At 61.7% G+C, this 57,009-nt stretch carries 49 protein-coding genes and 1 tRNA gene (1 of these 50 cut by a window edge); 21 read left to right on the forward strand and 29 right to left on the reverse strand.

Translation table 11 applies throughout. The features are described 5' to 3' along the window. Position 1: 1 nt before the first annotated feature. On the reverse strand, positions 2–859 hold the full coding sequence (locus ACL9RI_RS10080) for a GntR family transcriptional regulator (RefSeq protein ID WP_422726425.1): 858 nt from the start codon (positions 857–859) through the stop codon (positions 2–4). A gap of 306 nt (positions 860–1,165) precedes the next feature. Here ACL9RI_RS10080 and ACL9RI_RS10085 point away from each other — a divergent pair, with 306 nt between their 5' ends. The 5 genes from ACL9RI_RS10085 (at position 1,166) to ACL9RI_RS10105 (ending at position 8,080) form a co-directional block, all read left to right on the forward strand. Further along, on the forward strand, positions 1,166–2,155 hold the full coding sequence (locus ACL9RI_RS10085) for a malate dehydrogenase (RefSeq protein ID WP_422726426.1): 990 nt from the start codon (positions 1,166–1,168) through the stop codon (positions 2,153–2,155). Positions 2,156–2,265: 110 nt separating this feature from the next. Next, on the forward strand, positions 2,266–3,264 hold the full coding sequence (locus ACL9RI_RS10090) for an HpcH/HpaI aldolase/citrate lyase family protein (RefSeq protein WP_183675948.1): 999 nt from the start codon (positions 2,266–2,268) through the stop codon (positions 3,262–3,264). Between the two features lie 13 nt (positions 3,265–3,277). Then, entirely contained in the window at positions 3,278–3,805 is a 528-nt protein-coding gene (locus ACL9RI_RS10095) for a hypothetical protein (protein WP_422726525.1), read from the forward strand. Positions 3,806–3,891: 86 nt separating this feature from the next. Next, positions 3,892–6,612, forward strand: coding sequence for an aconitate hydratase AcnA (gene acnA, locus ACL9RI_RS10100; RefSeq protein WP_422726427.1), 2,721 nt, complete (start codon positions 3,892–3,894; stop codon positions 6,610–6,612). 214 nt (positions 6,613–6,826) lie between these two features. Then, entirely contained in the window at positions 6,827–8,080 is a 1,254-nt protein-coding gene (locus ACL9RI_RS10105; RefSeq protein ID WP_422726428.1) for a DUF2863 family protein, read from the forward strand. 74 nt (positions 8,081–8,154) lie between these two features. Here the strand turns inward: ACL9RI_RS10105 and ACL9RI_RS10110 are convergent, their stop codons facing one another. Together ACL9RI_RS10110 and ACL9RI_RS10115 are read right to left on the reverse strand one after the other, a co-directional pair. Beyond that, positions 8,155–8,619 carry a CYTH domain-containing protein gene (locus tag ACL9RI_RS10110; protein WP_422726429.1) on the reverse strand — a complete coding sequence of 155 codons (465 nt, stop codon included), beginning with the start codon at positions 8,617–8,619 and terminating at the stop codon, positions 8,155–8,157. An 11-nt stretch (positions 8,620–8,630) separates the two neighbouring features. Continuing rightward, complete coding sequence (locus tag ACL9RI_RS10115; protein ID WP_422726430.1) at positions 8,631–9,752, reverse strand: M14 family metallopeptidase; 1,122 nt, start codon at positions 9,750–9,752, stop codon at positions 8,631–8,633. A gap of 303 nt (positions 9,753–10,055) precedes the next feature. On the opposite strand from ACL9RI_RS10115, the gene ACL9RI_RS10120 reads away from it, so the two are divergent. After that, on the forward strand, positions 10,056–10,718 hold the full coding sequence (locus ACL9RI_RS10120; RefSeq protein WP_422726431.1) for a TetR/AcrR family transcriptional regulator: 663 nt from the start codon (positions 10,056–10,058) through the stop codon (positions 10,716–10,718). A 48-nt stretch (positions 10,719–10,766) separates the two neighbouring features. Here ACL9RI_RS10120 and ACL9RI_RS10125 read toward each other — a convergent pair whose 3' ends face one another. Beyond that, positions 10,767–12,260, reverse strand: a complete 1,494-nt coding sequence (locus ACL9RI_RS10125) for a succinate CoA transferase (RefSeq protein ID WP_422726432.1) — start codon at positions 12,258–12,260, stop codon at positions 10,767–10,769. Positions 12,261–12,425: 165 nt separating this feature from the next. Between ACL9RI_RS10125 and ACL9RI_RS10130 the strand changes: the two genes are divergently transcribed. After that, the gene (locus ACL9RI_RS10130; protein ID WP_422726433.1) at positions 12,426–13,322 is read left to right on the forward strand and encodes a LysR substrate-binding domain-containing protein; all 897 of its coding nucleotides are present in this window, start codon (positions 12,426–12,428) and stop codon (positions 13,320–13,322) included. 46 nt (positions 13,323–13,368) lie between these two features. Here ACL9RI_RS10130 and fucP read toward each other — a convergent pair whose 3' ends face one another. Then, entirely contained in the window at positions 13,369–14,673 is a 1,305-nt protein-coding gene (gene fucP / locus ACL9RI_RS10135) for an L-fucose:H+ symporter permease (RefSeq protein WP_422726434.1), read from the reverse strand. Between the two features lie 260 nt (positions 14,674–14,933). On the opposite strand from fucP, the gene ACL9RI_RS10140 reads away from it, so the two are divergent. The 6 genes from ACL9RI_RS10140 (at position 14,934) to ACL9RI_RS10165 (ending at position 20,244) form a co-directional block, all read left to right on the forward strand. Continuing rightward, entirely contained in the window at positions 14,934–15,167 is a 234-nt protein-coding gene (locus tag ACL9RI_RS10140; RefSeq protein WP_422726435.1) for a DUF3563 family protein, read from the forward strand. A gap of 94 nt (positions 15,168–15,261) precedes the next feature. Then, complete coding sequence (locus tag ACL9RI_RS10145) at positions 15,262–15,501, forward strand: hypothetical protein (RefSeq protein ID WP_422726436.1); 240 nt, start codon at positions 15,262–15,264, stop codon at positions 15,499–15,501. A 101-nt stretch (positions 15,502–15,602) separates the two neighbouring features. After that, on the forward strand, positions 15,603–16,010 hold the full coding sequence (locus ACL9RI_RS10150) for a hypothetical protein (RefSeq protein ID WP_422726437.1): 408 nt from the start codon (positions 15,603–15,605) through the stop codon (positions 16,008–16,010). Positions 16,011–16,094: 84 nt separating this feature from the next. Further along, entirely contained in the window at positions 16,095–18,134 is a 2,040-nt protein-coding gene (locus ACL9RI_RS10155; protein ID WP_422726438.1) for a methyl-accepting chemotaxis protein, read from the forward strand. 123 nt (positions 18,135–18,257) lie between these two features. Further along, the gene (locus tag ACL9RI_RS10160) at positions 18,258–18,887 is read left to right on the forward strand and encodes a hypothetical protein (protein ID WP_422726439.1); all 630 of its coding nucleotides are present in this window, start codon (positions 18,258–18,260) and stop codon (positions 18,885–18,887) included. A 289-nt stretch (positions 18,888–19,176) separates the two neighbouring features. After that, the gene (locus ACL9RI_RS10165; RefSeq protein WP_422726440.1) at positions 19,177–20,244 is read left to right on the forward strand and encodes a PEP-CTERM sorting domain-containing protein; all 1,068 of its coding nucleotides are present in this window, start codon (positions 19,177–19,179) and stop codon (positions 20,242–20,244) included. Between the two features lie 16 nt (positions 20,245–20,260). Here ACL9RI_RS10165 and ACL9RI_RS10170 read toward each other — a convergent pair whose 3' ends face one another. Beyond that, positions 20,261–22,273, reverse strand: a complete 2,013-nt coding sequence (locus ACL9RI_RS10170; RefSeq protein WP_422726441.1) for a S9 family peptidase — start codon at positions 22,271–22,273, stop codon at positions 20,261–20,263. A 166-nt stretch (positions 22,274–22,439) separates the two neighbouring features. After that, complete coding sequence (locus tag ACL9RI_RS10175) at positions 22,440–23,087, reverse strand: DUF3011 domain-containing protein (RefSeq protein WP_422726442.1); 648 nt, start codon at positions 23,085–23,087, stop codon at positions 22,440–22,442. 244 nt (positions 23,088–23,331) lie between these two features. On the opposite strand from ACL9RI_RS10175, the gene ACL9RI_RS10180 reads away from it, so the two are divergent. Together ACL9RI_RS10180 and ACL9RI_RS10185 are read left to right on the forward strand one after the other, a co-directional pair. Beyond that, a complete protein-coding gene (locus ACL9RI_RS10180; protein ID WP_422726443.1) occupies positions 23,332–23,715 on the forward strand; it encodes a type II toxin-antitoxin system HicB family antitoxin in 384 nt (127 codons plus the stop codon). Positions 23,716–23,801: 86 nt separating this feature from the next. Further along, positions 23,802–24,218 carry a type II toxin-antitoxin system HicB family antitoxin gene (locus ACL9RI_RS10185; protein ID WP_422726444.1) on the forward strand — a complete coding sequence of 139 codons (417 nt, stop codon included), beginning with the start codon at positions 23,802–23,804 and terminating at the stop codon, positions 24,216–24,218. Between the two features lie 74 nt (positions 24,219–24,292). Here ACL9RI_RS10185 and ACL9RI_RS10190 read toward each other — a convergent pair. From ACL9RI_RS10190 to ACL9RI_RS10210, 5 genes are all read right to left on the reverse strand, one after another. Then, positions 24,293–24,369: transfer RNA gene (locus ACL9RI_RS10190), tRNA-Pro, on the reverse strand. 103 nt (positions 24,370–24,472) lie between these two features. Continuing rightward, positions 24,473–25,087: a TetR/AcrR family transcriptional regulator gene (locus ACL9RI_RS10195; RefSeq protein ID WP_422726445.1), complete on the reverse strand. Its 615-nt coding sequence runs from the start codon at positions 25,085–25,087 to the stop codon at positions 24,473–24,475. Between the two features lie 64 nt (positions 25,088–25,151). Then, complete coding sequence (adeC, locus tag ACL9RI_RS10200) at positions 25,152–26,600, reverse strand: AdeC/AdeK/OprM family multidrug efflux complex outer membrane factor (RefSeq protein ID WP_422726446.1); 1,449 nt, start codon at positions 26,598–26,600, stop codon at positions 25,152–25,154. A gap of 1 nt (position 26,601) precedes the next feature. Further along, on the reverse strand, positions 26,602–29,757 hold the full coding sequence (locus ACL9RI_RS10205) for an efflux RND transporter permease subunit (RefSeq protein WP_422726447.1): 3,156 nt from the start codon (positions 29,755–29,757) through the stop codon (positions 26,602–26,604). A gap of 15 nt (positions 29,758–29,772) precedes the next feature. Next, a complete protein-coding gene (locus ACL9RI_RS10210) occupies positions 29,773–31,002 on the reverse strand; it encodes an efflux RND transporter periplasmic adaptor subunit (RefSeq protein WP_422726526.1) in 1,230 nt (409 codons plus the stop codon). Between the two features lie 420 nt (positions 31,003–31,422). Between ACL9RI_RS10210 and ACL9RI_RS10215 the strand changes: the two genes are divergently transcribed. Continuing rightward, complete coding sequence (locus tag ACL9RI_RS10215) at positions 31,423–32,979, forward strand: ATPase domain-containing protein (RefSeq protein WP_422726448.1); 1,557 nt, start codon at positions 31,423–31,425, stop codon at positions 32,977–32,979. Continuing rightward, positions 32,961–34,478 (forward strand): hybrid sensor histidine kinase/response regulator, encoded by a 1,518-nt coding sequence (locus ACL9RI_RS10220; RefSeq protein WP_422726449.1) that lies wholly within the window; start codon positions 32,961–32,963, stop codon positions 34,476–34,478. The genes ACL9RI_RS10215 and ACL9RI_RS10220 overlap by 19 nt, the downstream gene beginning before the upstream one ends. 2 nt (positions 34,479–34,480) lie before the next feature. Here ACL9RI_RS10220 and ACL9RI_RS10225 read toward each other — a convergent pair whose 3' ends face one another. Continuing rightward, on the reverse strand, positions 34,481–36,367 hold the full coding sequence (locus ACL9RI_RS10225; protein WP_422726450.1) for an MFS transporter: 1,887 nt from the start codon (positions 36,365–36,367) through the stop codon (positions 34,481–34,483). A 238-nt stretch (positions 36,368–36,605) separates the two neighbouring features. On the opposite strand from ACL9RI_RS10225, the gene ACL9RI_RS10230 reads away from it, so the two are divergent. After that, complete coding sequence (locus ACL9RI_RS10230; RefSeq protein ID WP_422726451.1) at positions 36,606–39,731, forward strand: DUF2339 domain-containing protein; 3,126 nt, start codon at positions 36,606–36,608, stop codon at positions 39,729–39,731. Next, positions 39,728–41,155 (forward strand): DUF3999 family protein, encoded by a 1,428-nt coding sequence (locus tag ACL9RI_RS10235; protein ID WP_422726452.1) that lies wholly within the window; start codon positions 39,728–39,730, stop codon positions 41,153–41,155. The genes ACL9RI_RS10230 and ACL9RI_RS10235 overlap by 4 nt, the downstream gene beginning before the upstream one ends. A 38-nt stretch (positions 41,156–41,193) precedes the next feature. On the opposite strand, the gene ACL9RI_RS10240 is transcribed toward ACL9RI_RS10235, so the two are convergent. Beyond that, positions 41,194–41,937, reverse strand: a complete 744-nt coding sequence (locus ACL9RI_RS10240) for a helix-turn-helix domain-containing protein (RefSeq protein WP_422726453.1) — start codon at positions 41,935–41,937, stop codon at positions 41,194–41,196. A 149-nt stretch (positions 41,938–42,086) separates the two neighbouring features. Between ACL9RI_RS10240 and ACL9RI_RS10245 the strand changes: the two genes are divergently transcribed. Beyond that, positions 42,087–42,500 (forward strand): hypothetical protein, encoded by a 414-nt coding sequence (locus tag ACL9RI_RS10245; RefSeq protein ID WP_422726454.1) that lies wholly within the window; start codon positions 42,087–42,089, stop codon positions 42,498–42,500. A 28-nt stretch (positions 42,501–42,528) separates the two neighbouring features. Continuing rightward, complete coding sequence (locus tag ACL9RI_RS10250) at positions 42,529–43,308, forward strand: DUF2145 domain-containing protein (protein WP_422726455.1); 780 nt, start codon at positions 42,529–42,531, stop codon at positions 43,306–43,308. A 2-nt stretch (positions 43,309–43,310) separates the two neighbouring features. On the opposite strand, the gene ACL9RI_RS10255 is transcribed toward ACL9RI_RS10250, so the two are convergent. The 15 genes from ACL9RI_RS10255 to ACL9RI_RS10325 all read right to left on the reverse strand — a co-directional run. Further along, positions 43,311–43,979: a 4'-phosphopantetheinyl transferase family protein gene (locus tag ACL9RI_RS10255; RefSeq protein WP_422726456.1), complete on the reverse strand. Its 669-nt coding sequence runs from the start codon at positions 43,977–43,979 to the stop codon at positions 43,311–43,313. Positions 43,980–44,081: 102 nt separating this feature from the next. After that, complete coding sequence (locus ACL9RI_RS10260; protein ID WP_422726457.1) at positions 44,082–44,672, reverse strand: hypothetical protein; 591 nt, start codon at positions 44,670–44,672, stop codon at positions 44,082–44,084. A 90-nt stretch (positions 44,673–44,762) separates the two neighbouring features. Then, positions 44,763–45,182, reverse strand: coding sequence for an excinuclease ATPase subunit (locus tag ACL9RI_RS10265; protein WP_422726458.1), 420 nt, complete (start codon positions 45,180–45,182; stop codon positions 44,763–44,765). A 92-nt stretch (positions 45,183–45,274) separates the two neighbouring features. Then, positions 45,275–46,507 carry a beta-ketoacyl-ACP synthase gene (locus ACL9RI_RS10270; RefSeq protein WP_422726459.1) on the reverse strand — a complete coding sequence of 411 codons (1,233 nt, stop codon included), beginning with the start codon at positions 46,505–46,507 and terminating at the stop codon, positions 45,275–45,277. Next, positions 46,504–47,232 (reverse strand): 3-oxoacyl-ACP reductase FabG, encoded by a 729-nt coding sequence (fabG, locus tag ACL9RI_RS10275; RefSeq protein ID WP_422726460.1) that lies wholly within the window; start codon positions 47,230–47,232, stop codon positions 46,504–46,506. The genes ACL9RI_RS10270 and fabG overlap by 4 nt, the downstream gene beginning before the upstream one ends. Next, on the reverse strand, positions 47,225–47,698 hold the full coding sequence (locus ACL9RI_RS10280; RefSeq protein WP_422726461.1) for a 3-hydroxylacyl-ACP dehydratase: 474 nt from the start codon (positions 47,696–47,698) through the stop codon (positions 47,225–47,227). The genes fabG and ACL9RI_RS10280 overlap by 8 nt, the downstream gene beginning before the upstream one ends. Next, positions 47,695–48,885 carry a beta-ketoacyl-ACP synthase gene (locus tag ACL9RI_RS10285; protein ID WP_422726462.1) on the reverse strand — a complete coding sequence of 397 codons (1,191 nt, stop codon included), beginning with the start codon at positions 48,883–48,885 and terminating at the stop codon, positions 47,695–47,697. Before ACL9RI_RS10285 ends, ACL9RI_RS10280 begins: the two co-directional genes overlap by 4 nt. A 1-nt stretch (position 48,886) precedes the next feature. Then, a complete protein-coding gene (locus ACL9RI_RS10290; RefSeq protein ID WP_422726463.1) occupies positions 48,887–49,447 on the reverse strand; it encodes a DUF3261 domain-containing protein in 561 nt (186 codons plus the stop codon). Next, a complete protein-coding gene (locus tag ACL9RI_RS10295; protein WP_422726464.1) occupies positions 49,447–51,798 on the reverse strand; it encodes an MMPL family transporter in 2,352 nt (783 codons plus the stop codon). Before ACL9RI_RS10295 ends, ACL9RI_RS10290 begins: the two co-directional genes overlap by 1 nt. A 38-nt stretch (positions 51,799–51,836) precedes the next feature. Beyond that, positions 51,837–52,448 carry an outer membrane lipoprotein carrier protein LolA gene (locus ACL9RI_RS10300; RefSeq protein WP_422726465.1) on the reverse strand — a complete coding sequence of 204 codons (612 nt, stop codon included), beginning with the start codon at positions 52,446–52,448 and terminating at the stop codon, positions 51,837–51,839. Next, positions 52,445–52,891 carry an acyl-CoA thioesterase gene (locus ACL9RI_RS10305; protein WP_422726466.1) on the reverse strand — a complete coding sequence of 149 codons (447 nt, stop codon included), beginning with the start codon at positions 52,889–52,891 and terminating at the stop codon, positions 52,445–52,447. The genes ACL9RI_RS10300 and ACL9RI_RS10305 overlap by 4 nt, the downstream gene beginning before the upstream one ends. Continuing rightward, positions 52,884–54,452 carry an HAL/PAL/TAL family ammonia-lyase gene (locus ACL9RI_RS10310; RefSeq protein ID WP_422726467.1) on the reverse strand — a complete coding sequence of 523 codons (1,569 nt, stop codon included), beginning with the start codon at positions 54,450–54,452 and terminating at the stop codon, positions 52,884–52,886. The genes ACL9RI_RS10305 and ACL9RI_RS10310 overlap by 8 nt, the downstream gene beginning before the upstream one ends. Then, complete coding sequence (locus ACL9RI_RS10315; RefSeq protein WP_422726468.1) at positions 54,439–55,410, reverse strand: acyltransferase; 972 nt, start codon at positions 55,408–55,410, stop codon at positions 54,439–54,441. The genes ACL9RI_RS10310 and ACL9RI_RS10315 overlap by 14 nt, the downstream gene beginning before the upstream one ends. Further along, positions 55,407–56,162, reverse strand: a complete 756-nt coding sequence (locus ACL9RI_RS10320) for a glycosyltransferase family 2 protein (RefSeq protein WP_422726469.1) — start codon at positions 56,160–56,162, stop codon at positions 55,407–55,409. The genes ACL9RI_RS10315 and ACL9RI_RS10320 overlap by 4 nt, the downstream gene beginning before the upstream one ends. Continuing rightward, positions 56,155–57,009 carry the 3' portion of a class I SAM-dependent methyltransferase gene (locus ACL9RI_RS10325; RefSeq protein ID WP_422726470.1) on the reverse strand. It continues 234 nt past the right edge of the window, so 855 of the gene's 1,089 nt are visible here — the last part of the coding sequence; its start codon lies off the right edge, out of view — the gene reads right to left on this strand; its stop codon occupies positions 56,155–56,157. The genes ACL9RI_RS10320 and ACL9RI_RS10325 overlap by 8 nt, the downstream gene beginning before the upstream one ends.

The raw sequence follows: 57,009 nt of genomic DNA on the forward strand, positions 1-57,009 counted from the left end.
TTCAGCTGAGTTCATTCTGGTAATGATGATGACTGGTCAGGTACAAGCCCCGACGCAGTTCGACCGGCTTGTCGCCGTAGGTAAACGACACGCGCTCCGAGCTGAGCAGCGGCGTGCCGGCCTCGATATTTAACAATTGCGCGGCGTCGGCGTCGGCGCACACGGCGCGGATCTGCTCGGACGCCCGTATCATGCGCGTACCAAATTCTGTTTCAAACAGGCCATACATCGGCCCCTTGTATTCCACCAGGCGCTCGGCCGTCAGGCCCTTGAAGATCAGGCCAGGCAACCATAGCTCTTCGACGATGGTCGGCACGCCATCGAAATACTGCACGCGCTTGATGAAGATGACGGCGTCGCCCGATTTCAATTCCATCAGGCGCGCCACGTCGGCCGGCGCGCGCACGCGGCGGACTTCTAAAAACTTGCTTTCAGGATAATGCGGCACGCCTTCGTCCGGCACCAGGCGCAGGAAGCGGAAATGCGCGCGCGCCTCGTGGTGGGTCGAGACAAAGGTGCCCTTGCCCTGGCGGCGCATGACCAGGTTTTCGGCGGCCAGCTCATCGATGGCCTTGCGCACCGTGCCCTGGCTGACCTTGAAGCGGCCGGCCAGTTCGACTTCACTGGGGATCAGCTCGCCCGGCTTCCACTCGCCCGACTGCAGGCTCTGCGTGATGAGCGCCTTGATTTGCTGGTACAGCGGACTGAAGGTGGGCGAGGCGCTGGCGACGGGCGCAGCCGTGGCCGGAGTGGCCGCCGCGGCAGCAGGAGTGACACTGGCCGGGCTGCCCGCGGTCGGACTGACCGCCCCGCTTGCAGCAGTGGCATTGGTGGTCAGATTGGACGAGGCGGAATTCATAGTCCGACATTTCAACACAAATCACCGCACACGTCCAGCAAAACACTAGAACTTTGCTGTCTTATATAAGACATAAGATATGATTGACAGATGGGAATCGGAGGCCTAAACTGCCCTCGATAAAACTTGTGAGCCAGCGTTTTATGCTGCCGGCCAGCCACTCTGGCATCGTGCAGCACAACCGTTACGGTTGCGTACACCGGCAATTCGGTGGCGTCGGCCGGTTTTGGTATCATTACAGTTTTTCCGGACAAGCGTAGGCCCAGCCTCAAGCCCGTTTTCTTATCCCATTTTTGGAGATTCATCATGGCTAAAACCCCAATGCGTGTTGCAGTGACCGGCGCCGCCGGCCAGATCGGCTACGCCCTGTTGTTCCGCATCGCCAACGGCGACATGCTCGGTAAAGACCAGCCTGTTATCCTGCAATTGCTTGAAATCCCGGACGAAAAAGCCCAGAAAGCGCTCAAGGGCGTGATGATGGAAATCGACGACTGCGCGTTCCCGCTGCTGACCGAGATGACCGCTCACTCCGATCCGCTGACCGCCTTCAAGGATGTCGACGTTGCCGTACTGGTGGGCGCACGTCCACGCGGCCCAGGCATGGAACGCAAGGACCTGCTGGAAGCGAATGCACAGATCTTCACGGTACAAGGCAAGGCACTGGACGCCGTCGCTTCGCGCAACGTGAAAGTCCTGGTGGTCGGCAATCCAGCCAACACCAATGCCTACATCGCCATGAAATCGGCGCCATCGCTGCCAGCGAAAAACTTCACCGCCATGCTGCGCCTGGACCACAACCGCGCCCTGTCGCAAGTGGCTGCCAAGACCGGCACCGCCGTGAAGGACATCGAAAAGCTGACCGTCTGGGGCAACCACTCGCCGACGATGTACGCCGACTACCGCTTCGCCACCGTCAACGGCAAGGCTGTCAAGGACCTGATCAACGACCAGGAATGGAACGCCAACACCTTCCTGCCGACCGTCGGCAAGCGCGGCGCAGCCATCATCGATGCACGCGGCCTGTCGTCGGCAGCGTCGGCAGCGAACGCCGCCATCGACCATATCCATGACTGGATCCTGGGCACCAACGGCAAATGGACCACCATGGGCGTTCCTTCGGATGGCTCGTATGGCATCCCTGAAGGCACCGTGTTCGGCTTCCCGGTCACCACCGAAAACGGTGAGTACACCATCGTTCAAGGCCTGGAAATCGATGCATTCTCGCAAGAGCGCATCAACCTGACCCTGAAAGAACTGACCGAAGAGCGCGAAGGCGTGAAACACCTGCTGGCCTAAGTCCAGTGTAGTGGCGGCGCGGCGCAAGCGCCGCCTGCCATGCAGCCCGCTCCGCGACAATCGCGGTGCGGCTGTTTTATCCCGTAGTTTTCACGCAGATTGCCTTAAGCATGCACCCTTCCGAGGTTTTATTCCAAGGTAAACGCCAGCCGCTGTTGCTCGCCGCTTGCGACCACTACGCCGGCTCTGAAAAGCTGATGCGTAAATCGATTGCCTTGCAACAAGAGCTTGGCCCGCTGTTCGACATCACCTTCGATTGCGAAGACGGCGCCAGCGCCGGCAATGAAGAAGCCCACGCACAACTGGTGGCCGCGCTGATCGCCAGCGACGACAACCAGTTCAACCGCATCGGCGTGCGCGTGCACGACGTCGACAGCCCGTTCTTTGCGCGCGACGTGGAAATCGTCTGCGCCGCCGCCAGCCGCCTGGCCTATATCGCCGTGCCCAAAGTGGGCGGCCTGCAGGACGCCATGCTGGCGATCGACCTGATCAACCTGCACGCGCGCCGCGCCGGCCGCGACGACCTGCCCGTGCATATCCTGATCGAGACGCATGGCGCGCTGCATGACGCCTACGCCATCGCCGCCCTGCCCCAGGTCGAATGCCTGTCCTTCGGCATCATGGATTTCGTCTCGGCCCATTACGGCGCCATCCCGGCCGCCGCCATGCGCACGCCGGGCCAGTTTACGCACCCGCTGGTAGTGCGCGCCAAGCTGGAAGTGGCGGCCGCCTGCCACGCCCACGGCAAGGTGGCCTCGCACAATGTGACCACCGACGTGCGCGATTCGGCCGTGGTGGCCAACGACGCCCAGCGCGCGACCGCCGAATTCGGCTACACGCGCATGTGGAGCATCCATCCGGACCAGATCAAGCCGATTATCAAGGCCTTCACGCCGCGCCTGTCCGAGGTCAATGAGGCCAGCACGATACTCAATGAGGCGCTGCGCGCCAACTGGGGCCCGATTGCGCAGAATGGCCGCTTGCACGACCGTGCCAGCTACCGATATTATTGGACCGTTTTACAGCGCGCCAAACTGGCAGGCCTCGGCCTGCCCGAGGCGGCTGCTGCATTACTGAACACGCAAACGACCAGCCCTACTGAAAACTGACAGGAATTACATGATGTCCATCTCCAAATTAGCCATAGCCTGCAGCGTCGCGCTGGGCGCCATGACCCTCGCGCTGGCCCCGGCCTACGCTGCGACCGATACCGCGGCGCCGGCGAAAAAGACGGCCAAGGCCAAGCACAGCAAGGCCAAGGCCGCCGCCAAACCGGCAGCCAAGCCGGCCGAACCGAATCCAGAAGCTGATGAGCCGGACACCACTGGCGACACCACCACCGAATTCAATTGCGAACTCGGTGACAAGATCACTATCTACACCAACGCCAACGATGACAAATACATCGCGCTGCGCTGGAAAAAACGCTTGCATCGCCTGAGCCGCGTTGGCACCACCACTGGCGCCAATCGCTTTGAAAACCGCCTGTACGGATTGATCTGGATCGGCATCCCGGCCAAAGGCATGCTGCTCGATTCCAAGCAGAACCGCCAACTGGCCAATGAATGCAAGGATGCGGAGCAGTCGAAACCGGCAGTGGCAGTGGAAGCGCCGCCATCGCTGGGCATGCAGCAAGCAACCGGCGGCTGATGTGAGTAGCAGGGGCCTCCCCGGAGGCTCAGTCATATTTTGTAATTTGAATAATCAATAAAGACGATACCCAACAAGGAGAGGTCATGTCCCGCAACACTCTGAACACGCTCAAGGACTTTAATATTTCAGATAGCAAGAAGGGCAAGCTGTATTCCCTGCCTGCACTGGAAAAAAGCCTGGGCATCAATGTTTCCCGCCTGCCTGTGTCGATTCGCATCGTACTGGAATCGGTACTGCGCAATTGCGACGGCAAAAAAGTCACCGAAGAACACGTCAAGCAATTGGCGAGCTGGGGCCCGACCGCCGAGCGCACCGACGAGATCCCGTTCGTAGTGGCGCGCGTCGTGCTGCAAGACTTCACCGGCGTGCCACTGCTGGCCGACCTGGCCGCAATGCGTAACGTGGCCGCCAAGATGGGCGTCAACGCCAAGAAGATCGAGCCGCTGGTGCCGGTCGACCTGGTGGTCGACCACTCGGTCACCATCGACCACTACCGCGAAAAGAAAGCGCTGGACCTGAACATGAAACTGGAATTCTCGCGTAACAACGAGCGTTACCAGTTCATGAAATGGGGCATGCAGGCATTCGACACCTTCGGCGTGGTGCCGCCAGGCTTCGGCATCGTCCACCAGGTCAACCTGGAATACCTGGCGCGCGGCGTGCACAACACCGGCAAGAAAGCCGGCGACGTGTACTACCCTGACACCCTGGTCGGTACCGACTCGCACACCACCATGATCAACGGCATCGGCGTAGTGGGCTGGGGCGTGGGCGGCATCGAGGCGGAAGCCGGCATGCTGGGCCAGCCAGTCTACTTCCTGACGCCTGACGTGATCGGCGTGAACCTGACCGGCGCGCTGCGCGAAGGCTGCACCGCCACCGACCTGGTACTGACCATCACCGAATTGCTGCGCAAGGAAAAAGTGGTCGGCAAGTTCGTCGAATTCTTCGGCGAAGGCACCGAGTCCCTGACCCTGACCGACCGCGCAACCATCGCCAACATGGCGCCGGAATACGGCGCAACCATGGGCTTCTTCCCGGTTGACGAAGCGACCATCGATTACTTCAAGGGCACCGGCCGCAGCAAGGCTGAAATCGCTGCATTCGAAGGCTACTTCAAGGCGCAAAACCTGTTCGGCGTGCCAAAAGAAGGCGAGATCGACTACACCCGCGTGGTGGCACTGGACCTGGCATCGGTAGCGCCATCGCTGGCCGGCCCGAAACGCCCGCAAGACCGTATCGAAATCGGCAACGTCAAGGCCAACTTCGCAGAACTGTTCGCCAAGCCAACCACCGAAAACGGTTTCAACAAGAACCCGGCCGACCTGGCTGCCGTGTACGAAACCACCAATGGCGTGAAAGTATCGAACGGCGACGTGCTGATCGCTGCGATCACTTCGTGCACCAACACCTCGAACCCGAGCGTGATGCTGGCTGCCGGCCTGCTGGCCAAGAAAGCCGTGGAAGCCGGCCTGAAAGTGGCGCCACACATCAAGACTTCGCTGGCTCCTGGCTCGCGCGTCGTGACCGAGTACCTGACCGCTGCCGGCCTGCTGCCATACCTGGAAAAACTGGGCTTCGGCGTGACCGCCTACGGCTGCACCACCTGTATCGGCAATGCTGGCGACCTGACCCCGGAATTGAACGCCGCCATCGCCACCCACGACATCGTCGCCTCGGCTGTACTGTCGGGCAACCGCAACTTCGAAGCACGTATCCACCCGAACATCCGTTCGAACTTCCTGGCTTCGCCACCGCTGGTGGTCGCTTACGCCATCGCCGGCAACATGACGCGCGACCTGATGACCGAGCCAGTGGGCAAGGGCAAGGGCGGCAAGGATATCTACCTGGGCGACATCTGGCCTAGCTCGGCTGAAGTGTCGGCCATGATGAAGTTCGCCATGAACGCCAAGGTGTTCAAGGATAACTACGCTGACGTCAAGGGCGCACCAGGCAAGCTGTGGGAAAAAGTCACCACCGTGTCCGGTCAAGTCTACAACTGGCCTAAATCGACCTATATCGCTGAACCACCGTTCTTCGATAACTTCTCGATGACGCCAGCGGCAGTGGCCACCGGCATCGAAGGCGCGCGCGCACTGGGCGTGTTCGGCGATTCGATCACCACCGATCACATCTCGCCAGCCGGTTCGATCCAGGAAAACGGCCCTGCAGGCAAGTGGCTGAAGGAAAACGGCGTCCTGAAAGCGGACTTCAACTCCTACGGCTCGCGTCGCGGCAACCACGAAATCATGATGCGCGGCACCTTCGCCAACGTGCGTATCAAAAACCGCATGATCCCTGCCAAGGCAGACGGTTCGGCAGTCGAAGGCGGCATCACGATTCACCAGCCTTCCGGCGAACAAATGTCGATCTACGACGCAGCGATGAAGTATGTTGCCGAAGGCACACCAACCATGGTGTTCGGCGGCGAAGAGTACGGCACCGGCTCGTCGCGCGACTGGGCGGCAAAAGGTACGCAACTGCTGGGCGTGAAAGCCGTGATCACCCGTTCCTTCGAGCGTATCCACCGTTCGAACCTGGTGGGCATGGGCGTGTTGCCGCTGCAATTCATCGGCGACGACAGCGTGCAAACCCTGGGCATCACCGGCAATGAAACCTTCGACCTGAAAGGCCTCGAAGGCGAAATCAAGCCACAGCAACTGGCGACCCTGGTGATCCACCGCGCCAACGGCAGCTCGCAAGAAGTCAAAGTGCTGCTGCGCATCGATACGCCGATCGAAGTCGATTACTACAAGCACGGCGGTATCCTGCCATTCGTGCTGCGCCAGCTGCTGGCCGAGTAATCGTTCAGCCTTGATGCATCGCAAAAACGCCGGTCGCTGACCGGCGTTTTTTTTCGTCTGCACCATGGCCGCCACTTGAAATTTCCATATTCGCCATGATCTGGACACAGCTTACGCTGCATGCGTGGCCGAATCCTCTACAATAGGGCTCATAAGGGTTTATCATTTATTTGACTGATCCATTTTTTTTACTTTACGAGACTCTTATCCCGCTATGCGTCGTCCTTCCAAAGATTCATCCCATAAACTGACTGCCGACAGCCAGCGCCTGGTCACCTTTGCCCAGGCGATCGTACAGGCAGCCAGCCGCCTCGAAGAGCGGTCCTGGGAACACAGCCTGGATACGCAGCTCCAGAAATTACTCAAGACGGGTCACCAGGACACCATCGACAACACCCTTGGCAGCCTGTTCAAGGAAGACCTGAACGCCTACGACGTCCTGATGGATAGCGTGGAAGCGGTCAGCGAATCGACCGTCATCGTTCACGAAGACGCGCGCTACGACGCCTTGCTGGTGGCCGTGCCGATCCTGGCCTGGACGCGCTTTTCCATCGCTTCCGGCCCCATGGCCGGCGATGCGCACGGCGTGCTGTCCGCACACTTTGCGGCGCACCTGCTGGCCGACGGCACCAGGATGGCGATGGCGCCCACCCTGTATTCGATCGACCAGCTGCCGCGCAGCCATGTCGAAACCTATGCCAAGACGCAGAAACTGGCGCTGGCCGCGCTGAAGGGCACGGCTGTCAAACCGTCAAGCAAGGAAGCGGAAACGGCGCCCTTCCTGGCCGACACGCGCTACCTGCTGGTGGCCGTGGTGGCGCCCTTTGGTGCACCGCTGTTCCGCTGGCAAACGCCGGCCACGCAGCTCGACTTCATCGCCGAGCGCAGCGCAGCGCTGGCCCAATGGCGTACGCAAGCCACGCCGACCATCGCCCGCATGCTGCCTGGCTGCGGCCTGGAACTGCTGCTGCCGGAAGCGTATTACGTGGCCTGCCGCGAAGCGGACAAGCTGATACGCCCCGTCTCCGTGCGGGCGGCCGTGCATTACCTGACGCATACCCTGGCCATCGAGGCGTCGGAACTGCGCGCCGTGATCGCCGGCTTTGGCGAAGAATCGGCCGAGGGACAAGTCGATGAATACCGCATCGCCTTCACCCTGCGCCAGGCGCCGGAAGTCATCTACGGCATCGTCTGGCCTTTGTATGGCCAGGAAGATGAAGACGGCACGCCGATCGAAGGCTTGATCCAGGTCGGCATCGCCGCGCTCGACAAGCAAAAGACGCCGGTCGATGAAATCATCGAGCACCTGAACGCCGCCGGCGTAACGCAGATCAAGCGCCACACGGAACGTTATGTCGGTGAATATTGCGACGATTGCGGCGCCCCGCTGTTTGCCGACCCGGTCGGCGAACTGGCGCACGCCGAAATGCCGGAAGATACGCCACAGGGAACAGAGCACTTCCATTGATGGCTGACACGGCTTGAAAGCAAAAAAGGCAGAACCTCGGTTCTGCCTTTTTTATGCCTGCCACCAGTGTTAACTTACCACTGTGAAAACGGGTGGCGTATCAAATTGGCGTTGTAATAGCGCGTGTCGTCGGACACTTCGACGCCGACCCAGTCCGGCTTTTCAAAAGGCTGATCGACCGAGTGCAGCTCGATCTCGGCCACCACCAGGCCAAAATTGGCGCCCAGGAATTCATCGACTTCCCACACCATGCCCGCATACATGATGCGGCGCCGGTATTTTTCGATCAGCGGCTGCTCGCACAGGCCGTCGAGCAATTCGTTGGCGTCGGCCAGCGGTATCGGATATTCCCATTCGCCGCGGCGGGTGCCCACGTTCGCGCCCTTGATGGTCAGCATGGCGTGCTGGCCCTCGATGCGCACGCGCACCACGCGTTCGCGCTGCGACGACAGATACCCCTGGCGCAGCAATACCGGTTCGGCCAAGTCACGCCAGCCGTCGCCAGCGAGCAGGAATTTGCGTTCGATCTCGACGCCCATGATCACGCCTTTCAGTCGAGCGACAGCAGGATAGGCTGCAGCATGGCCGCGCCCAGCGCCGCGCTGCGCGCGCCATTCCAGCCCACCGATGGATCTGGCAAGTCGGCGTTTTCCTTGAATGGCATTTCCAGGGTCAGCGCCAGGCACTGGAAGTGGTGGCCGATGTACTTCGAGGCCAGGGTCAGCATGTCCGATTTGTACTTGCTGGCCGCGTAGCCGAACTTGTCCTGGAAGTCCGGGCTGGCTTGCTTGTAGCGTTCGATAAAGGCTTTTTGATGCGCAGCCTGGGCCGGCGTGAAGTTTTCCAGCATTTCATTGCCGGCCACGAAGTTGTATGGCAGCGCTTCATCGCCATGGATGTCGAAGAACATGTCGACGCCCGTTTCGTGAATCTTGTTTTTCACGCACAGCACTTCCGGGCTCGATGCCAGCGATGGCGTCATCCATTCGCGGTTCAGGTTGGCACCAGCCGCATTGGTGCGCAGGTTGCCGCGGATCGAGCCGTCCGGATTCATGTTCGGCACGATGTGGAACACGGCACGCTGCAGCAATTTGCGCGCGATCGGGTTGGCGTCGTCCAGCAGGGAATCGATCAGACCTTCGACAAACCATTCAGCCATCGACTCACCCGGGTGCTGGCGCGCGATGATCCAGATTTTCTTTTCCGCCTGCGGATCGCCGATGGTCACCAGATTCATGTCGCGGCCATCGACCGTGCTGCCCAGGTCGGACACGCGCACCAGCGGGTGTTCCGCCACTTCGCCCAGCAGGCGCAGATGGCGTTCCCACGAATACGGCTCGAAATAGGCGTAATACACGCTGTCGAGTTCCGGCGTGTGCGAAATCGTCATGACCTGGCCGTCGAACGTGGTCGGCACGCGGAACCAGTTTTCGCTATCGTAGCTGGCAACGGCCTGGTAACCCTCGTAACCGGCCGGATAGGTCGCCTGGCCGGCGTTCAGGAAACGCATGGTGCAGTGCTGGCCGCGCGCGCCTTGCAGGCGGAAGTGGAACCATTGGTGGATGTCGGCGTGCGAGTCCTTGCGCAATTTCAGGTCGATGGCGCCGGCGCTGGCAGCGCTGACTACCTCGATGGCGCCCGAGTCGAAGTTCTGGCTGATTTTAATGGTCATGTAACGATCCTATCCCATAAAGTAAATGTTACGGCAGGCCGCTGGAGCGCCGCCGCAACCATAAAAAAGCAGTGTAAGCTATCCCTCTATTTTCCGCCCTTTGCGCCCATTCGAAAAGCCTGATGAACTATTGACGCACCAATACGGGGCAAAAACTGGAAAAGTGTATGGCAAGCACATAAAAAGTCGGCCTGCCACCGTCTCGACCAGACAAAAAACTGCTTTGTAACAAGGGCGGAAACATTGCCTCCATGTAGCGCCCCTATAATTCAATTTTTTTGACCTAGTCGCCAGGAAAGTGTCGTGGACAAGAAGTTAACAAATATCCAGGAAAGAAAGCTGCGTGAAGCCCAGGCGCGGCGCGAGCACATCATTGAAGTCGTCAAGGACCTGATCAAGAAAGGCGGCGCGCGAGCCGTATCGATCCGTAAAGTGGCCGAAGCGGCCGGTTTTTCCACGACGGTCGTGTATGCCCTGTTCCGCGACAAGGCCACCCTGATCGGCCAGGCCATGGACAAGGACTTGCTGGAACTGGTACGTTTGATGCGCGCCGCCAGCGAAACTGCTGCCGACCATTGGGAACGCATCCGCCAGGTGGGCCGCGCCTATGTGCAATACGGCTTTCAGCATCCCGACGAATACTCGCTGCTGTTCATGGAATTGCGCCCGCACGCAGAGATCGATGCAGTCGAAGTCGAGCATGGCAATATCGAGCAGGACCCGTATGCGTTTGCCCTGCACCTGTTTGCAGAACTGGCCCAGGCGGGCCAGGTGCGCGGCGGCGAAGCGTCGCTGCACACGATGACGCAAATCTTTTGGCAATCCTTGCACGGCCTGGTGTCGCTGCGCATCGTGATGGACTCCGGCGATCCATGGACGCCCTATCCCGAGATGAGCACGCATATCGAAGATGTGCTGGCCGTGGTCACGGAAGGCATACGGTTGCGCTTCGGGCCCACTTCCTGATGCCAACATAGCAAAACAATGCGGCGCCAGATGGCGCCGCAATTATTTTTACGATGCCAGCATGCTCTGCGTTTCCTGGTAGCGCGTATGCCAGGCCAGCGCCTCCTGCAGGATATGCGGCGTATGGCCGCCGCGCAGGCACGCCGCATCATAATAGGCGCGCAGCTGGGCGCGGTAGTCGGGATGGGTGCAGCGCTCGATGATCAGCGGCGCCCGTTCACGCGGCGCCAGGCCGCGCAAGTCCGCATACCCCCATTCCGTCACCAGCACATCGACGTCGTGTTCCGTATGGTCCACGTGCGAGACCATCGGCACCACGCTGGAAATGCGTCCGCCCTTGGCGGCCGATTTCGACACGAACATGGAAATCTGTCCATTGCGGGCAAAGTCGCCCGAGCCGCCGATGCCATTCATCATGTGCGTGCCGCACACGTGGGTGGAATTGACGTTGCCATAGATATCGAATTCCAGCGCCGTGTTCAGGGCGATGATGCCCAGGCGGCGCACGATTTCCGGATGGTTGCTGATCTCTTGCGGGCGCAGCACGATCTTCGAGCGGTAATGGTCGATATTGTCCATCAGCTTTTGATGCACGGGTGCCGACAGGGTGATCGACGAGGCCGAGGCAAATGTCAGCTGGCCCGAGTCGAGCAGCTCGATGGCGCTGTCTTGCAGCACTTCCGAATACATGGTCATGTTACGGAAAGGCGAACCGATCAGGCCATGCAGCACGGCGTTGGCGATGGTGCCGATACCCGCTTGCAGCGGCAGCAGTTCCGGTCCCATGCGGCCCGCTTCCACTTCGGCCGTCAAAAAGGCGATCACGTGGTTGGCGATGGCCTGCGTTTCTGCATCGGGCGGCAAGGCGTTCGACGGGCTGTCCGGGCTATCGGTGATGACGATGGCGGCGATGCGGGCCGGGTCGATGGAAATCGCCGTGCTGCCCAGGCGCTGGTCCACGCGCGTCAGCGGGATCGGTTCACGGCCCGGCAAAGTCTGGGGAATGTAGATGTCGTGCAAGCCTTCCAGCGCCAGCGGCGTGGACAGGTTGATTTCCACGATCACTTGCGTGGCTTGCTGGGCAAAGGCGGCGGAGTTACCCACCGACATGGTCGGGATGATGGCGCCGGCCGCCGTGATGGCGGCCGCTTCGATCACGGCGATATCGACGGCCGCCAGGTTGCCCGAACGCAGCTGCTCGGCCGTTTCCGACAGATGCTGGTCGATGAACATGACCTCGCCATCGTTGATCTTGCTGCGCAACACAGGATCGACCTGGAACGGCATGCGGCGCGCCAGCACGCCCGCTTCGGCCATCAAGCCATCGCTGCCATTGCCCAGCGACGCGCCCGTGATCAGGGTCAGACTCAATGGTTCTTGCAGGGCGCGCTCGGCCAGCGCGCGCGGTAAAGCCTTGGCGTCGCCGGCGCGGGTAAAGCCGCTCATGCCGACACGCATGCCGTTATGAAACAATCTGGCTGCCTGGTCCGCGCTCATGATTTTATCGAGCAGGCCCGGGTGGCGAATACGATCCTCGTACATCTTGATGCTCCTGATTATTCTTAAAATAGATGGGCGCCATACAGCAGCCCCATAGCGGGTTTCAGTATAAAATCCCGGCTACATGCATGGCATGAATTAAATTCGCCACACCCAGTCGCTATTTTCATGCCTGGCTGCTCACATTACTTTCTCTGGCAGAACATCTTGGATATCCGCTCCCTGCGCTACTTCGTTGAAACCGTCCGCCTGTCGAGCTTTACGCAAGCGGCCGAGTCGCTGCACCTGACCCAGTCGACCATCAGCAAGATGGTGCGCCAGCTGGAAGATGAAGTGGGCGCGCAGCTGCTGGTGCGCGACGGGCGCAAGCTGACCCTGACCGACACGGGCCGCGTCGTCTACCAGCATGGCCAGGAAATGCTGGCCAATATGCGCCAGCTGACCCTGGAAGTGCGCGACACGCAAGCCTTGCAGCGGGGCAGCCTGACGGTGGGCATCCCGCCCATGATCAATGTGCTGTTCACGCCGGTATTAAAGGCTTTCCGCGCGCGCTACCCGAATATCAGCCTGACCTTGCAGGAAGACACGGGCCAGCAGATCGAGCGCAAGGTGGCCACTGGCGAGCTGGAAATCGGCATGACGGTGCTGCCGGCCGATCCCGAGCTGGACCTCGTGGCGGTGACCATCGCCAGCTACCCCATCTGGGCGCTGGCCGAGCCGGGCACATTTCAAAAGAACCGCACCAGCCTGCCCTTCAAGTCGCTGGCCGAGCTGCCGCTGGTGCTATTAAAAGATGAGTTTGCCCTGACGCGCAGCCTGCGCCAGCACTTCGCCCAGGCCGGCTTCACGCCGCAGATCGCCGCCCAGAGCGGCCAGTGGGACTGGCTGGTCGCCATGGCGTCGGCCGGCCTGGGCGTGGCCCTGCTGCCGGAACCGTTCATCCGCCGCCTGGCTGGCGAACCCCTGGAAGCGGTGCGCATCATCGAGCCGGAGCTGGCCTGGCAGGTGGCGCATATCTGGAGCGGACGCTATCTGTCGCACGCGGCGCGCGCCTGGCTGGAAGTGTGCCAGGATATCTTCGGCACCCGCTTCGAGCACCCATAAAAAAGGGTGGCCGCAGCCACCCTTGCTTTTACTACCTGCTACCGCCTTATTTCACAGCGGCGTCTTCTTTATACATACCGGCATATTTCCAGCCGAAGTACAGGATAAAGGTGTAGCACAGGGCTGGCACGATGAACGACAGTTGCAGACTCATGTGGTCAGCCAGGAAACCCTGGATGAACGGCACGATGGCGCCACCGACAATCGCCATGCACAGGATGCCCGAACCTTGTCCCGTTTGTGCGCCCAGCTTGTTCAAGGCCATGCTGAAGATGGTCGGGAACATGATGGAGTTGAACAGGCCGACGGCGATCAAGGCCCACATGGCGGTATGGCCGCGCGCGAAAATCGCCACCAGGATCAGGCCGATCACCACGGCCGCATTGAAGGCCAGGGTCTTGCCCGGGCTGACATAGCGCATCACGGCAAAGCCGATGAAGCGGCCCAGCATGGCGCCGCCCCAGTAGTAGCTGACGAAATGGGCCGCCTCGGCCGGGCTCAGGCCAGCAATCTGGCTTTCGCCCATGAAGTTGATCAGCAAGCTGCCGATACTGACTTCACCGCCCACGTACAGGAAAATCGCCACCGCGCCCAGCACCAGGTGGCGCTGCGACCAGATCGATGCTTGCTGGCCATCCTGCGCCACAGCCGCCTCGCCGGCATGCGAAATCTTCGGCAATTTGGCCAGCGCAAACAAGATAGCCAGCACCACCAGGGTAGCGGCCAGCGCCAGGTACGGCCCCTGCACGGCAGCCGCTTCCTTGGCGCGGTACGCCAGTTGCTCGACGGCCGGCAGCAAATCGAATTGCTGTACCGTCAACACGGTGCCCGACAGGATCAAGATACCGCCCAGGGTAGGCGCCACGGTGGTGCCCAGCGAATTGAACGCTTGCGTCAGGGTCAGCCGGCTGGACGCCGTCTGCGGGTTGCCCAGTTCCGTCACGTAGGGATTGGCGGCCACTTGCAGCACCGTAATGCCGGCTGCCAGGATGAAGAAGGCCAGCAGGAACAGCGCGTAGCTACCGGTCGAAGCAGGATAGAACATGGCGCAGCCGGCCGCGGCGATCAGCAAGCCCGTCACCACGCCGCTTTGATAGCCGATTCTCTTGATCAACATGCCGGCTGGCAAGGAAACGATGGCGTAAGCGCCAAAGAAACAGAACTGCACCAGCATCGCCTGGACATAGGTCAGCGTGTAGATCGAGCGCAGATGGGGAATCAGTACATCATTGAGCGAGGTCAGCAGACCCCACATGAAAAACAGCACGGTAACAATAATCAGGGCGCCTGTATTGTTTTGCGTGCCAGCCTGCGCGGGCAGCACGCCCGAACCTTGCTTTACGTGTTCCATACTTTCTCCGTTATTCATTCCAAGATAGTTGTGCCCTGCCGTGCATGTATGAAAGCAACATTCCAGGGTAAGCAATGACGTAGTAAAACTACGTATATGCGGCCGCATTATGCCCGAAAGCCCCGCATTTCGCAGCTTCCAGCACAATTATTCGATAACCATATAACTGACATTTGAAATCAAAAGTATACTTATATCTTGGAATCAGTATAATTTGTTGCAGTGCAGCACACGCAGCACACCATCTTCAGGAGCCTGCCATGTCCACCACCTTCAGCTACCACAGCACCCAAAGCAACAACATCGTCGCCACCGTTTCGGCCATCCTGAAACGCCTGGGCGCCTACCTGTCGCACACCGCCGATCACCGCGAACGCGCCTACGAAGAAGCCTACCTGGCGGAATCGGCCGACCGCTACGACCTGGAATTCCGCATGCGCGAACTGGCGCGCGCCAATCCACAGCCAACGTGGATGAGCGGCCTGGGCCGTTAATGCCGGTCATCACCTGATCGCCGGCATTCGCTGGCACTGATAGCGCCATCCTGCTCGCCTTGTGCTTGAGCACAGGATGGGCTATAACGGCGGCATGAAAACGCCTGTCACCATCTTCGCCATCGCCGGCAGCCTGTGCGCCGCCATCCTGGCAGCGAACATGCCGATGCTGTTGCGTGAAATCGTCAGCACCATGTCGGCGCGCGTGATCGACGAGGCCTGCATCAGCCTTCCCCTGCTGGGCTCGGGACTGGACGCCGACGGCATCGCCGCCGATCCGGTTTTGCGCCAGGACCTGCTAGCCATGCTGCAACGCATCAAGGCTATTTTCTGACGTCTTGCACGTTTTCCTAGACATTCCATCTAGTTTTACTACGCGTTTCTACTTAGGAGCTTCGGGTATAATGGCAACACTTGCCATACATCCATCGCTCCATGACCGTCCTTCGTCACACCCATCCACTGGTGATCCAGCTGGAAACCGATTTACTGCCCCTGTTCCGCGCCGCCCTGCCCGCCATCGCCCACACTGCACCGCAGGCACTGGCTTCCGTGTTTGCGTTTTCCAGCGGCAGCGCCAGCACCTTCCAGGATTATCATTTCGGCATATCCTGCCTGCTGGAACAGGTCTCGCCAGACAGCGCCGACGAAGTCGCCCTGCTGGTCAGCGTCACGGGCCTGGAACAAGCGGCGCAGCTCAGCGCCCAGGTTGCCTGGGGACCACCCTCGGGCAAGGTCGAAGCGCAGGCCGACTTGCCTGCCGCCACGATGGCAGCGCTGCATGCGGCGCTGCCGGAATTGATGACCGCCTTGCAGCTGGCAGCGCAGCGGGGCCAGCCCTAGCCCGTCATCAAGCCTTCATCTGCCGCTGGCACAATCACACCACATGGCCACCGCCGCCGTCTTCCATATCCAGGATCAACCTTCATGCAACTGTCTTTAAATAGCAAAATCTGCGTCGCCGCCACCGCGCTGGCCATTCTGAGCCTGGGCATCACCGCAGCCGTGATCGGCTACCAGAGCAGCGCCCAGGCCGAAGGGGCCGCGATGGACCTGGCCCGCACCTCCGCCCGCGAAGCGTCGGGCGCGCTGCAGGCGCGCATCGCCAGCAACCTGGCCAATATCACCAGCCTGGCCGGCGCCATGCGCGGCAGCAAGAGCGCCAACCTGCCCCTGCAGCGTGAACAGATCTACGAACTGAGCAAGGCCACCCTGACCAGTTCCGATGACTTCATCGGCGCCATGGTGGCGTGGGAACCCAATGCACTCGACGGCAAGGATGCGGATTACGCCAACCAGCAACCGTATTACGACGCCAGCGGCCGCTTCATGCCCTACTGGACGCGCGGCAACGATGGCAAGCTGCATGCCGAACCCAACGTGTTCGGCCCCGGCGCGGGCGCCAATGACTGGTACGACATCCCCAAGCGCACCGGCAAGGTGTTCTTTACAGAACCGTATGTCTATCCGGTCGATGGCAAGAGCGTGCTGATGGCCTCGCTGGTGGCGCCCATCATGATCGACGGCAGCTTCAAGGGCACGGCCAGCGCCGATTTCATGCTGACGCGGCTGGCAAAAATCCTGGCCGGCCTGCAAGTGTTTGATGGCGGCAAGCTGGCCCTGATCTCGAACGGCGGCCTGTACGCCAGCAATCCTGCGCCTGACAAGCTGGGCAAGAAGGCCGACGATCTGCCGCCCGCCGCACTGGACAAGGTACGCCAGGGCCAGCCGTATGAGTTTGAAGACGGCAAGGGCCAGGTACATTTGCTGCAGCCGCTGCACATCCACCCTGACATCGCGCCATGGAGCATCGAGCTGAGCTTCCCGAAAAGCGTGGCCACCGCGCCCGCGCGCGAGCTGATGCGCCATACCCTGCTCGTTGCCCTGCTGTGCGCTGCCGCTACGGCCGGCATCCTGGTGCTGGTGCTCAACCGGCTGACGCGCCCCTTGCGCGCCCTGGGCGCCACCATGACGGACCTGTCCAGCGGCGACGCCGACCTGCGCGTCAAGCTGGACGTGCGCGGTACCGACGAACTGGCCGTGATCGGCAACGGTTTTAATCAATTCGTCGCCAAGATCCACGCCGTGCTGCTGCAAGTGCAGGCCAGCGCCGACAACGTGGCCCGTGCCAGCGCCGAAATCGCCCAGGGCAATAACGACTTGTCCGCGCGCACGGAACAGCAAGCCAGCTCGCTGGAAGAAACCGCTGCGTCAGTAGAAGAACTGACGGGCACGGTCAAGGACAACGCCGACCATGCGCGCGAGGCCAGGGAGCTGGCCGCCTCCGCCTCCGACGTGGCGCACAAGAGCGGTGTGGTGGTCGGCAAGGTGATCGCCACCATGACCTCGATCAACGATTCCTCGAACAAGATCGTCGATATCATCAGCGTGATCGACGGCATCGCCTTCCAGACCAATATCCTGGCCCTGAACGCAGCTGTCGAAGCGGCGCGCGCCGGTGAACAGGGACGCGGCTTTGCCGTCGTCGCCACCGAAGTGCGCAACCTGGCGCAACGCTCAGCAGCGGCAGCCAAGGAAATCAAGCTGCTGATCGACGATTCCGTGGGCAAGGTAGCCGCTGGCAGCAAGCTCGTCGATGAAGCGGGCGCGACGATGGAACAAGTGGTCGACAGCGTGCGCAAAGTCACCGCCATCATGACCGACATCAGCGTGGCCACCACGGAACAAAGCGACGGCATCGCGCAAGTGAACCAGGCGCTGGCGCAAATGGATGGCGTGACGCAGCAGAATGCGGCACTGGTGGAAGAAGCGGCGGCGGCCGCCGAAAGCCTGCAAGACCAGGCCCATCATCTGGCGGACGTGGTCGGTGTCTTCAAGCTCGGTGAACAGGCGCGCCAGGCGCCAGCAGCGCCGACCCGGGCAGCGCCGCTGCCCAAAGCGCCGGCGCCCCGTCAACGCCTGGCGTCGGCCAGGCCGGCCGCAGCCGATGAATGGGAAACATTTTAAAGAGATTGATCCCGGCGCGCTTTTTATGGCGTGTAACATTAAGTGAGAATTGCCCATCATTAACAATTCTATAATGACCAGGCGCATACGGCACGCATACCTGCCGCTTACCTGGGAGTTCGAATGCAAAAAAATTGGGCGATATTGCTTGCAACAAGCGCTGCATTACTGGCTGGCTGCGGCGGTGGCGGTGAAGGTAGCGAGCCAGGCGCGCGTTATGCAGCGCAGACAGTCAACGGGCCGGCATTGGCTGCCTATGTGGGCACCTGGCAAGCCGATTGCAGCGAACATGCACGCCAGTCATTGAGCATCAGCTTGAAAAATGATGGCAGCGGCGCACTGGAACTGTCACCGGCCACCAGCTACTATGCCCAGGCGGATTGCAGCGGTCCCGCATTGGCGACGGAAACCCTGAATACGGCCATTACGGCAACGGCAGACGGTACGCAAGACAGCGCGCTGTCATTGACGGCAGGCGAGCCGGCAACGGCGGTACATATCGACAAGATCATTACGTCGCTGCCGCAATTCGCCTTCCAGGTCAGCGGCCCTGGCGCCGACTATGTCGTCCAGGAGTCGCAACAGCAATGGTGCATCGATTTGGGCGCAGCGGGCAACATCTGCCTGCATGACGATGGCCTGCAACAGGCGCAAAGCCTGCAAGCCGGCCTGGTGTTGCGTGACAATGCCTTGTATACCGTGCTGCAAAACAATGCCGGCTATGCACTCGACACGCGCTACGTCAAAAAATAAGCAGTATTTTATTTTTATCAATCGTACTTCATAAGCAGTACTTCATCACGGGCATTTGATCCCTGCCGCCGGGCTTCCGGCAATGCCGGCCTCCCTGTCCCGGGCTTCCCTGCCCGGGAACTTCCCCCACTTCCGCCGCCCCATGACTGACCCGCATGCTGCGTGCAGGCCAGGCGCCACGCCATAAAAACAACGCCATTATTTATAAATAACACATCTTAATTTTCATTATGATAATATATTGCGTTATCAAAAATAAAACTTTCTCTCACTACCACAGGGGAATTCCATGTTCACACGCATCTCAGCATTGTGTATCGCCGCCGCCCTGAGCGCCCTGCTGGGGGCCCAGGCCAGCGCATCGCCGTCGTATTCGGCACGGGGCCTGTCCTGGGGAGATGGCCTGGAAAGCAATCTCAGCGGCATTAACCAGCTCGCGCACACCATCGGCACCAGTTACGGCAACGGCAGCATGCCTGCCGCCACCAACTGGGGCGCCATCGCCGGCAGCATGGGCACGAACAACGAATACTTAAGCTGGGGCACGGGCCTGAACGACGCCGGTCTCGCCTCCGGCTACACCCTGGCCTATGCGGGCAGCTACAACTACACCGTCGCCATGGTCGGTAACAAACTGATGTATGCCGACGCCAGCATCGAGAGCAATGCCTATGGCATCAACAATCACGGCGTGGCCGTGGGGTATGCCAAGGCCTACACCACGGGCAACCCCAAATTCGACATGGGCAAGCCCGAGCACGCCACCGTCTGGACGGGCCTGACGGCGACCGACATCCACCCGGCGGGCGCCACCAACAGCTATGCGCGCAGCATCAACGATGCCGGCCAGATCGCGGGCGAAGTCGACGGCGTCATCACGCGCTGGGACAATGGCACGGTTAGCTACCTGGGCAACGGCAAGGCGGCCGGCATCAACAGCCTGGGCGCCGTCGCCGGCACCAGCAATGGCAACGTGATGGTCTGGGACAGCCTGGGCGCGCACAACCTGGGCGCGGGCACGGCAGGCGCCATCAACGCGCTGGGCCAGGTGGTGGGCAGCGCAAACGGCCGCGCCACCCTGTGGAGCGATGGACTGGTCTACGACCTGAACAGCTTCCTCAGCGCCGCCGTGCTCAACGCCGGCTGGCTGCTGTACGAGGCGACCGGCATCAACGACGCCGGCTACATCGCCGCCAATGGCTACAACAGCCTGCTCGGCGTGAGCCAGGGTTATCTGCTGTCGCCAACCTCTCTGCTGGCACCCGTGCCGGAAGCGCAAACCTGGGCCATGCTGCTGGCGGGGCTGTGCCTGGTCGGCGCCGCCACACGCCGGCGCGGCATCAACCGCCAGCGTTGATCCGCGCCCTTCCGTATTACCGTAGCGCTTCCTGCAGGCCCGGCGCAAATTCGGCGCCGTGCTTGATTTGCGCGGTGGACGCCTTGATGGTGCCGCCGATCGCTTCGGCGCGGCCGTCCAGGCATTTGCCGAGGAAGTTTTCCGCCACCGCATTGAAGGCGATGTTGTTGACGGGCCGCGCAAAACCATGGCCTTCATCGGGGAACAGCACGTAGGTGACGGGGATATTTTTCGCCGCCATTTCCGCCACGATCTGGTCCGACTCGCGCACGTTGACGCGCGGGTCATTGGCGCCCTGGCCGATCAGCAAGGGCCGCTGGATATTGGCGGCAAAGTTCAGCGGCGAACGTTCCTTCAGCAGCGCCCGGCCGTCTTCCGTGGTGGGGTCGCCCATGCGCTTGTAAAACTGCTGCTTGATCGCTTCCCAGTACGGCGGTATGGTTTCCAGCAAGGTAAACAGGTTCGACGGGCCGACGATGTCGACGCCGCAGGCAAACGTGGTCGGCGTGAACGTCATGCCGGCCAGGGTCGCGTAGCCGCCATACGAGCCGCCCATGATGGCGACCTTGTCGGCCGTGGTCACGCCGCTCTTGACGGCCCATTGCACCGCGTCGAGCAAGTCGTCATGCATCTTGCGGCCCCATTGCAAATCGCCGGCCGAAATGAATTGCTTGCCGAAACCGGTCGAGCCGCGGTAGTTCACCGACAGCACGGCATAACCGCGGTTGGCCAGCCACTGGTGCGTGCTGTTGTAGCCATAGCCGTCACGCGCCCACGGTCCGCCATGCACCAGCAGCACCAGCGGCACCGGCTTGCTGGCGTGCCCGCTGGCGTCAGCCTGCGACGCTTGCGGCAGGGTCAGGTAGGACACCAGGGTCAGGCCATCGCGCGCCTTGATCTCTTGCGCATACATGGGCACCAGCGGCGCGCCTTCCAGCTCGGGCCGCGTCACATACAGCTGCGTCAGGTGTTTGCTCTTGCGCTCGTACAGCCAGGCCGATGGCGGCGCAGTCACGCTATCGACCGCCACCAGCCATTTGTCGTCGGCATCCGTGCGCGACACCACGCTGAACTGGCCCTTGGTATTCTTCTTGAGGAATTCCAGGTCGCCTTTGACGTCATTCGACAGCGGCACGTATTCCTGCTGCAGGTAATTGACGCTATACGCCTGCACGCGGCCGGTGCGCTGATCGTACAGTGCGTTGGCAATATCGGCGCGGGCATCCTCGGCCACCACGGTAGTCTTGCCGCTGGCCACGTCCTGCGCCAGCAGGGCCGAGGTATTGCGGCCGCGCGAATCGGTCCAGTACAGGGTTTTGCCATCGGTAGTAAATGTCAGCGGCGCCGTGGTCTGCGAGTCGTCCAGGCCGATGTCGGCCAGCGGCGTGCTCTCGACCTTGCCGCCTTTGACACGGAAATAGGTGGCGCCCCCATCGCTGCGCGGCTTGCTGGCCAAACGCAGGTTCAGCTGCTCATCAGCCACGTAGCCGCCATAACCGTCATTGTGCTGCACCAGGGTCAGCTTGCCGCTGGCCAGGTCCAGGCTGTACACGTCATGCCAGCGCGGATCGCGGTTATTGATACCGATCAAAATGCGGTCCTTGACCTTGCTGCTGATCTGCACGATCTGCACGCGGGTTTTCTCAAACGGCGTGTAATTGATCTGCTTGCCGCTGACCACATTCACGCCATACAGCAGGAAATTCTCATCGCCGCCCTTGTCCTGGATAAACAGCAAGGTCTTCGAATCAGGCGACCAGAAGCTGCCCCGTATCGGCCGCACCTTTTCATCCGTCAGGGGACGCGCTTTCGACAGATCGCTGGCCGGCGCCACCCACACATTGAGCACCCCATCGCGCGGCGCGATCCAGGACAGCCACTTGCCATCCGGGCTGATCCTGCCACCGGACTTGCTGGGATTGCCAAAAATCTTCGCCCGCTCGATCAGCGGAACATCGTTGGCAGGAGATTGAGCGTAGGCCGGCAGGACGCTGGCGAACAAGAGTGCAGGCAGGGCATAACGTAGCATGGACACCTCATGGTAAGTGAATGAAGGAAAACATGGCAATCTTGCATTGCCAGACCATGATAGACGAAAAAACAATGGCTACGCCATTTACAGTGACAGGTCGCAGGAAGCGGGGAGCGAATGGCGGAATAAGCGGAATGAAATGCCGGGTGCGCCCCTGTCTTCCCTACCGCCCGCCGCCCTGACGCTCGAAACGCAACTGGCGCGATGTATCCGACTGGTCCGTGGCCAGGAATCCATCGGCCTGCGGTTCGATGCGAAAGCGCGAGCTGCCAATGAACATGGCGTTATCCTGCAAGCTACCCGATTGCACCTCACCACGGCTATAGGTCGATAACCGGCCATCTGCCTGCACCGTGAGTTTCACCATCGCCTTTTGACGGCTATCGAAGGCAGAAAACTCGCCCGCATTCCATCGCTGCACTTCGCGCGGCGGTGATGACTGATTCTCTTGCTGCGCCTTGTTATTGGCATTCGCGGCCATCGCCGCGATCACCGCCAGGCCGACCACGCCCACCGCGATCGCGGCTTTCTTGTCGCTGTCCTTGTCGCGCCCCACCCGGAATTCGGCCGCGCATCCCCGGTCGACCCACACGCCCCGGTTTTCATATCCCCAGGTCCGTCCTTCCCGGCATTGATTGTTGGAAAACTCGCGGATCAGCTTCACTTTCCCATCCGTATCAGCGCGGCAAAAATTGTAGCGCCCGCGCTCACTCTCGCAATTGATCTTATCCGACGCCATCGCAGGAAACGGAGCCCATGCCATGGCAGCGATCAGCACACTGCTGACCGAACGACGCAATACAGTATTCATAAAAATCCAGGTGATTGAGGCCGGAACTCGGCTTGTGCCCGGAGAATACCATAACGGTTTTATTTCTACCACTATGGTATATTTAAATTCTTGGTGGTCATATTGATACATCAACATGGATAACCTGGGCTGGGGATTCGTTCGAACAGCGATGTTGCGCCAGCCCGCCTTGAACCCGCCAGCCATCGCGTTAAAATGAACTGCGTACATACATTGGAACAAGCCCGGAAAGTGAGCCCCCCCCATGTTCTATGCGCTTTACGTATGGAAAGACGCCAACAGCGCCTATGGCGCTGCGTTTCCAGATCTGCCTGGGGTCAACACTGCCGCCGACGATCTGCATGATCTCAGCAAAGCCGCGCAGGAAGCCGTTGAAACGATGTATGAAGGAGAAGCAAATATCCCTGCCCCATCCGACATTGGAAAATGGATGAGCGATCCTGATTACGCCGATGGCTTCTGGATGCTGGTGGATATCGACCTGTCGAAAGTCAACACCAAACCGGTGCGTCTGAATATCTCCTTGCCGGAAAGCCTGCTGCGCGATATCGACCGATACGCCAAATCCCGCCACCTCACACGCTCGGGGTTCCTGGCGGAGGCGGCCATGAAGGCGATGGCGGAGTAGCGCGCTGACGGCAAGCGGGGAATTAAGGGAATGGAATGCTTGTCGCAAGCCTGGAAGGTTTGCACCTTGGTACTCAAGGGAGTGATATGAAATACCCCGCAATTTTCACACCCGATCCCGATGGCGGCTATGTCGTCACCTTCCGTGATATTCCTGAGGCGATTGCCCAGGGCGATGATGAAGCCGAGGCGCTGGCCGAGGCGCGTGATGGCCTGGTCAGTGCAATGGATTTTTATTTCGAGGACCGCCGGCTGGTGCCGCGCCCTTCCGTGGCCTTGCCCGGTGAGCGCCTGATCGGCCTGCCAGCCAGTATCAGCGCCAAGGTGTTGCTGCTCAATGAAGTGGTCGCGCAAGCGATCCGGCCTGCGGAACTGGCGCGCCGGATGGCGGTGACGCCGCAAGAAGTCACGCGACTGCTTGATTTAACGCATACCACCAAGATCGACGCCATCGAAGCGGCGCTGCGCGCGCTGGGCCGTGAGTTGCAGGTGGTGGCCGCATAAGATAAGCCCCATCAAAAAACAGCCGCAAAAAGAAAAAGGCCAATCCGAAGATTGGCCTAAGTCCTTGATTCTATTGGTCGGGGCGAGAAGATTCGAACTTCCGACCCCATGCACCCCATGCATGTACGCTACCAGGCTGCGCTACGCCCCGACGAGGTAGGAATTATAGCAGACGCTTTTGGGTTTTTGCCATGCTTTGCGCAGGATTCATTTCGATCTGCGCAAAGTTTGTTTCTGCTGCCAATCCCGTACCTTTATTCGCCCAGCAGCAAGGCGGCGGCGGCGATGCGGAAGCCGGCGACCATCGGGCCGGTGTTGACATCGGGATTGTGCAACACGCGCAGGGGCAAGCCCTGGTACATGGAGATCAGGGCGTTCAAGCGCCCTTCCAGCATTTCATCGCCGGCCGGCAAGCCGCGCTTGATGCGGGCGGCGCGCACGATGTCCAGGAACAACTGGCGCGAGCGGCGGTCGGCGCAGCGCAGCATGGTGGCGATGGCCGGGTTGCGCGATGCTTCGGAGAATATCTCCAGCGGCATCACCCAGGTTTTCGGGTCCATGCTTTCCAGCACGTGTTCGTATGCATTGTCGATCACGGCTTGCAGCGGGTCTTCCTGTTGCGCCAGGTCCTGCATCAGGTTCGAGACACGCTCCATATTCTGCATGACGAAGGCGGCGATGATCGCATCCTTGCTGTCGAAGTAGTTATAGATGTGGCCCGCGCTCATGCCGGCGGCCTTGGAGATTTCGGCCATGCTGGCGCCGTGGAAGCCGCGGCGGCTGAAGCAGCTTTCGGCTGCATCGAGCACTTGCTTGCGCCGCGTATTGGCGCGCTCTTGGTCCGGATGCTTCTTTTCAACTTGGTTCATGACTTTTCCAGTAGCGCGCCGGTCCTGCCCTGATCGGCAAGACCGGCGTCGGCGTCCTCCTTGATTATTGGACGCCGCCAGCCGCTGCCACGACTGTCTGCTCAGGCTGCCAACCGCCACCCAGCACCTGATACAAGGTCACCAGGTTGGTGGCCTTGGCCAGGCGCGCCGTGATCAGGCTTTGCTGCGCCGAGTACAGCGCGCGCTGGGCCACCAGGGCGTTCAGGTAGGTATCGGCGCCCTGCTTGTAGCGCGCGTCATAGATGCTGTAGCTCTTGCTGGACGCTTCGACCAGCGCTTGCTGCGATTGCAGGCGCTCATCGATGGTGCCACGTTGCGCCAAGGCATCGGAGACTTCACGGAAAGCCACCTGGATGGCTTTTTCGTATTGCGCCACGGAGATTTCACGCTGCACCTTGGCGATATCGAGGTTGGCGCGGTTGACGCCGCCATCGAAGATCGGCAAGTTGATCTGCGGAATGAAACTCCAGCTGCCGCTGCCGCCCTTGAACAGGCCAGACAAGTTGCTGCTGAGCGAACCAGCCGTCGCCGTCAAGGAAATGCGCGGGAAGAACGCTGCGCGCGCTGCGCCGATATTGGCGTTGGCGGCACGCAGGGTACGCTCAGCTTCGAGCACGTCGGGACGGCGCTGCAGCACATCGGACGGCACGCCCGATGGAATGTCCGTCAAGGTCGCTACCGGGCCAAACTCGCCTTGCGGCAACAATTCGGCGGGTACGGTGCTGCCGACCAGCAGGGTCAGCGCATTTTGATCCAGCGCCACCTGGCTGGTGTAGACCGCCACGTCGGAACGGGCCGATTCCACGCTGGTCTGGGCATTGTACTTGTCCAGGCCAGACGCGGCGCCCGTGTCGAAGCGGTGCACGGCCAGGTCATACGAGGCTTGCTGGCTCTTCAGGGTGTCTTGCGCCACCAGCAAACGCTGCTGGTCGGCCACCAGGTTCAGATAGGCGCTGGCCACGCTCGATACCAGGCTGATCTGCTGTGCGCGGCGTGCTTCTTCCGTGCCCAGATATTGCTCCAGCGCACTGTCAGACAGGCTGCGCACGCGGCCGAACAAGTCCAGCTCGTAAGACGACACGCCCAGGTTGGCCGTGTACTGGCGCGTGATCGACGCTTCGTCGTTCGGGCTGGCGTTGCGCGGAATGCGGGTCGCCGTCTGGCCGCCCGAAGCCGACAGGGTCGGGATCAGCGCGGCGCGCTCGATGCCGTAGGTGGCGCGCGCCTTCTCGATATTCAAAATCGAGACGCGCAGGTCGCGGTTGTTCGCCAGCGCCAGTTCCAGTACCTGGCGCAAGCGCGCGTCGGCAAAGAAATCGCGCCAGGCGATGTCGGCCACCGGCTTGGCGTCAGCCGCCGCCGTGTCGGCCTTGTAAGACGGGCCGGTCGGCCAGCCTGCGGGCGCCGGTGCTGCCGGGCGCTCGTAGGTGGGGGCCAGGCTGCAGCCAGCCAAAAAGGCCAGCGCCGCCATGGAGAGTAGCGTTTTTTTCATATTAATGCGCATCCTTAGAAAGCGTGACGGCAGGCGAAGCAGGCGCAGCCGGCTTCTCGTTTTTCGAGAAGAAACCGCGCACCAGCACGAAGAACACCGGCACGAAGAAGATACCGAGGAAGGTTGCCGTCAGCATCCCGCCCAGCACGCCGATACCGATGGCGTTCTGGCTACCCGAACCGGCGCCGCTGGAAATTGCCAGTGGCAACACACCGAGACCGAAAGCAATCGAGGTCATCAGAATCGGACGCAGACGCAGGCGTACCGCATGCAAGGTGGCGTCCAGCAGGGACATCCCCGATTCCTGCATTTCCTTGGCAAATTCAACGATCAGAATCGCGTTCTTCGCCGACAGGCCCACCACGGTCAGCAAGCCGACCTGGAAGTAGACGTCGTTCGACAAGCCGAACAGCGAGGTACCGACCACCGCACCGATCACGCCCAGCGGCACGACCAGCAGTACCGAGAATGGAATCGACCAGCTTTCATACAGTGCAGCCAGGCACAGGAACACGATCAGCAGCGACAGCGCATACAGTTGCGGCGTTTGCGAACCGGATTCGCGCTCTTCCAGCGACACGCCGGTCCAGCTGAAGCCTATGCCAGGCGGCAATTGGGCGACCATTTTTTCCATCGCATCCATCGCGGCGCCCGTACTTTGGCCCGGCGCCGGCGTACCCAGGATTTCCACCGAGGACAAGCCGTTATAGCGTTCCAGGCGTGGCGAAGCGTAGATCCACTTGCCGGTGGCAAAGGCCGAGAATGGCACCATGTCGCCGGTAGCATTGCGCACGAACCACTTGTTCAGGTCTTCCGGCTGCATGCGCGAATTCGGCTCGCCCTGCATGTAGACCTTCTTCACGCGGCCACGGTCAAGGAAGTCGTTCACGTAAGCACTACCCCAGCCGACGCTGAGCACGCGGTTGATATCGGCAATCTGCAGGCCCAAGGCGGTGGCTTTTTGCTGGTCGATGTCGATCTTGTACTGCGGCGTATCTTCCTGGCCGTTCGGACGCACGCCCACCATCACCGGGTTTTGTGCAGCCATGCCCAGCAACTGGTTACGCGCAGCGATCAGCGCATCGTGGCCGACGCCGCCTTCATCTTGCAGCTGCAAGTCGAAACCGGTGGCGTTACCCAGTTCCAGCACGGCTGGCGGCGCAAACGTAAACACCAGTGCATCTTTGATCTGCAGCAACTTGCCCATGGCGCGACCGGCCACGGCAGGCGACTTCAGGTTCTTGTCGGTACGCAGTTTCCAGTCTTTCAGGCGCACGAAGGCGATACCCGTATTCTGGCCATTGCCGCCAAAGCTGAAGCCGGCCACGGAGAAGACCGAAGCGACCGCATCTTTTTCATCGTTCAGGAAGTGGTTTTCCACCTGTTTGATCACACCCAGAGTGCGCTCTTGGGTGGCGCCGGTCGGCAATTGAATCTGCGTAAACAGGATGCCCTGGTCTTCTTCCGGCAGGAAGGAGGTCGGCAAGCGCAGGAACACGAATACCAGGCCAGCGAGCAACAGCACATACAGCAGCATCGAACGGGCGCGGTGGGTGATCATGCTGGCCACCATGCCCTGGTACTTGTTGCTGCTGCTGTCGAAACTGCGGTTGAACCAGCCGAAGAAACCCTTGTTCGAGGCGTGATGGCCTTTTTCTACCGGTTTCAGCAAGGTGGCGCACAGGGCTGGGGTAAACACCAGCGCAACGACCACCGACAAGACCATCGAGGACACGATGGTGATCGAGAACTGGCGGTAAATCACGCCGGTCGAGCCACTGAAGAAAGCCATCGGCACGAACACGGCCGACAGCACCATGGCGATACCGACCAGCGCGCCGGTGATCTGCGTCATCGACTTGCGCGTCGCTTCCAGCGGCGACAAGCCCTCTTCGCTCATCACCCGCTCGACGTTTTCCACCACCACGATCGCATCATCGACCAGCAAGCCGATCGCCAGCACCATGGCGAACATGGTCAGGGTGTTGATCGAGTAACCGAAAGCGTTCAGGATACCGAAGGTACCCAGCAGCACCACTGGCACGGCCAGGGTCGGGATCAGGGTGGCGCGGAAGTTCTGCAGGAACAGATACATCACCAGGAACACCAGCACGATCGCTTCGACCAGGGTTTTCACCACTTCTTCGATCGACAGCTTGACGAACGGCGTGGTGTCGAACGCGACCTGATAGCTCATGCCTTCAGGGAATTGCTTGCTCAGCTCGCCCAGCATGGCCTTGGCGGCGTTACCCGTGTCGAGTGCATTGGCGCCGGTGGCCAGCTTGATCGCCACGCCGGTGGCCGCATGGCCGTTGTAACGGGCCACGGTGTTGTAGTTCTCGCGGCCCAGCTCCATGCGCGCCACGTCCTTCAGGTACACCATGGCGCCATCGGTGGTGGTTTTCAGCAAGATCGCGCCGAATTGTTCCACCGTTTGCAAACGGCTTTGCGCCGTGACGGTCGCGTTCAGCTGCTGGCCCTTGACCGATGGCGTGCCACCGAGTTCACCGGCCGACACTTCCGTATTTTGCGCCTGCACCGCCGTGATGATATCGGCCGGGGTCAGGTTGAAGCTTTGCAGCTTGGACGGATCGAGCCAGATGCGCATGGCGTACTGCGAACCGAACAGGGTCACGTCGCCCACGCCAGGCACGCGGCTCAGCGGATCGACCACGTTGGCGGCCACATAGTCGCTCAAGTCGGTCTGGTCCATCTTGCCGTTTTCGGAAATGAAACCGAACACCATCAAGAAGTTCTTGGTGGCTTTCGACACCACCAGACCCTGTTGCGTGACAGCGGCAGGCAGCAGTGGCGTGGCCAGCTGCAGCTTGTTCTGTACTTGCACCTGAGCAATGTCAGGATTGGTGCTGTTGGTAAATGTCAGGGTGATGGTGATGCCACCGGTCGAATCGCTGGACGACGCCATATAGCGCAAGCCATCGATACCCTTCATCTTTTGTTCGATGACCTGGGTGACGGCATCTTCCACGGTCTTGGCAGAGGCGCCAGGATAGGAACCAGCGATCGAAATCGATGGCGGCGCGATACTAGGGTATTGCGAAATCGGCAAGCCGAGGATCGACAGCACGCCGCCAAGCATGATGACGATCGCGACCACCCAGGCGAAAATCGGGCGGTCAATGAAAAAACGGGCCATTAATATTCTCCTGAATTAGTGGGCGCTGGCGGCCGAGGCGGCTGCCGAGGCCGAAGCGGCTGCGCCAGGCGCAGCGGCGCCCGACGCGGCGGGAGCCTTGGCCGGCACGGCAACGGCAGGTGCGCCTGGCTTGATTTTTTGCAAGCCTTCCACGATCACGCGGTCACCAGCAGCCAGGCCCGAGGTCACCAGCCAGTTGTCGCCGACGGTGCCGCCGGTGGTCAGCACGCGCTGCTCGACTTTGCCTTCCTTGTTCAGGAGCATGGCGGTCGCCTGGCCCTGCTGATTGCGCGTCACGCCCACTTGCGGCACGGTGATGGCATTGTCGTTGACGCCAGTTTCCAGCTGCGCACGCACATACATGCCTGGCAGCAAATCGCCTTTCGGGTTCGGGAACAGCGCGCGCAGCACCACGTTGCCGGTGGTCGGATCGACCGTCACGCCGGAAAACTGCAGCTTGCCCGGTTCGCTGTACTTGGTGCCGTCCGGCAGCAGCAGGCTGACCTTGGCCTGGCCATCGCCAGCTTTCTTCAGGCTGCCGTCAGCCAGCTGACGCTTCAGGCGCAGCAGGTCGGTGCTCGACTGCGTCACGTCCACATAGATCGGGTCCAGTTGCTGCACGGTGGTCAGGGCGTTGGTCTGGCCAGCCGTGACCAGCGCACCGGCCGTCACGGTCGAAGTGCTGGTGCGGCCGCTGATCGGCGCCGTCACGGTGCTGTATTTCAGGTTGATATTCGCCGTTTCCAGCGCCGCCGTGGCCGACTCGACGTCTGCCTTGGCTTGCTCGAAAGCAGCGACTGCATCATCGTAATCCTGGCGGCTGACGCCTTCGATGGCCACCAGCTCCTTGTAGCGGGCCGCTTTCGGGCCAGCCGTCAGCAGATTGGCCTTGGCCTTGGCCAGGGCTGCCTTGGCCGAATTGTAGGCCGCCTGGTAAGTGGCAGGATCGATCTGGTACAGGGCTGCGCCTGCCTTGACATCGCTACCTTCGACAAACAAACGTTTTTGAATCAAACCGCCCACTTGCGGACGCACATCGGCGACCTGGTAGGCATTGGTACGACCGGGCAAATCGACCGTCATCGGCAACGCGGCCGGATTAACAGTAAACACGACCACCTGCGGCGCTTGTTGCGCGTGCGGTGCTTCCTGTTTTTTACTGCAGCCGGCCATGATTACAGTGGCACACAGAACGGCAATAGCGCCGCTCGTACGCGGCGACGTCAAGGAAAAGGTTGGTTGCATCATGGACTTTCTGAAAGAGAAGCAGGCTAGTGTCGTTAGAAATGGATAAATTTATTAACGCAGATCAAAGAATGAACGATCATTCTAAAATCGTCAAGGGTCGTTACAATTGATACATAGTAACTTTTGATGCGATTAAATTGTCAATGAGGCAATATAAAGAGCAGAAAAACAGCGTGCGCGTGCTGGCAGGTTCAGACAAAAACCTGGCGGGCGATGGTCAAAATAGCAATGCGGGATAGTGGTTTGAGTGAACACTGTAGCAGGGTAATAATTTCTTTGCAGAACGTGGTGACATGTGTGCAACACTGCCCCGCGCCAGCCCCTTGTTCACCATGATTATTTACCAATGGTATCGAAAAGACATGGTCAGACAGGTGCGCTAAGATGGTGGTCCGACGCGAGACAGCCAGGGGCACCATGATGACCGCAACAGCGCAGGACAGCACGCCACCGCAGGGCCAGGCAACGCCAGCCTTGCCAACGCTACACTTGTCGCCCTTGCTATCGACCGGCGTACGCGGCCTCGATACCGTACTCAGCGGAGGCCTGCTGGCCGAGCGCCTGTATCTGGTCGAAGGCATTCCCGGCACAGGCAAGACCACCTTGGGCCTGCAATTCCTGACCGAAGGCGTGCGCCTGGGCGAAGCCGTGCTGTATATCGCCCTGGCAGAATCGGAACTGGAGCTGCGCGCCGCCGCCCTCTCGCATGGCTGGGACCTGGCCGGCATCGCCATCGAGGAAGTCTCGCCCAATGACAATATCCTCGACCCGGAGCGCCAGTACACGATTTTTCATCCATCCGAGATCGAACTGGCGTCCACCAACCAGCGCATCGTGGCCGCCATTGAAAAACACCAGCCCACGCGGCTGGTACTGGATTCACTATCTGAATTGCAATTATTATCGGAAAGCCCGCTGCGTTACCGGCGCCAGGTAGTGGCATTGAAGCAATATCTGGCAAGCAAGCACTGCACCACCCTGCTGATCGATGACCGCTCTGCCATTGACGACGGCTTGCAAGTGCGCAGCGTAGCCCATGGCGTGCTCTCGCTGGAATTGCAAAACCAGGATTATGGCAATGACCGGCGCCGCGTGCGCGTAGTGAAATACCGCGGCGTATCGTTTCGCGGCGGTGCGCACGACTACAAGATCGGCTATGGCGGCCTGGTGGTCTATCCACGCCTGGTGGCAGCCGATACCCGGCGTGACAGCGGCCACCGCCACCTGTCCAGCGGCCTGCCCGAACTCGACGCCATGACGGGCGGCGGCCTGGAAGAAGGCATGAGCACGCTCATTTCCGGCCCCGCCGGGAGCGGCAAGTCCACCCTGGCGGCGCAATTCGTGCATGCGGCCACCGCGCGCGGTGAAGCCTGCGCCATGTTCCTGTTCGAAGAAGCGCGCAACAAGCTGCTGAACCGGGCCGACAGCGTGGGCATGCGCCTGACTGCCGCCCTGTCCACTGGCTTGCTGAGCGTACAACAAATCGATCCGGCCGAGCTGACACCCGGAGAATTTGCCCATGCCGTGGTCGATGCCGCCGAACGGGGCGCCATGGTCATCGTCATCGACAGCCTGAATGGCTATATGCATGCAGTACCCGACGAACGTTTCCAGACCACCTATCTGCATGAACTGCTCAGCTATCTGAGCCAACGGGGCGTAGCCACCCTGCTGGTTGGCGTGCAGCCGAATGTGCTGGGCCCGGCCCTGACTACCGCGTCCGACGCCAGCTACCTGGCCGACAGCGTCATCATGCTGCGCTACTACGAAACGGAGGGGGAGGTGCGGCAAGCCATTTCCGTGTTCAAGAAACGCGCCAGCGCACATGAACGCAACATACGCCGCTTCGAAATCGATGCACGGGGGCTACGCATCGGCCCGGTACTGACAGGCTTTCACGGCGTCCTGTCGGGCCTGCCCACGGTCGACGGCATGCCATCACCCCAGGGTACGCCATGGAAGAACGCATCCTGATCTACGCACCGGCAGGCCAGGACGCCATGCTGGCCTGCCAGGTATTGGCCAGCGGCGCCATGCACAGCCACGCCTGTCATTCCGCTGGCGAGCTGGCAGATCAACTGGCGCTGGGCGCGGGCGGCGTGCTGACGGTCGATGAAGCGCTGAATCGGGGCGCGTACCAGGTGCTCGACGACTACGCACGCCAGCAGCCGGACTGGTCCGACCTGCCCATCATCCTGCTGACGCACTCAGGGCGGGACACCCTGCCGCTACGCCAGGCCATTTCCACCCTGGGCAACCTGACCCTGCTGGAGCGGCCGGTGCACGTGCTGACCCTGATCACCTCGGCGCACGCCATGCTGCGCGCGCGCCAGCGCCAGTACCAGATGCGCGAGACGCAGCAGCGCAAGGATCAGTTTCTCGCCAGCCTGGGCCATGAGTTACGCAATCCACTGGCGCCCATCAAGACCTCGGCGGCCCTGCTCGGCCACCTGTATCCGGACTCGCAGCAACTGGCCCGCGTGCAAGCCGTGATCGAGCGCCAGGTAACGCATCTGACGCGGCTGGTGGATGATCTGCTCGACGTGGCGCGCATCAATACGGGCAAGATCGCACTGCAATACCAGGATTTCACGCTGGAGCAACTGCTCGGCCATGTGCTGGAATTGTGCCAGCCGGACGCCAGCGAGCAGCACATCGGCATCAGCCAGGACTTGCCGTCCTATCGCGTGATGCTGCACGCCGACTACGCGCGCGTGGTGCAGATCTTTGCCAACATCGTGTCGAACGCGGTGAAATTCACGCCGCCAGGCGGGCATATCCACCTCGCTGCGCATATGGAGGGCAAGCAATTGATCGTCAGCATAGAAGACAACGGCATCGGCCTGGAGCTGGAGGCGATTCCCCGCATCTTCTGCATGTTCGAGCAGAGCCGCACCATGGAAGGCAAGATGACAAGCGGCCTGGGCATTGGGCTCAGCCTGTCGCGCCAGTTTGCCGAAATGCATGGCGGCACCGTCGAAGCCTATAGCGACGGCCCCGGCCATGGCAGCCGCTTCCTGGTCACCCTGCCAGCCAGCAAAACGGAAGCACTGGACAGCACCGCCCCGCCCCTCCCGGCAGCAGCGCCAGGCGCGCCAGCCATACACGTGCTGGTGGTGGACGACAACCACGATGCAGCCGATTCACTGCTGGCGCTGTTCCAGCTGGAAGGCTACGCCGCCAGCGCTGCCTACGATGGCGAACAGGCGCTGGCAGCCGTCGAGCAAGCCTGGCCGCAGCTGATCCTGATGGACCTGGGCATGCCGGGCATGGATGGGTATGCAGCAGCGCAGCGCATACGCCAGCAGGCGCGCGGGCGCGACGTGCTGATGATCGCGCTCACTGGCTGGGGCCAGGACGACGCCCGCCACCGCACGGCGCAAGCGGGATTCGATCATCATGTGACCAAGCCGGTCGACTTCGACGCCATCGCCGCCCTGTTCCGCCAGCATCTGGCAAAGACAGGACTATAAAGTTATTTCCACTTGCCCCGTAGTTCCTGCACGCGCTGCTGCAGCAATTCCGGCGTCGCCTCTTCCGGCGGCACGGGCACCCCCACCGCCAGCGACAAGCGTGAGCGCAAGCCGGCCTTGAAAGCCCGCTCGAACAGGTGGCCGTTGCGGTGACTCAATAAATGTCCCCACAAGCCGCGCAGCGCCAGCGGAATCACGGGCACTTTCGTGCGCGCCAGGATCTTGGCAATGCCGCCCTTGAATTCGCTGATCTGGCCCGTGCGCGTCAGCTTGCCTTCCGGGAAGATGCACACCAGCTCGCCCTCATGCAGCGCCTGCGCAATATCGATGAACGCTTTTTCCATCAGGAAAGGATCTTCCTTGGCCGGCGCAATCGGTATCGCCTTGGCCGTGCGGAAGATCCAGCCCAGGAACGGCGTCTTGAAGATACGGTGATCCATCACGAAGCGGATCGGACGCGGACTGGCCGCCATGATGACGATGGCGTCCACATAACTGACGTGGTTACACACCAGCACGGCCGCACCCTCCGCAGGAATGCGTTCGCCATCGACCACTTTGACCCGGTGCACGGTCTGTATCAAGATCCACGACAGGAAACGCATCAGGAATTCCGGCACCAGCGAGAAGATGTAGGCAGCCACCAGCGCATTCAGGATGGCGGTGATCAGGAACAACTGCGGTATCGTGAAACCCTGGCCCAGCAGCACGATAGCCACGCCGGCCGCCGCCACCATGAACAGCGCGTTCAAGATATTCATGCCCGCGATCGTGCGGGAAATATGTTTCGGATCGCAACGGGTCTGTATCAGCGCAAACAAGGGCACGATGAAAAAGCCGCCGAACACGCCGATCATGACGATGTCGATCAGGATGCGCGGCACGCCGGCCTGCGCGATAAAGCCCAGCGCATCGACCACTTGCGTATTCGCATAGGCATTGCTGGCAAAAAACAAATCGATACCAAACAGCGACAGGCCGATGGAACCGAACGGCACCAGGCCGATCTCGATCTTGTGGCCCGACAAGCGCTCGCACAGCAGGGAACCGGCGCCGATGCCGATCGAAAATACGGTCAGCAGCAAGACGAATACGCTATGGTCGCCATGCAGGAAGTCTTTGGAATACACGGGGAACTGCGCCAGGATCAGGGCGCCGTAAAACCAGAACCAGGAATTGCCCAGCATGGCCAAGAAGACGGGACGGTTCTTGCGTGAAAAACTGAGGTTGCGGAACGATTCAGCCACAAAATTGACGCTGATCTTCAGTTCCGGCTCGGGCGCCGGCGTGCGCGGCACGCGGTAGCTGGCGATCAGGCCCAGCAGGGACACGAGTATGGTGGCGCCGGCCACCAGTTCCACGCCCAGCGGTTTGTGCACGATCAACACGGCGCCCAGTATCTCGCCCAGCAAGATGCCGACAAACGTCCCCATCTCGATCAGGCCATTGCCACCGACCAATTCCTCGGGTTTCAGCTGCTGCGGCAGGTACGCATATTTGACGGGACCGAACAGGGTCGAATGCACGCCCATGCCGACCACGGCCGCGACCAGCAGCCACAGGGTGTGCGTCATCCAACCGGCGGCAGCCACCGCCATGATGGCCAGTTCCATCCATTTCACGAAACGGGCCAGGCCCGCTTTTTCAAACTTGTCGGCCAGCTGGCCTGCGGTGGCCGAAAACACGACGTAGGGCAAGATGAACAGGCCCGGGATCAGGTTGGTGATGGTGGACGGGTCCAGTGTGGTCCAGCTCAGCGCATCGTAGGCCAGGATCACCATCAAGGCCGTCTTGAACAGATTGTCATTGAAGGCGCCAAAGAACTGGGTCCAGAAAAATGGCCCGAAACGGCGCTGCAACAATAAGGAGAACTGGCTTTTTTGACTCATGGTAGGCAATGGGCGATGAAGGAATGGCTAAAATACAGCACTATCTGGCGCACGACAATCTGAATGTCACCGGGTTGCTTATCATCAATACACAATCCGGCGCGCCGCCCCATGCTGGCCACTACTCTGTCTGATGGTCATCGAGCGGCTTCGCCATTGATTCCCCCCCCATAGTACAGAGTGTCCCTACTTTCAGCGTGCCCTCCTGTCACGCCCGTACCGCGAGGAAATTCTATCCATGGCCAACCTCATCCTGATAGCTGCATTACTGGCGGGTGCGCTCAGCACTGCTTTTATCGTGTCCATACTGGCCTATATGAATACCAGCACGCTGGAAGAAGCCAACAGACAACTGCGCGAGGAAATCAAGAGCGTGCAGCAACGCTTGCAGGCGCTGGAACGCAGCCCTGCGACAACTGTTGAAGCTCCCGCCGTTGCACTTGCCAAAGCTGCGCCTACGGCAGCGCCCATCCAGCCAGCTGCCGTGGTCAAGGCCGAGACCGTCAAAGCAGTGCCTGCACCGCATGCGCCCAAGCCAGCCCCTGCCCTGCCCGATACACCGGCCTGTGTCGATCAAACGAATGCGCTGCTTGCCAACACCAAAACCTGGCTGCTGACGGGTAACCTGGTAGCCAAGCTGGGCTTGCTGATTCTGTTCCTGGGCGTCAGTTTCCTGCTCAAGTACGTATCGGCGCAAGTCACCTTGCCCATCGAATTGCGGCTGACTGGCATCGCGCTGGCCGACATCGCCCTGCTGGCCTGGGCCTGGCGTATCCGTGTCAGCCGTCCCGGCATCAGCCTGCCGCTGCAGGGCACCGCGCTGGCGATCCTGATGCTGGTGACGTTTGGCGCCTTCCGCCTGTACGGCCTGATGCCGGCCGGCCTGGCTTTTGCCCTGCTGTTCGTGCTGACAGTTTTTACCTGCCTGCTGGCCGTGCTGCAAAACGCTGTCTGGCTGGCCGTGTTCAGCATCGTCGGCGGTTTCGCCGTGCCGCTGCTGGTGTCTACCGGCAACGGCAACCATATCGGCCTGTTCAGCTACTACGCGCTGCTCAATGCGGGCGTATTCGCCATCGCCCTGCAACGGGCCTGGCGCATCTTGAATGTGCTGAGCTTTGGCTTTACCTTTGCCGTCGCCACCAGTTGGGGCTTGCTGCGCTACACGCCAGACAATTATCTGTCGGCGCAGCTGTTCCTGATCCTGTATGTGCTGTTCTATGTCGGCATCGCGATCGCCTACTGCGCGCGCCAGGCGCCGCGCCTGAAACATTACGTGGATGGCACGCTGGTGCTCGGCACGCCGCTGGCCGCGATGGGCTTGCAATACGGCCTGGTACAGCAGTTTCCATTTAGCCTGGCGTTTTCCGCGCTGGTCGCCGGCCTGTTTTATACGGCGCTGGCGGTGACGCTCTGGCGCCGTGCAAATTTCAAACTGCTGGCCGAAGCATTCCTGGCCCTGGGCATCGTCTTCGGCACCCTGGCGATTCCGTTCGCGCTCGATGGCCGCTGGACTTCGGCCGCCTGGGCGCTGGAAGGTGCTGGCATCGTCTGGGTGGGCTTGCGCCAACGCCAGACGCTGGCCTGGGCTTTTGGTTTGTTGGTGCAACTTGCTGCCTGGATTTCTTTCCTAGTCGCCATGATGGCACTCGATACAGCCTTGCTGCTGCACGCCAACCTGTGGCTGGGCTGCCTGTTGCTGGCTGGCGCCGCGCTGGTGATGGCGCTCAGTTTCCGCTTCCACGGCAGCCCCCTGTATTCCGACCTGATGCCCAACCTGGCCGTCATGTTCCTGATCGCCGCCACGGCCTGGCTGCTGGGTGGCGTCTGGCATGAAATCCTGCTGCACACTGACGCTGCAACACAATTGAATCTGCTGACCATCAGCGCCCTGGGCGTGGCCGCCTTGCTGGCCTGGCTGGCCCGCCGCCTGCAATGGCAAGCCGCCCGTGCCCTGCTGCTGGCGGTACAACTGCTGGCCGGCCTGATGTTGCTTAGCCGTGCCAGCTGGGCCTGGGACCAGCACCCGGCCAATCTGTTCGACGGTTCCTTCCTCAGCGCCCTGCTGCTGGGCGCCGCCGCCTTTGCCAGCGCCTGGTTCGCCCAGCGCCAGGCCGGCTACGGCGATGACGTGGCGGCGCTGGCGACGCGGCCGCTGCTGCAATGGAGCGCCATCTTATGGTTTGCCGCCATCCTGGTGCCGTTCAGCAGCTGGCTGCTGCAGGCTATCGATAGTAATTTGATATTCCAGGCGCAGGCGGGCGAACACTGGCTGGCCCTGTACGTCATTGCCGTGGCCGTCACCACGCCCGTCTTTGCGGTACTGGCACAACGCCTGGCCTGGCCGCTGCTGCGCTGGTTCGGTGTGGCTGCCTGGCTGGCACTGGCTGTGTGGAGCATCAACTTGCTGCTGGAACTGTTTATGCGCAGCTATCTGCCCAGCGGCCTGTCGTGGCTGGCGCTGGCCTGCGCCCTGGCGGCGAGCGAATATCTGCTGCTGACCTGGCTGCGGGCCGGATGGCATCTCAACCCACGCACGCTGCGCCTGCTGCATACGCTCAGGACGGCCGCGCCCTGGCTGATGCTGTGGCCCGTGGGCTACCTGCAGGTCAACGCCTGGCTGGCGCCGCATGAAGCCAGCGTCAGCCCCGCCTGGGCCCGCTACTTGCCTGCCTGGGCCATGATGCTGGCGCTGGCCTGGCTGATACGCCGCACCCGCCAGGGCGGCTGGCCGGTGGCGCCCATCGCTGGCTGGTACCAGCGCTATCTGATTCCGCTGGCAGCCATCTGGTCGCTGCTGCTCATTGGTGTATGGAATATTCTCGACGATGGCGGCATGGCGCCCCTGCCCTATCTGCCGCTGCTCAATCCGCTGGACCTGAGCAGCGGCTTCGCCATGCTGCTGGCGATCGCCTCTTACCGCTTGCTGCCGGCCGCTGGCTGGCCACTGCCAGTCCGGTGGCAGCCACACCTGCCCCTGCTTGCCGCCGGCTTCGTGTATGGCTGGTTCAACCTGATGCTGCTGCGCACGGTGTCGCACTCCCTGGACGTGCCGTACACGTTGGAGGCCATGCTGGGCTCGCAATTCGTGCAAGCCATGCTGTCGCTGGTCTGGAGCATCACGGCGCTGGTGCTGATGCGCCACGCGACGCGCCGGCAGCGTCGCCAGCAATGGCGCCTGGGTGCCCTACTGCTGGGGATGGTCGTACTCAAACTGTTCGCCATCGATCTGTCGAACGCGGGTGGCATCGAACGCATCGTTTCGTTTGTCGGCGTGGGCTTGCTGATGTTGCTGATCGGCTACCTGGCGCCTTTCCCCAAAGCCGGCGTGTCGATGCCTGCAAAACTGAAGCCAGGAGCCGCATGAAAACCATACTCTTCTTCAGCACCCTGCTGATGGCGGGCACAGCGTTCGCCACATCCGGGGACAAGCCGCAAGACTACGCATGGCGCATCGCGCTGACACCGCAATCTGGCGCCGGCCTGAGCCGCATGAGCTTGCCCAACGAAGTCTACCTGCATGCGCGTTCAGGCAGCCTGGACGACGTACGCCTGTTCGATAGCAGCGGCCAGCCCCTGGCTTTTGCCATTACCGCGCCGCCAGTGCAATCGCGCACGCAACGCGACAATGTCCCGCTCAAGATCTTCCCAGTCCTCAGTACGCAAGTGTCTGACAGTAGTCTCGATGGCTTCGATATCCGTACCGGTAATGATGGCCGATTGCTATCGCTCAGTTCGCGCAACAGCACCCCACCCGACATGGTGCAAAGCTTGCAGGCACTGGTACTCGATGCAGGCCAGCAAGACCAGCATAGCCGCATCAACGCCCTGCACTTTACCTTGCCGCTTGACACCGATAACTACAACGCACAAGTGCTGCTGGAAGTGAGCGACGATTTAAAACAGTGGGACGCCATCGCCACCACCACCCTGAACTGGCTGCACAACAATCAGGCGCAGACGCTGGCCAATGACCGTATTGAGTTTGCGCCACGCAACTTTCGTTATGCCCGCCTGAGCTGGCAGTATGGCGAACCGATCACCTTCGCCGCCATCGAAGCGGAGCAGGTCAGCCAGGCAGCGATTGCCGCGCCGCGCGCTTCGATAGCGCTGAAGGGCACGGCTGGCAAGAGCGGCGGCGAGCGCCTGTATGCCACACCGATTGCCATACCGGCCGACAGCATAGGCTTGCAGCTAGACGACAGCAACACCGTGATGCCCGTGACCCTGGGCGTATATCACCAGGCAAATACAGCGCCGCAACACAGGCTGCGCTTAAGACCTCGGACGACAACCGGCGGCTACTTCGAAGCGCTGCTGAACACCACCTTTTATCGCATCAATGTCGATGGCAAGGAAAAAATCTCGGGTGAACTATCGATGCCGGCGGTACAGACGACGCAATGGGTATTGCGTCCGCAGATAGAGAGCGCCACTGTCATGAACAGCCAATCGATTTTGCACCTGGGCTGGATGCCCGCCCATCTGGTCTTCCTGGGCAACGGCAAGCCGCCGTATCAACTGGCATTCGGCAGGGATAATGCGATTGCGGCGGCGCTACCGTTGTCGCAGGTGGCGCCAGGCGTCAAGCCGGAAGAATTGCTGGCCTTGCCGACCGCCACGCGGGGCCAACTAGTGGCGCTCAACGGTGACGCACCCGTGCAAAAAACACCGGATGGCGCCGGCTTGCGCCTGGCCGCCCTGTGGGCTGCCTTGCTGCTGGGCGTGGCGGTACTGGGGTTGTTTGCCTGGCGTTTGCTGACACAAATCCGGCAAGCGCCCAAGGCTTAATACAGCATATTTAATACCGTCTATTTAATGCCGCAAATTTAATGTCGCAGCAGCGCCTTGAAGGTTTGCGGCATCCACGGCCGCGCCGCCAGCATGAAGCTGATGGCCAGCCGTTCGTTGCCCGGCAGGCGCGCATCTTCCTGGTGCTGCTGGGAAAACTCCACGGCCACCTGCTTGAGCCGCTCCAGCAGGGCCGCCGTGGATTTTCTCGACAGCATGACATTGACCAGGCGCAGCAATTCCGTCTCGCCATCGAATTGCGAATTCAGATAGTCGCCATACGCTTCCTGCTTGAAATACGTATGGATGGGGCCGTTAGGTATCCACGCAAACGTACGCGCCACCAGCAGTTTCACGCGGTTGTTCGGCAACAGTTCCAAAAAGCCGATCTTGTCCAGGCGCAGCAAATATTTAATCGCTTGCGCTTCGCTGATGTCGTAGATGGCGACGATCTGTTCCAGTGGCAGCAAGTTCAAGGCTGAAACAGCCACCACGAACAGGCGCGGATCATCGATGATTTCTTTCTCTTGATCATAAGTGAGCCCCGTGATCAGGGCCGGCACGGACTGCGCCGCCTGCATGGCGTGCGTCAGTTGCTGGAAGTCGCTGTCGATGGCCACCAGGATCTGCTCCAGGCGCTGCAAGGTGAATTGCTTGAGCGAAAACATGCGCTTGACGCTGGCTTCCGAGACATCGATGCGCCGCGCCAGTTCGGCATACGTCACGGAACGCGCTTTTAACAAACGCTTCAAGGCTTCGATCAACGCATGGGTTTGCTGCATCTCATTCTTTCCTAATCAACAAGCGAATATAGTATCAAAAAATAATACTACCAGTATGAACACGCACTACGAGTAGCGTTTCCATTGACCCGACACAGGCGCTGGCCAATCATGGCGCTGCCAATCAGGCACATATGAAGGAGACCACCATGAAACGCTTGCTGCCCCTCTGCTTATCTTTGTCCATCTTGCTCGCCATGTCCGGCACGGCCCATGCCGGCGTGTCCGAAAATCTGTCGAAGGGATCGCAAAATCTCAGCCAGGGCTCCGCCATCGTGGTGGCCGGCTCCATGTCGATGCTGGTGGCGTCCGGCCAGATCGTCGTCGCCAGCGTGCAAACCGTGGGCGAAGGCATCGTCATCGTCCTGAAAGGCGCATCCGAAGCGGGCGGCGCCTCCATCCAGCTGAGCGCCCAAGCGGCCAGGGGCTTGTCGCTGGCGGCCGGCACGGTGGTCAACGTGGTGGCCGTCTCCACCGGCCACGTGCTGGTCTTGTCCGGCAAGGCGATTGCCTTCATCCCGAACGAGCTGGGCCAGGCTTTGCTGCACCACTCCAGGGTTTAACCACGCCACGCATAACAAAGGACACTCCATGAAACGATACGCACTGTTGTTACTGTGCCTGGCCCTGGCCGGCGCCGCCCATGCGGGCCGCTCGTGCGAAGAAAAACCCAGCGATGCCGATACCGTGATCAAGTCGATGGACCTGGCCAATAAAACCTTGCAGGCGCTGGACGCCTCGGGGGCGCAAGTGGCGCTGCTGTCGCGCATAGGACAAGACTTGTCGAAATACAATCTGCGCTACTCGCACATGGCGCTGGCCTGGCGCGACCATCCCAAGGGGCGCTGGCTGGTGGTGCATGAACTCAATCAGTGCGGCACGGCAGAATCGTCCTTGTTCAATGAAGGTCTGGGCAACTTCTTCATGAGCGATGTCTTCATGTACGAAGCCCTGATCACCATACCGAACCAGGCAACGCAGCAGCAGCTGGCGCGCATCCTGGCGAGCAATACGCCCAAACGCCTGCACGAAGCGCACTACAATATGCTCGCTTATCCGTTCTCGACCAAATACCAGAATTCGAACCAGTGGATACTGGAAACCCTGGCTGCAGCCAGCAATGAACCGGGCAAAATCGAGACGCGGGCCGAAGCGCAAAGCTGGCTGCGTAGCGCCAACTACCTGCCGCAAACGCTGGACATACCGGCCACGACGCGCCTGGGCGGGCGCATGTTCCGCGCCAATATCGCCTTCGACGACCACCCGTTCGACCGCCGCATGGGAGGCAAGATCGATGTCGTCACCGTCGACTCCATCACCCGCTTCGTGCGCCAGCGCGAAGCGGATGTGCAGGAAATCGTGGTGCGCTGAATTTAAGGAAAATCGCCGGACGCCAGCGTGGTCGTCCTCAATATGGGGGGCTGGGCCAGCGGCGCGGCGCTGCACAGCACGATGGACAGCGCGGAATGGGCCAGCGTCACGGAACTGGCCGCATCCTGGCCCAGCTTGCAAGCGGCTTCGGACGCACTCCAGCGCTGATAAAACGCCGCCATGCGTGCAGGCAGCGGCATGGCCGCCAGCGCATCTGAAACAGCCGCGCCAAACGCCTGCCGCGCCAGCGCCAGCACATCACGGCGTGGATCGCACTGCTCGATATCGAGTCCCAGCGCCGTTGCGCTACTGACTGCGCAAGCGATCCAGGGACCGCTGTGTGAAATACTGAAATACGGACCGGCAGAGGCTGCCAGCAACAGTGGCGCCTGCCCTAGCCTCTCCTCCAGCGTAATGTCTGCCGCTGGCAAGCCCAGCAGTTGCCCCATGGCCAGGCGCAGCATGGCGCGCCCCAGCAGGAATTGGCGCTGGCGCAGCGGCCGTTTGAAGTCGGCATAACGCGCCGCCTCCGAGCCACTCAGCCAGGATGCAAACCGGGGGAACTGTGCCGCATCGACATTACGTGCATCGGCTAGCCAGATGGTAGCGTCGGCATGGGGCAAGACAGATAACATCGCAATCAGGGAATCGGGAAAAGCGCAGTCTGCCATGAATCTCTGCAGTTGACACGATAAAAAAAGGCAGCGGAGGTTTCCCTCGCTGCCTTTGAGCCATGTCAGGGTGCCCGGACTTTTAGGCCGGCATGCCTGGCATTAGTTCGTTGCGCCGATCGACTTGTCATCGGCGCCCGTTGGGCCACCTTCGGCGCGTACATAATTGGCCTTGATGTAAGAGCTGCTCAGATTGGCGACGCGCGTCAGCATCAAGTTATCGTGTACGCCAAACATGAAGCCGGCTGCCATGGCGCCAGCGCGCTGGAAGAACTCGGGGGTCGCTACCGTCACGCCCTTGTCATCATGGATCAATACGCGCATGCGGACACCGGAGCTGCCTGCCAATGGGCCCAGCAACACGCGCTTAGCGCCGGCGGTGAACTGAATTTCCTCGACGATCGGTTCGATGATCAGCACACGGCCATTTTCCGGACCTGCATTCCACTTCGTCAGTGATTCAGCCATATCCTTATGAATATTTTCCTCAATTTTTGCCAGGGCAGCCGGGTTGCCCTTATAGCCTTGAGCGAAGACCGTAGGCTTGACCTGAATCCGGCCATACGAGGAAAACGCCTCGCTTGGCGCCGGATTGCTGGTTGCCGATGCCTTGACGCGCGTGGCGCAACCTTGCAGCATGGCCATTGCCAGCACCGCGCCAGCAAAAACTACGGTGGTCGAAATTTTCTTCATGAACGCATTCTCTTTCTTATTTAATGGCGTTGTTATCACCATTCTTGTGATTAGCTGCAATCGCAGCCGCTTTGGACTTCTTTCAGGTTTCTACTTGCTGCCTTTTAACTTGACGAAATCCCCTTTCAGGGCAACGTCAGTCATGATGGCACCGTCATGACATTCGAATTGCGTGGCGCTGGAATGCGCCACGTTTTTGTAATTGCTGACAATATGGATGACCGCATCGGCACCCAGGGCCTGCGCACGCTTTTGTAGCGCCAGCATGTCCGACAGGAAAGTCAAATTGCACGACGTTTCCGCGGACTTACCCATGCTATTCATTTTCTCGCTGACATTACCGGTACCAAGGCGGCTGGCAACAGGCGGCGTGGGCTGGTCGCCAAAAAAGAACTGGACACCATCGCCAAGGCCCTGCTGGGCATGGTTGGCGGCCAAGGCACTGGCGATCGACCGCATGTTGACTGTGTCTGCTACCTGCGCAACCAGGACAGCGATCAGCGTCGCCATCACCGTTCCTGCCATTATTTGTTTCATTCCCGCTTACTCTTCAGTAAAAAATAATAAAAACAGGTCCGCCTTACGCACCATCAAGAGCAGCATCAGGCGCGATAGCGTTTGAAAATCAGCGACGTATTGATGCCGCCAAAGGCAAAGTTGTTCGACATCACATAGTCGCAATCGATGGCCCGCCCTTCGCCGGCGATGTAATCGAGCGGCGCGCATTGCGGATCGACCTGCTGCAGATTGATGGTGGGCGCAAACCAGCCTTCGCGCATCATCTCGATACTGATCCACGCTTCCAGCGCGCCACAGGCGCCCAGGGTGTGTCCCATATAGCTTTTCAGCGAACTGATCGGAGTCTGGCCGCCAAACACCTCGAAGGTGGCTTGCGATTCCGCGATATCGCCCTGCTGCGTGCCGGTGCCATGCGCATTGATGTAGCCGATATCGGCCGGCTGCAAGCCGGCGTCGGCCAGCGCCAGCAGCATCGCCTGGCGCATGGTGGCGGCGTTCGGCTGCGTCACATGGCAGCCATCGCTGTTGGTGCCGAAGCCGACCAATTCCGCATGGATGGTGGCGCCGCGCGCCTGCGCATGCTCCAGCGCTTCGAGGATCAGGCAACCGGCGCCTTCGCCGATGACCAGGCCATCGCGGCTGGCCTCGAACGGACGCGGCGTGGTCCGGGGCGCGTCATTGCGCGTGCTGGTGGCGAACAGCGTGTCGAACACGGCCGCCTCGGTGGCGCACAGTTCCTCGGCGCCGCCGGCAATCATCGCCAGCTGCTTGCCGCTGCTGATCGCCTCGTAGGCATAGCCGATGCCCTGGCTACCCGAGGTACAGGCGCTCGAAGTGGTGATCACCCGGCCCGTGACGCCAAAGAACACGCCGATATTGACGGGCGCCGTATGCGCCATCATCTTGATGTAGGTGGTGGCGTTGATGCCCTTGGTGGTGCGCTCTTCCATCATGCGGCCAAAGTCGCCGATGGCGCTGGGCGTGCCGGCCGACGAGCCGAAGGAAATCCCCATCTCGCCGCTCTTCACCACGGGGTGCTCCGCCAGCCCTGCGTCGATCAAAGCCAGTTCGCTGGCGCGCGTGGCCATCAGCGCGATGCGGCCCATGCTGCGCACCGCCTTGCGGTTGTAGCGCTCCGTCAGGTCGAACGGTGCAGCCGGCGCGCCCAGTTGCGTGTTCAAGCCTTCGTAGCCGGCCCAGTCCTCCATGCGCACGATGGCGTTGCGGTACTCGCCCAGGCGCTGGCGGATGGCCGGCCAGTCATTGCCTATCGGGCTGATGCCGGCCATGCCGGTCACTGCGACGCGGCGGCTCATGCCAAACCTCCATTGACGGAAATGACCTGGCGCGTGATGTAGCCCGCTTCCTCGCCGACCAGGAAACTGACGGCAGCGGCCACCTCTTCCGGCGTGCCGACGCGGCGCGCCGGGATCATCTTGAGCGCTTCGTCCAGCGGCACCTCGCTGATCATGTCGGTCTCGATCAGGCCAGGCGCCACGCAGTTGACCGTGATGGCGCGCTTGGCCAGCTCCAGCGCCAGCGCCTTGGTGGCGCCGATGATGCCGGCTTTGGCGGCGCTGTAATTGACCTGCCCCCGATTGCCGATCAGGCCAGATACCGAGGCCATGGTGACGATGCGGCCCGGCTTGCGGCGCTGGACCATCGGCATCACCAGCGGATTGAGCACATTGTAAAAACCGTCGAGATTCGTCTGCAGGACGATATCCCAGTCCTCGCCCGACATGGCCGGGAAGGCATTGTCGCGCGCCACGCCCGCGTTGCACACGACGCCGTAATAGCAGCCATGTTCGGCGATATCGGCTTCCAGCGCGGCAGCCGCCGCGGCACGGTCGCCGATATCGAACTGCAGCACGCGCGCCGCGCGCCCCAGCGCGGCGATTTGCTGCGCCACCGCTTCAGCTTCGCCACGGGCGCTACGGCAATGCAGCACCACGTCAAAGCCGTCGCGCGCCAGGCGCAAGGCGATCGCCTTGCCGATGCCGCGCGACGATCCCGTCACCAATACACTTTGATTACTCATACTGCGCTCCATTCATACTCTCCTGCAGAAATTGCTTTGCATCTTCGGGCTGAAATACCGTGATCGTCGATTGCGCCAGCACCTCGCCTGCCATCTCGATGCGGCACTCGAACGCGCCCAGTCCGTTCTCGCCTTGCAAAGCCTGGTGCACATGCACCTGCAAGACGCCATCGCAGGGAAATACGGGCACTTGCGCATCGTAGCGCCGCGCTCCCAGCAAAAAACCTATCTTCACGGGCGCGCCAACCAGGCGTGCCTGGTAACCCGCATACGCGGCAATCGCCTGCGCCATGTATTCGACGCCGACCCAGCTGCCGACACCCGCCGACGGTGCGTCGTAGAACACGCTGCCCGCATGGATGGTCACCTCGGCGCACAGATTTTCAGCATCGGCCGACAGCACCCGGTCAAGCAGCACCATGGTGCCGGAATGGGGCACCAGCTCGCGGATATCTGGAAAACTCATGCTCCCCTCCCGAATAACAAAACGGCATTCGAGCCGCCAAACGCAAACGAATTACTCAAGGCCCAGTCGAGCGGACGGCCCAGGCGCGCACCGGGCAAGGCCAGGCGCAGCGGCGGCAAACTTTCATCGGGCACGCCATCCCACAGATGCGGCGGCAGCATGCCCTCGGCGTTATCGTCCTGCATGGCCAGCCAGCACAGCGCCGCCTCGATGGCGGCCGCCGCGCCCAGCGCGTGGCCGGTCAGCGGCTTGGTGGAACTGGCCATGACCTGCTCGCCGAACAGATCGGCGATCACGCGCGCTTCCATCGCATCGTTCTGGCGCGTGGCAGTGCCGTGCAAATTCACGTAATCGACCTGCGATGCGCTGATGCCAGCGCGCGCCAATGCCTGCCTGATGGCGATACGCGCACCGCCCCCTGCGGGATCGGGCGCCGACATATGATGGCCGTCGGACGATTCGCCCCAGCCGCGCAGCGCCACGGCGGCCGGTTCCGCCGTCATCAGGAACAGCGCGGCGCCCTCGCCGATATTGATGCCATCGCGCCCCGCGCCCAGGGGATTGCAGCGCTGAGCGCTGACCGAGGCCAGCGCGGAAAAGCCTGCCACCGTAAAGCCGCACAAGGTATCGACGCCACCCGTCAGCACCGCATCGACCAGGCCCATGCGGATCAGGCGCGCGGCGCTGGCCATCGCCTTGGCGGCCGAGGAACAAGCCGTCGAGTGCCCCCAGGCCGGGCCATCGATGCCCAGCTCCCGGGCCAGCATCAGCGCCGGCGAGCCCATTTCCTGCTGCGCATAATGAAAGGCTTCGGGCAAGCCCTTGCCCGCCACATGCGCGCCAATCGCCGCTTCCGTTTCGGCGATGCCCGAGGTGCTGGTGCCGATCACCACGGCCACCCGGCCGGCGCCGTACTGCGCGATCGCCTGTGCCACTGCAGGGCGGATCTGCGCCAGCGCCGCCAGCGCCAGCTGGTTGTTGCGGCTGCGCGCGCCGATCGCGTGATGCGCCACTGGCGGCAGCGGCGTAGCGACAACGCCCAGCGGCAAGCTGCGCCCTGGCGTATAACTATCGACAGGCAGCACGCCGCTATCGGCGGCGAACAGGCGCGCGCCTACCTCTTCAATGCCGCTGCCCAGCGCACAGATGATGCCGCAGGCGTTCAGATACACAGTCAGTGCTGCCATATCAAGCTCCGTCCGGCGCATTCTGTATCGTCAAACGATAGTGGTAGCGCAGGTTATCGAGCACCACCGTGCCGCTCCAGCGGGGCATGCCGCTGTAGTCGATGACCGTCACCACTTCACCATTGAGCGACAGGGTACGGCGCAAGCCCTCATCCTCGATGCGCCAGCCAGCTGGCAGCGCCTGGGCGATGGCCTCGCGCGGCCACAGGGTCAGTTGCAAATCTTCCAGCACATCATCGGCACGCACCTGCGCCGGCAGCATCAGGTGGCGCCAGGACGTCATTTCCTTGCCGTCGTAATGCAGCGACAGCACGCGCTGGCCGAACGCCAGGCCCACCAGGTCGAGGTGCGACGGCTCCACTTCCAGCGCCGCGTCGAGTTCATCGATCCGTGTTCCCCGTTCGACGCGCAGATGTTGCTGCACGCTGACCGTAGCGCCCAGCGCGGACGGCGCCAGTTTCAGCCCCAGGCGCGCCGGCGTGGAAGGCGGTGCGCTGGCGCAGCCGGCCAGTAACAGCAATAGCAACAGCGCTGGCGCCCATCGTTGACAATGTAAAAACATCAGATTTCTCCTGCGGCATCGGCCGCACTACGGTTGTCGGCTCCGGCAAAGCATGGCGACAGCAGCCACACCAGGGTCGTCCCCATCAGCATGGTCAAGCCAAACGCCTGCAAGGCGGCCGTCTTGCTCAAGGCCAGCAGTCCAAAGGACAACAGGGTATTGGCCGCCGACAGGCCCACCGCCAGCCATGGCGTGTGATTGCGGCGATCCGGGTGCTCCTGCATGAAGATGCCGTAATCGACACCCACGCCCAACAGCAGCATCAGCGCCAGCACGTGGAACAATTGCAAGGGCTGGCCCAGGTAGCCCAGCAAGGCCAGCGCCGCCACGCTGGCCAGCGCGGTCGGCGCCAGCACGCGCCAGGTGCGCCGGCGATAGCGCGGCAGCAGCAAGCCAAACACCACCAGGTAGGCGCCCAGCACCACCGCGCCCATATAGACGCGGTAGCGGCCCAGCACCGACGATATTTCAGCCACCTTGTCGACCCACTGCACCCCGGGCAAGCCATCGCCTGCCTGCGCCAGCAGCGCAATAGCGGCATACTGCATGCCCCGCAGCGCCACGATGGAAGCGTAGCCGCCCTCCACCTTGCCCAGCCATAAATGGCGCCATGGCTCGCTGGCCGGCACCTGCAGGAAGTCATCGATGGTCAGTGGTGCGCCGGCCTGCAGCAATTCTGCGCGTACTTTGCCGGCCCACGCCGGCCCTTCATCGACAGACTGCGCCAGCAGATCGAGCGCAGCGCCTGGCTGCAAAATGGCGGTATCGAGCAGCGCGCGCCGCTGGGTTTGCGCTTGTTGCGACGGCACCCAGTTCGACATCGCCTGCACGCCACTGAGGTGCTGTTGCGCGATCAGCGGCAGCAAGCGCTGTTTCAGCGCTTCTTCGCGCTGCAGCACCTGTTCGGCGCTGTCGGCGCGCACCAAGTAAAACTGCACCGGCGTGGGCGCATCGAGCAACTTGCTGAGCTTGATCTGGTCGCGTATCAGATGCGCAGGCGGCGTTTGCAGCAGGCGGATATCGTCGTTGACGCCCAGCCGCGCAATGCCCATGCCCGCAAACACAAGGAACACCACGCCGCAGACCAGCGTGGCGCGGTTGGCCCGCAATTGCGGCCAGTACGCGCGCGCCGCGCCGTAGCGTTTGACCAGCGCGCCACTTTTCAAGGTGCCGCCACCGATCAGGGCCGGGAACCAGAACACCACCGTCAGCCAGGCAAACACCAGGCCGAGTGCGGAAAACACGGCCATGTGGCGCAAGCCTGGAAACGGCGTAAGCGCCAGTCCCATGTAGCCGATCACGGCGGCCAGCAAGGTCAGCGACAGGCTGGGCAGCAAGCGGCGCAGCAAGGTGCGCGAATCGAGCGCGGGATCGGCGCCCAGGCGGTTGCACAAAAAGTAAATCCCATAGTCCTGGGCCACGCCGATCAGGCTGGCGCCAAACACCAGCGTCATCAAATGCACTTTGCCAAACAGCAGCCAGCATACGGACAAGGAGCCCAGGCAGCCTATGCCGATCGACAGCAGGATCAGTGAAATCGGCTTGACCGAACGGAAGGTCAGCCAGGTCAGCAGGATGATGCCGGCCAGCGAACCGAGGCCAATGGTCGATACTTCGCGCGCCGCCTGGCTGCTGGCGGCAGCCGCATGCAAAATCACGCCAGCGCTGATGATTTCCACCCCGGGCACGGCCTTGCGCGCAGCCGCTTCCGCCTGGGCCAGCAGCGGCAGCACGGTTTCTTGTGCGCCCAGCGAAAAGGCTGGCAGCTTCAGGGTCATCGGCAGCAAGGCGTACTGGCGTTCGCTATCGGCCACGAACAGGTGGCCGTCGCGCGGACGCACGGGAGTTTCCTGTGCCCGCTCCTGCACCCAGCCGCCAAACAGGCCAAACGGGTCATCCTGCCAGGCGCCCAGTTTCGGTCCGCCAAACGGGCTATATAACTGGCTCAGTGCCGCGTCGCGCCAGAAGGCAGAATTTTCCTGGCGCAGCTGGGCTTCCTGCGCCGCGCTCACCAGCGGCAAACGGTGCTGCTGGAACAGCGCCAGCCAGTCGTTTTGCGTCTGCTCGTCGAGCGGCGTGGAGACGAACAGGTCGGCATGGCGCGCCAGCACGGCGCTGTAGGCATCGGCCGCCCGCTTCGCATCGTCCCAGTCGGGCGCACCGACCAGTATCACCAGGCGCTGCTGCGCCGCATCGACCATATGCGTAAACGACGCCTGCAGCACCGGGTCGCGCTCCTGCACCGGCAGCAAGGCGAGGATATCGGTTTCCGGCGCAATCCGTTTGCCGATCCACAGATAGGCATTGTGCGCCAGCAGCAGCGCCACCACCAGCGCCCAGGCGATCGCCATCGCGCGGCCTGCGGTCCGTCCGCGGTTCGTCAGCACATTCAAAACAGGGCCGCCTCTTGCGCCGTGATGGCCGACGGTCCCGTTTCAATCGCCGAAAACACGATGCTGGTGCGGTCGCCGCTCGCTTCGCTGATCGTGATGTTTTTCACGAAGGCGCCACCATCGAGGCGGATGCTGCCGATCGCCTTGGCCAGCGCCGGCTGGCGCGCCTTCAGCGCCACCTGCCAGCTGGCGCCATCGATGCTGCCATCGACTTCGAACAGCGTATCGAGCTGCGCCAGGTCGCCGCCCAGCAGCGAAAACAGCACGCTGTTGATCATTTTGACCACCGGTTCCGTCTTCGCATCGAGGCGCATGGCCACCCGGTCGCCCTGGAAATGCACGATCTCGTCGCGCGTCAGGCGCAAGGTATTCGGAAATGGCTGCAGGGTGCGCCACAGCACGCCCTTGCCCGCCACCACGCAAAAGCGGCCATTCGATGCCAGCGCTTTTTTCATGCCAGCCAACTGCTTGCTCTGGTCGAAACGGCCGCACAGCTGCTGCGGCTTAGCCAGCATGGCTTCAATTTTCGCCACCGGCGCAGCCGCCTGCAGGGGCGCCATCGCCGCCAGGCAGCATGCCGCCAGCAGGGTCTTCATAGTTTTTTTCATACGCTAGTCAATCCCAACTTTTCAAACAGGATGGGCGGCGAGGTAAAACACATCTCGCCGCTGGCGATATCGACGGCCACCTGGGTCGTGCTGGCGCGGTTCAGGCGCTTGCCAGTCACGCTGTCAGTGACCAGGTACTCGATCTTCAGGCGGTCTTCCCATTCCACCAGATCGGCGCGCAAGGTCAGGCGCTGGCCAAAGGTAGCCGGCGCCACATAGCGCAGATGCATGTCGATCACTGGCCAGGCATAGCCGGAAGCCTTCATCTCCAGATAGTTGTAGCCGATGCTGTCGAGCAGCGCACAGCGCACCACTTCCAGGTATTTCACGTAACGGCCATGCCAGACGATTTCCATCGGATCGAGGTCGAAAAATTGCACCTGCATCTGCACTTCGGCATGCCAGCGGCTGGCCGCAGCAACCTTGCCGCGTACCTTATGCATGCCCGTCTCCGTACAGCGGCCAGGCCTGCCGGCGCATGCGTTCGAGCAGCACGCGCAGTTCCGGATCGAGGCGGCGGTCTTCTTCCACTGGCGCGATATCGTCGGCCAGCGCGGCCATCATCTGCGCCAGGGCCGGGTGCGGCGCCACGCCGGGATTGACTTTGCAGCGCAGCCAGACGCCCTGGCGCACGGTGATCAGCAAGGCGGCAGCCACCTGCTCGCACAATTCCAGCACGCGCAGGCAATCGCGCGCGGCGATGGTGCCCATGCTGACCTTGTCCTGGTTGTGGCATTCGGTCGAGCGCGAAAATACCGACGCAGGCATGGTCAGTTTCAGCGCTTCGGCGGTCCACGCGGACGCGCTGATCTGCAAGGCTTTCAGGCCGTGATTGATGGCCGCGCGCGGACCGGTGGCGCCCGACAGGTTGGCCGGCAAGCCCTGGTTGTAGCGGCTATCGACCAGCAAGGCCATTTGCCGGTCCAGCAAGTCGGCCAGGTTGGCGACCGTGTTCTTCATGCTGTCCATGGCAAAGGCGATATGGCCGCCGTAGAAATGGCCGCCATGCAGCACGCGTTCGCCCTCGGCATCGATGATGGGATTGTCATTGGCGCTATTGAGTTCGTTCTCGATGGACGAGCGCAGCCACGGCAAGGCGTCGGCCAGCACGCCGATCACATGCGGCGCGCAGCGGATCGAGTAACGGTCCTGCAGGCGCTTGCCGTTACGTTCCCAGGTATCGGTCGGCAAGTCTTCACGCAGCCAGGCAGCCACTTGCTGCATGCCCGGATGCGGTTTGACGGAAAACAGCGTTTCATCGAAGTGGTGCGCATTGCCATCGAGCGCAAACGAGGCCATGGCGGTGATGCGCGTCGTCAGACGGGCCAGGTATTCGGCCCGCTCATACGCCAGGCAGGCCAATGCAGTCATGACAGCGGTGCCGTTCATGATCGCCAGGCCTTCCTTCGGGCGCAGGCGCAGCGGCGTGATGCCCGCTTCGCGCAGCGCCTGCTCGGCCGGCACCTGCACGCCGTCGCGCCACACTTCGCGCTCGCCGCACAGCACCGCCGCCAGGTAGGACAGCGGCGTCAGGTCGCCACTGGCGCCGACCGAACCTTCCGATGGAATCAAGGGCAGCAGGCCGGCCTCGAGCAGGCGCGCGATCTGCGCCAGCAAATCGACGCTGACACCGGAAAAGCCCTTGCTGAGCGAAGCCAGGCGCGTGGCCATAATGGCGCGCGTCTGCGCTGGCGTAAAAAATTCGCCGAGGCCGCAGCCATGATAGGTGTACAGATGGTGCGGCAATTCAGCCACCAGTTCCGGCGGCACGGTGACGGTGCACGAGTCGCCATAGCCTGTGGTCACACCGTAGATGGTGCCGTCTTCGCGCAGCAGGCGGTCGAGGAAATCGGCGCCGCGCGTGATCGCCGCCAGGAAAACGGGATCGCTGGACAGTTCCGCGCTGGCCCGGCCATGCGCGATATCGGTAATGTCTTCGATGCGCAGGCGTTCGCGGTCGAAGCGGACGGCGCGCCGGGTATGTTTCAGGTCAGCGAGATGCATCGGGAGTATCCAGTCTTGTAGTATCGGGGAGTTGCCAAAAATCGTAGAAATTGAACCATTCAAGCGGTGCGCGCAGGCAGTGGTGCTGCAAGCGCGCCGCATAATCGGCAGCCAGTTCGGCCAGCATGGCGTCGCGCGCCTTGCGCGGCAAATGCACGGCGCTGCGCAGCAGTTCGAAGTGCACTTCCGAACACCCGCCCATGCGCATCGAAAACAGCAGATAGATGGGACATTGCAGCACGCTGGCCAGTACGTAGGGGCCGACGGGAAACGCCGCCGTCTGGCCCAGGAAAGGCGCCAGCGCCACGCGCGGCTGGGGTGAAACGGGAATCCGGTCGCCGGCGATCACCACGAACTCGCCATGCGCCACGCGCTCGGCCAGCAGCATGGCCGTGGCCGGCGTCATTTCCGTCACCTGCAGCAAATTGAGCTGGCTGTCCGGATTCAGGCGCGCCAGCATGCGGTTGAACGCCTGCGCGTGACGCGTATGCACCAGCACCGTCAGTTTCAAGCGCGCATTGCGCTGCGATAGCACGCGGCACAAGTCCAGGTTGCCCAGGTGGGAACAAATCAGCAAGGCGCCCCGCCCCTCTTCCAGGCATCGGTTGACGCCATCAGCGCCATCGGTCCCATGCAGGCGCACATTGCGCATGTCATGCAGGCCACCCCACAGCAGCATCTTGTCGAGGATGGTTTCGGCAAAGGCGGCAAAGTGCCGCATCACGCTCAGGTTGACCGGCCCGCCACAGGCGGCGATACGGCGCAGATAGGCGCGCGACACACGGCGCGCACGCGGCTTGGTCAGCACATACCAGGCCAGCACCGGATAGAGCACGATGCGGAACGGCCAGCGGCCAAAGACGCGGCAAATCCAGAACAGCACACGCATGCCGGCCACGAAGCCCACTTCGTTGAGGCCAGCCCAATGCCCGCGCTGTTGGTCCGTGCTGGCCGTCATCGCGTCTGCCAGTGACGTGCCAGCAGGCGCGGCGCGCGCCACAGCATGCCGAAAAACAGGCGTGCGTGCATGGCCGAGATCTGCACATTGTCGCGCCACAGCTGGAAATGCGAGACGCCGTCGCTCGGGTAGCCGACCCGCGTCGGCAGGTTGACCATGACCAGGCCGTCCCAGTACAGGCGCACCAGCACGTCGGTGTCGAAGTTCATGCGCTGCCCAAGCTGGCGCCGCTGCGCCAGGGCCATCAGCGGCGCCAGCGGATAAACACGGAAACCGCACATGGAGTCGCGAATCTGCAGCGACAGCGTATTGATCCATACCCAGACGTGCGTCGCATAGCGGCCGTAGTAGCGCGCCGCCGGCACCGACTCGTCATACTGCGGATAGCCGACGATGACCGCCGATGGTGCCGCCCGAGCCTGGGCCAGGAAACGCGGCACGTCATGGGTCTCGTGCTGGCCATCGGCGTCGATCTGCAGTGCATGGCTATAGCCGTGCGCCTGTGCATGGCGGCAAGCGGTCAGCACGGCGCCGCCCTTGCCCTGGTTCTGCGTATGGCGCAGCAGCGTCAGCTGGCCCGGATGCGCCGCTGCCAGCGCGTCGAGCGCCAGTGCACCGGCAGCAGCGCTGCCATCGTCGACCAGGATCAGCGGCACGCCATGGACCAGCAAGCGCGCCACCACGGCGCCGATCGCATGTTCATGGTTAAACACCGGGATGACGATACAGGGATTGAAAGCGACTTCAGTCACGGCCTGCTCCGGCGCGGCCAAAGCGCAGCAGCGAATGGCAATACCCGATACCGTCGCGCGTGGTCAGCAATTCCAGGCCAGCTGCCTGGGCCAGGCGAATATAGTCGGTGCTCTGGTAGATCTTGCTGTTCCCGCTGGCCATGGCCGTGAAGTACGGCGAGGTGTTGATCAGGCAGTAGGCGGCAATCTCGTATTGCTGGCGGTCCCAGAAGGTGTCCATGATCAGCACTTGTCCGTTCGGGCCCAGCGCCTGCACCACCCGGCGCAGGATGCTGGCGATGGTGGCCTCGCTGAAGCAGCTGAGAAATTGGCTCATCCAGATCAAATCCATGTCCGCTGGCAGCGGCGCCGCATCATCGAGCAGGTCGCAGGCATGCAAATGGGCGCGGCCGCGCACTCCGGCGGCAGTCAGGGCCTGGTCGGCCACCGCCAACTGGCGCTCCAGGTCGACCAGGTGCAGTTCCACGCCGGCGCGGTAATTTAGCGCCGCACTGGCAAACTTGCCCGTATTGGCGCCGATGTCCATGATGCGGCGCGGCGCGGTGGCGAAAACGTCGGGGAAAATCTCGGGAAAGGAGGTGTCCGAATAGTGATGGTCGAAGGCGAACCAGCTGCCCTTGGCCGGCTCCGGCAGCGCCGACATGCCCTGGTACAAAGTGGGCCAGTCGCCCAGTGCGGCCAGTCCCAGCGGCTGTTCGGCGTCCAGCGAGCGGTCAAGATCGTACAAGCCCTGGTAACAGACGTCGTGGTTGAAATCGAGGTTAATCTGCGTAATGCTGTCCGTCAGCACGCAATAACCCACCTTGTCGAGCACATATGCTCCATCACGCAGATACACGACGCCAGC

The organism is Janthinobacterium sp. Mn2066, assembly GCF_049319705.1.
Taxonomy (GTDB): Bacteria; Pseudomonadota; Gammaproteobacteria; order Burkholderiales; family Burkholderiaceae_D; genus Janthinobacterium.

What these genes read in the sequence shown, in the direction of transcription:
- ACL9RI_RS10280 (WP_422726461.1), bottom strand. Translation starts at nt 47,698, where the DNA reads ATGAGTTTTCCAGATATCCGCGAGCTGGTGCCCCATTCCGGCACCATG.
- ACL9RI_RS10235 (WP_422726452.1), top strand. Translation starts at nt 39,728, where the DNA reads ATGAAAACCATACTCTTCTTCAGCACCCTGCTGATGGCGGGCACAGCG.
- ACL9RI_RS10125 (WP_422726432.1), bottom strand. Translation starts at nt 12,260, where the DNA reads ATGTACGAGGATCGTATTCGCCACCCGGGCCTGCTCGATAAAATCATG.
- ACL9RI_RS10260 (WP_422726457.1), bottom strand. Translation starts at nt 44,672, where the DNA reads ATGAAGAAAATTTCGACCACCGTAGTTTTTGCTGGCGCGGTGCTGGCA.
- fucP (WP_422726434.1), bottom strand. Translation starts at nt 14,673, where the DNA reads ATGGAACACGTAAAGCAAGGTTCGGGCGTGCTGCCCGCGCAGGCTGGC.
- ACL9RI_RS10195 (WP_422726445.1), bottom strand. Translation starts at nt 25,087, where the DNA reads ATGAACCAAGTTGAAAAGAAGCATCCGGACCAAGAGCGCGCCAATACG.
- ACL9RI_RS10290 (WP_422726463.1), bottom strand. Translation starts at nt 49,447, where the DNA reads ATGTTTTTACATTGTCAACGATGGGCGCCAGCGCTGTTGCTATTGCTG.
- ACL9RI_RS10315 (WP_422726468.1), bottom strand. Translation starts at nt 55,410, where the DNA reads ATGACGGCCAGCACGGACCAACAGCGCGGGCATTGGGCTGGCCTCAAC.
- ACL9RI_RS10250 (WP_422726455.1), top strand. Translation starts at nt 42,529, where the DNA reads ATGAAACGATACGCACTGTTGTTACTGTGCCTGGCCCTGGCCGGCGCC.
- ACL9RI_RS10230 (WP_422726451.1), top strand. Translation starts at nt 36,606, where the DNA reads ATGGCCAACCTCATCCTGATAGCTGCATTACTGGCGGGTGCGCTCAGC.
- ACL9RI_RS10285 (WP_422726462.1), bottom strand. Translation starts at nt 48,885, where the DNA reads ATGGCAGCACTGACTGTGTATCTGAACGCCTGCGGCATCATCTGTGCG.
- ACL9RI_RS10165 (WP_422726440.1), top strand. Translation starts at nt 19,177, where the DNA reads ATGTTCACACGCATCTCAGCATTGTGTATCGCCGCCGCCCTGAGCGCC.
- ACL9RI_RS10170 (WP_422726441.1), bottom strand. Translation starts at nt 22,273, where the DNA reads ATGCTACGTTATGCCCTGCCTGCACTCTTGTTCGCCAGCGTCCTGCCG.
- ACL9RI_RS10180 (WP_422726443.1), top strand. Translation starts at nt 23,332, where the DNA reads ATGTTCTATGCGCTTTACGTATGGAAAGACGCCAACAGCGCCTATGGC.
- ACL9RI_RS10140 (WP_422726435.1), top strand. Translation starts at nt 14,934, where the DNA reads ATGTCCACCACCTTCAGCTACCACAGCACCCAAAGCAACAACATCGTC.
- ACL9RI_RS10205 (WP_422726447.1), bottom strand. Translation starts at nt 29,757, where the DNA reads ATGGCCCGTTTTTTCATTGACCGCCCGATTTTCGCCTGGGTGGTCGCG.
- ACL9RI_RS10150 (WP_422726437.1), top strand. Translation starts at nt 15,603, where the DNA reads ATGACCGTCCTTCGTCACACCCATCCACTGGTGATCCAGCTGGAAACC.
- ACL9RI_RS10095 (WP_422726525.1), top strand. Translation starts at nt 3,278, where the DNA reads ATGTCCATCTCCAAATTAGCCATAGCCTGCAGCGTCGCGCTGGGCGCC.
- ACL9RI_RS10300 (WP_422726465.1), bottom strand. Translation starts at nt 52,448, where the DNA reads ATGAAAAAAACTATGAAGACCCTGCTGGCGGCATGCTGCCTGGCGGCG.
- ACL9RI_RS10110 (WP_422726429.1), bottom strand. Translation starts at nt 8,619, where the DNA reads ATGGGCGTCGAGATCGAACGCAAATTCCTGCTCGCTGGCGACGGCTGG.
- ACL9RI_RS10295 (WP_422726464.1), bottom strand. Translation starts at nt 51,798, where the DNA reads ATGGCGATCGCCTGGGCGCTGGTGGTGGCGCTGCTGCTGGCGCACAAT.
- ACL9RI_RS10085 (WP_422726426.1), top strand. Translation starts at nt 1,166, where the DNA reads ATGGCTAAAACCCCAATGCGTGTTGCAGTGACCGGCGCCGCCGGCCAG.
- ACL9RI_RS10225 (WP_422726450.1), bottom strand. Translation starts at nt 36,367, where the DNA reads ATGAGTCAAAAAAGCCAGTTCTCCTTATTGTTGCAGCGCCGTTTCGGG.
- ACL9RI_RS10270 (WP_422726459.1), bottom strand. Translation starts at nt 46,507, where the DNA reads ATGAGCCGCCGCGTCGCAGTGACCGGCATGGCCGGCATCAGCCCGATA.
- fabG (WP_422726460.1), bottom strand. Translation starts at nt 47,232, where the DNA reads ATGAGTAATCAAAGTGTATTGGTGACGGGATCGTCGCGCGGCATCGGC.
- ACL9RI_RS10160 (WP_422726439.1), top strand. Translation starts at nt 18,258, where the DNA reads ATGCAAAAAAATTGGGCGATATTGCTTGCAACAAGCGCTGCATTACTG.
- ACL9RI_RS10215 (WP_422726448.1), top strand. Translation starts at nt 31,423, where the DNA reads ATGATGACCGCAACAGCGCAGGACAGCACGCCACCGCAGGGCCAGGCA.
- ACL9RI_RS10305 (WP_422726466.1), bottom strand. Translation starts at nt 52,891, where the DNA reads ATGCATAAGGTACGCGGCAAGGTTGCTGCGGCCAGCCGCTGGCATGCC.
- ACL9RI_RS10185 (WP_422726444.1), top strand. Translation starts at nt 23,802, where the DNA reads ATGAAATACCCCGCAATTTTCACACCCGATCCCGATGGCGGCTATGTC.
- ACL9RI_RS10105 (WP_422726428.1), top strand. Translation starts at nt 6,827, where the DNA reads ATGCGTCGTCCTTCCAAAGATTCATCCCATAAACTGACTGCCGACAGC.
- adeC (WP_422726446.1), bottom strand. Translation starts at nt 26,600, where the DNA reads ATGAAAAAAACGCTACTCTCCATGGCGGCGCTGGCCTTTTTGGCTGGC.
- ACL9RI_RS10175 (WP_422726442.1), bottom strand. Translation starts at nt 23,087, where the DNA reads ATGAATACTGTATTGCGTCGTTCGGTCAGCAGTGTGCTGATCGCTGCC.
- ACL9RI_RS10245 (WP_422726454.1), top strand. Translation starts at nt 42,087, where the DNA reads ATGAAACGCTTGCTGCCCCTCTGCTTATCTTTGTCCATCTTGCTCGCC.
- ACL9RI_RS10210 (WP_422726526.1), bottom strand. Translation starts at nt 31,002, where the DNA reads ATGCAACCAACCTTTTCCTTGACGTCGCCGCGTACGAGCGGCGCTATT.
- ACL9RI_RS10155 (WP_422726438.1), top strand. Translation starts at nt 16,095, where the DNA reads ATGCAACTGTCTTTAAATAGCAAAATCTGCGTCGCCGCCACCGCGCTG.
- ACL9RI_RS10255 (WP_422726456.1), bottom strand. Translation starts at nt 43,979, where the DNA reads ATGGCAGACTGCGCTTTTCCCGATTCCCTGATTGCGATGTTATCTGTC.
- acnA (WP_422726427.1), top strand. Translation starts at nt 3,892, where the DNA reads ATGTCCCGCAACACTCTGAACACGCTCAAGGACTTTAATATTTCAGAT.
- ACL9RI_RS10115 (WP_422726430.1), bottom strand. Translation starts at nt 9,752, where the DNA reads ATGACCATTAAAATCAGCCAGAACTTCGACTCGGGCGCCATCGAGGTA.
- ACL9RI_RS10265 (WP_422726458.1), bottom strand. Translation starts at nt 45,182, where the DNA reads ATGGCGACGCTGATCGCTGTCCTGGTTGCGCAGGTAGCAGACACAGTC.
- ACL9RI_RS10090 (WP_183675948.1), top strand. Translation starts at nt 2,266, where the DNA reads ATGCACCCTTCCGAGGTTTTATTCCAAGGTAAACGCCAGCCGCTGTTG.
- ACL9RI_RS10240 (WP_422726453.1), bottom strand. Translation starts at nt 41,937, where the DNA reads ATGCAGCAAACCCATGCGTTGATCGAAGCCTTGAAGCGTTTGTTAAAA.
- ACL9RI_RS10145 (WP_422726436.1), top strand. Translation starts at nt 15,262, where the DNA reads ATGAAAACGCCTGTCACCATCTTCGCCATCGCCGGCAGCCTGTGCGCC.
- ACL9RI_RS10220 (WP_422726449.1), top strand. Translation starts at nt 32,961, where the DNA reads ATGGAAGAACGCATCCTGATCTACGCACCGGCAGGCCAGGACGCCATG.
- ACL9RI_RS10310 (WP_422726467.1), bottom strand. Translation starts at nt 54,452, where the DNA reads ATGCATCTCGCTGACCTGAAACATACCCGGCGCGCCGTCCGCTTCGAC.
- ACL9RI_RS10080 (WP_422726425.1), bottom strand. Translation starts at nt 859, where the DNA reads ATGAATTCCGCCTCGTCCAATCTGACCACCAATGCCACTGCTGCAAGC.